This is a genomic window from Candidatus Kaelpia aquatica (assembly GCA_030765335.1).
GTDB classification, from domain to species: Bacteria; Omnitrophota; Gorgyraeia; order Kaelpiales; family Kaelpiaceae; genus Kaelpia; species Kaelpia aquatica.
The window spans coordinates 1-57,671 of the sequence record JAVCCU010000019.1; the positions used below are offsets into that span (position 1 = coordinate 1).

The window sequence follows — 57,671 nt, forward strand, 5'->3', positions numbered from 1 at the left end:
TCTACAATGACGCCTACAGAGGCAACGTCTCCTATCTTGCCGAGTGCATCTAACATCGCTACCTTTGTATCGTTGTTAGACTCTTCAACAAGAGCCTGCTCTAACTCTACGCGGCCTAGGCCCAGATAACCTAATCCTACTGCAGCTGCACATCGTAAAGGCCAGTCTTTCTCTTGAAGCATCTGCTTAAATAATGGTGATGAGGATTCGTCCCCAAGTAAACCTAATGCTCCCGATAAAGCAGCCGCCATATCTTGAGGTACATCACTTCTATTGAAACATTTTTCTAAATGTTCATGCAAAAGAGATGCCGCAGCTTCATCGCCCAATACTCCTAAGGTTCTAACACAAGCTATCTGTAACTCTTCATCGTCTGTCTCTGTAAACAATCTGACTAAATCAGAACCCGCTTCTTTATGTTTTATAACACCTAAGAATTTAATAAATGATTTTTTATCATAATTATTATTGCTTAATCTCAAAGTCTCTAAAACAGTAGCCCCGTATACGCTGAGATCTACAGAGGAGTCACGTTGAGCATGGTATAATAAGCCGGTAAGAGCCTCTTCTTTTGATTCTTCACCTTGAGGATTAACAAATTCTGCTGCAATCTCATCTACGCTAACTTCATACCACCAGGGTGGAGCATCATATTCAACACCATTAATAACCATAGCAGCAATAGAATATCCTGCTACAAACCATAATAATAAATAACCATACGCTTCTACTTCCCTTGTTGGGTATATCCCAGAAGATGAGATCAGAAATACAACTGCTAAAAAAATACATATCAATCTCTTCATTGTTCTACCTCCTGTATGCTTTTATTAACATTGCCAAACCCGTAAATTTCATACAACATTTATACCATATAAATCCAACTTGTCAAATTACTTTTAAATGTTTTTATTTTGCTTGTTACAACTAAAACTCTTAGTGTCCAAAAAGTGTCCAGAATAGGTGGCAATACATGGTAATAGACGATAATAGGTGGTAATACAGGTAAGTCGCTAACTGGTTTATTTTAAAGGGAATAAATACAATACCTTGATTTTGTTGAAGTTACAGAAAACACCTGAATCTCATTGCGAACGAGATGCTCTCCCAACTGAGCTACACCCCCTGTATATCAACTAAGCCGTTGAATTTATAACACTACCAAAGCCAATCAAACTTATCAATGCTAAAATCTAAGACAAATAAATCGGAAAATAACAGTACATTATTATTTCTCTAAAGCCGCCCTTACAGTCCCCACAACAGGGATATTGATGTTGAACTGAGCCAAGAGCGGGACTTTCTTTTTATCACCGGAGAACCAGATCCAGGCCTCTCCTCTTGCCTTCTCTTGTCCACTCGATGCTTTAATATTGACTAAAACAACATCTGGAGTACCATGCCCGCGTAGCTCGAGAAGCCCCTTCTTCACAACTTCAATATCTATCTGCCATATTTTTGCTCTTTGAATCGCTTTAAAGCTATGGAGGCCTTTATCAAAATCAGAGGTTCTAAATTTATAGAAGCAGCTGAAAAAATCATAATAGTCAGGCTCTAGATCTATCTCTTTCTTAGAATCATCAAGGAGAGAGTGGTATATTAACTTATTATTCTTATAATCAAATATTGTCTCTGATTCAGAACGATACCCGCCCTCTCTTCTTTTGACTATATAGGCCAAAGGTTTTAAGCTCTTGCTATCGATATAAGAATGGAACTCATCTTTAACTTTAAATATAAAGTTTAAAACCTTATGCGTCCGCATTGTTATAACTATATGATAGCATTCAACTCCATTGTATTCTTCTAACCCTAGATTCTTAAATTCAGCCTCGGCAACAATCAATCCAAGCCAGCGAATCTTATAGAGATGCTCCTCATGAGCAAAATCGGCCACTTCACTTCTTGGTATAACAATATCTTTTTCTTGCCACTCTCTGCTGTAGATAGCAGGTGACTGCATAGCCATTCTTCTGGCACAAGAGATATTTACAATTAAGATGAGGATTAACAGTAACCTCTTTATATCTGGACCTCACTTATCATCTTTACAAACTGACCATAGACTCTATCGACTGCAATATTCTTAAGACAGATAAAACCTTTTTTGCAGTTATGAGCAAGGCATTCCTTACATCCTGAATCTTCATATATTACTTTAGCATGCTCTCCCAAAGGACCCCAGCGCTTATACGATAGCCCGGCTTGATTTCTTCCAAATATCACAATCAGAGGCTTGTCTAGGCTATCGGCTATATGCATAGGACCTGAATCATTGGATATCATAAGAGAAGCCCTTGATATTAAAGCCACCGATCTCTCTAAAGTAATGTTGTAATAAAGATAGGGACTAATCTCTGGATGCTGATTCAATCTATCTCTTAGTTCTTCATCGTCAGGACCTAATATAAATATAACCTCTAAGTTGTTTTTGAGCTTTATTCTTTTTGAAAGTTCTATGAAATTTTCTAAATCCCAAAGTTTTGATTTACAAGATGCCCCGGGGTGGATAACAGCAAAGCGGGTTATATTTTTACTTTGAAGCTCTCTATCTACCCACTCTAAAGCACCTCTATCTGGAACTATAAACTGATTTAAAGATATCTTATCAATACCTATTTTTCTAAGAAGATCGAAATTATATTCTGCTTCTGACTTCTCACCTTCCTGCTTCTTATGTTCAACCCTCATATTATTAAGTAAGCCCAGCTTAGAATCATAGCCCACTCTTTTTGGAATACTCCCGAGAAAAGAGAGCAAATGATTTCTATTTGTAGGATGGAGATGTACAGATAGATCAAACTTCCTCTCTCTGATCTCTCTAAGCAATCTTAAAAACCCTAAGATACCTTTATGATTTTTATCTTTATCTAAACCAATTACTTCATCGATATAAGGATTGTCTTTTAAAAGCGCTACCGTCTTAGAGTTAGAGAGAAAACAGATGTATGCATTGGGAAATTTATTTCGTACCGCCTCAATGGCCGGAGTAGTAAGCAGTAAGTCTCCCATCCTATCTGTACGACTAAGAAGAATCCTGTTATATTCATTGCTCCCATCCCTTTTCTTACCATCCAGTATCTTCTCGATAATATTTAAAACATAGTACGGTTTAATAGACTCCAGGCATCTCTTGTCGGAAAAGATGCATTGAGCCTTCTCACAAGGCGAACAAGAATAGCTTCTCTTAATAAGAGCTGAATTATCTGCTAATGGCCCATATTTAACCGCAGGTGTAGGGCCAAATATTGCAACCGTAGGTCTATTTGAGCTTGAAGACAGATGTAGAGATGCGCTGTCATTTGTTATAACTATCTCTGCCCCTGCTATTAAACAGGCTAACTGGGGTATAGTAGTCTTAGCTCCAAGGTTCTTAACCCTGCCATCTAGGACCAACTCTTCTAAGACACTCTTCTCCTGGTCGTTGCCTGTTAAGACAATGTCTAAATCGGGATATTTCATCAGGAGAAGTGCTATTAAAGCCTTGTAATGCTTTAGAGGCCAAGACTTGGTAAAACTCTTTGCAGTAGCAGAGATCACTAGATACTTATTGAGCCCAAATGAATCTATATGCTCTCTCTCTTTATCGCTCCATAAAACTTTAGGCTTAAAGATACCGAGCTCTTCTTTGCTGAAAAGCTCTCTTAAAGCCATGTTATGCTTAAGATATGCATGAGCCTTGACTTTCTTGCTCTTTAAAGAGTGAAACGATATTAAAAAAGATGCGAAGATATTCTTTAAATCTACAACTAAATCATAATTCTGTTTTCTCAAACTTATAAAAAATCTAAACTTATCTAAGAAAGAGAGGCTCTTCTTGTATAGGTGAATCCGGTTGACTCTATCATCACAAGAGAATACGCCCTGAGCTCTCTCATCAACCACGATATCTAAAACAAGGTTAGGAAATTTGGCTTTTAAAGCTTCTAACACTCCTGTTGTTAAGACAGCATCGCCTATATTGCTTAAGGTTATAATAAGTATCTTCACATTAAAAATTAAAAACTAAATAATGAATCTATTTTTTAATATTTGGAGAACCCTTAAATCTAGCAAATACCATAAACCCTGTATGGCCTACCATTCTATGTTGAGGTCTAACGCTATAGCCCTTTATCTGCCAAGGCCTAAGCAGCACCTCAACTATCTCTATATCTAGAAACGATTCAGTTGCTTCTAGTTCTTTAACAAACCTCTCGGCTTGAATAATGGTCGGTATGTAGGAAGAGAAACTCCCTCCTCTTCGTAAAGATTTAACCGCCTCAGGTATAACCTCCCAGGGTTGAGAGAAGTCCAGCACTATAGCATCCAGATTATCCTCGTCTATCACATTAGAAATATCCTGCTGTTTTAAGGTTACATTGCTGGGGAATTTATTATAAAACTTCTCTAAATTTTTCCGTGCAACATCCTGCAATTCAGAACGGTTGTCATATGAGTATATATGCCCTTTTTTACCCACATAACGACTCAACGCTAAGAGTAATGCCCCAGAGCCTGTCCCTGCTTCAACAATCCTGTCTCCAGGCTTTATATCCGCTAAAAAGAGTATAATCCCTATATCTTTAGGGTGTATTATGGCTGTCTTTCTGCCCATCTTGTGTATAAAATCATTTAAGGTAGGATAGAATACGGAGACCTCTCTATTTGTAGATGTTAAAAATACCTCCCCCTCTTCCTTCCCAATCATATCCTTGTGATGGACTATTCCTACATGAGATTGAAACCTTCCTTTAGAATCTAATTTTTGAAGATAGGTTTTGTTTTTATCATCCCTTACTATGACAAGTTCATTTTTCTTGAAACTCATATCTAGCTTTCTCCTTTTCTATTAATTTACAATATGAACAGACCTCTTGAGTTGTCAACATACCGCACCTAGAGCATTCATTTAGACAGAGCCCCTCATCTCTCTCAAATATATCTTTCTTTTTATCCAAAAACTGAAATAGAAAACTACTCTTTGTACCTGGAGAATGTTCTTCTATCAAATCAAGAGCCTCTTTATATACGTCCTGAGTATTGCCTTTTTTAAACGGACAGCTATCACTAAGGTAATCTATGCCTTCTAGGTCAGCATAGGTCTTTATCTCATATTCACTCATTTTATATAGCGGCTTTACTCGGCTGATAAGCTTAGAACCTACTGCATCAAGCCTGGGATACTGCCTCCTAATATAGCCTAGCTGCCAACGTAATATATTACCAAGCAGGGTTGCACTCTCATCGTCTAAATTATGCCCTGTAGCTATGACTGAAAAACCGTTCTCATAAGCATATCTATTCAGCCAGTATCTTTTAATCATCCCGCATACTGAACAGAATCTCTTCTTTTTCAACATCGTTCTTATGTCAAACCCTGTTAACTCTTCAATCTTTAGTACCTTAAACTTAAGCCCTCTCTCTTTTGCAAAGTTAGAAATCTTATTCTTACTGGCACTGGAGAAACCCTCTATGCCTAGGTCTAAAAAAATACCCTCGCTCTTATAGGCCAGCTTATTAATAAGATGCCAGCAAAGTAGTGAATCTTTACCGCCTGAAACAGCAACAAGGACAGGCTCCTGCCTACTAAACATCTCCATATCTGCTACCGCCCGCCTAAATTGTCTATCCAGAAAAACCCTAAAATCCTCTTCACAAAGTTTTAAATTATGACTCTTTAATTTAAGCGAAGCTTCATTACCGCAAATTTTACAATTCATATTTTTATCTAAATCTTAAAATATATTCTGCAAACATCCTATCTAAGATTCTATATTTTTTATCATCCCGCCGCAAAATAAGGTTCTTATCGACCAATCTATAGACGAAATTTTTAATATTAGAGACAGGGTAGTTTTTTATCTTCTCTTCAAAAATGATTATATCTTTTAGTTGAGTGAGACTAAGGTAGTCTCCCTTCTCTGCAAATATATGAAGTAATTCTTTCTCTCTCTCGCTGGCTTTATCATAGAGTGAAGAAAAATATTCAATACCAAGATCCTTTAATGTGTTGAGCAGTGAAACCTCCCAGCACTCTTTACTTACAACCCCTTTTATCTGATTATCATAAAGATGGTTTGCCAAGAGCTGCAGCTCATAAGGATGGCCTTCGGAGTAATCCCAACAATTATCCATAATACTGCTTTCAAAGATAACCCCTGTACCATTAAGAGTGTTCTTCACTGTAGCCATCAGGCTATCTTTTGGGAGTTTATCCAATATCTGTTTCTTTCTAAAAAATCTGCCTATAGGATCATATCTTTTTAAAAAATCCGTCCAGCCCGAGGGGGTTGAGGCAAGCACAAAAAGAATATTGGTCTCTTTTATCAAATCTTCATTTGAGAGAGCAATCCTTAGGAGATCTAAGACCTTAGGCATCTCAGATATATTCTGAATATCATCGACCAAAACCACCAACATCTGAGAGTTTGAACCTTTAAATATACTCTTTAACGCTTCAACAAGTGAGATGGCTGCATTCTTTGATCTATTTTGAAAAGAAGAGAGGTCTATATCTAGGCCGAGGCCGAAAGTTATCTCCTCGACAATTGACGACAGGACATCCCTGTAAGAATCTCTAGGACCGCTCTTGGCTAAAGAGGTATATGCTGCCTTACAAGATTCATTCTGAGAGATTTTCTTGTAATATTTAAGAAGAGATGTCTTACCCCTTCCCCATTCTCCTAAAAGCAGTAGATGGAAATACTCTCTCTCTTTTCTTTTCTGCAAGAGGCTGGAGAAATCTTTAACCAGCTGCTCTCTCCCGCCTAAAATCCTTGGCTCAAGACCTGATTGCGGAGTAAAAGGATTGGTCAATATTTCAGCCATAAAGGGATTTTATATCTTTTGGGTTGCAGAATCAAACTATTTTTGTAACTTTTGTACCTTAATCAAATAATATTTATCTGTCTCAGATATTATATCAAGAGCAGGCAGCCTCTCCTTCAAAAAAGAGAGCTCCTCCTTAGGGATTATGATATCGCTGCCTTTAAAATTTTCTATTTCTTTTATCTCCTTTACTTGAGATTTAGAATAAAAGAGAATGCTGGGCTTAAAGAACTTCCAAGTGTAGATAACCTCGACATCTAAGTCTCTGCCTTTAAAGAGATTCTCGGTCGAGCGGTAATTGGAGAATGCATCTCCGTAAGCTATCAAAAGATAGAAGTATATCAAGGTAGGCGCTAGAGAAAGATATGGAAACTGGGTTTTGAGCTTTCTCCTATGCAATATCAACAGAGGAAGAGCTATGAGAAATATTATCAAAGCTATGTTTTTAAAAGGTATATCTAACCCAACATCTATGAAATCTGAGACTATAAATCTAAGAGCAAAGCTGACAGCCGCTAGCATAAAAAAGAAGAACAATCCAACTCTTGTCCTCTTCTCCCAAGCTCTCTCTACGCTATTACTAAGCACTACGGCTAATGGCGGAAAGATAGATAGAATATAGGTTGGAAGCTTACTCTTGCAGAGGCTAAAAAATATAACTGCTGTAAAAATATAGCTTATTAAAAACCTATTCAACTTAATTGTTAAATCAGACTTTCTTAAACCAAATAAGAATAGTATCCAAGGTAGAGACCCTATAAATATTAAAGGAATATAATAATAAAAAGGCTCTCTATGTACAAAACCTCCTTGAAATCTTCCCAGAGTCTCTTGTCTTATGAGCTCTAAAAACTCAACTTGGCCTATTTTTAAAAAAAGAATCAAATACCAAAACCCGCCTATTAAAAACATGAGCATAATACCCCAAGGATTTAAAAATCTCCTTAAATAATGTGAATCTTTTTCGATAATAGAGAAGATCGAGACAGATAAAAATATTAAGATCACCCCTACAGGTCCTTTGGTAGCCAAAGACAGACCAGCAAAAATAAAAGATAGCAGTATAAACTTCTTGTTGCTCAAGCTGCGCCAAAAAGCAAAGATAGAAAAAACAATAAAAGCCGTGAAAAGCATGTCTGTTATAGCAATGCGCGAACTTATTAAGAAAGCAGGAAAGCTAAGTAAGATTAAGGTTGGAATAAAAGAATTTTTATTTTTCTCTCTTTTTATAAAAAAATACAATCCTAAAATCAAAGCCAATCCAGATAGCGCCGATGGAAAACGAGCTGCAAACTCATTGACACCGAATATCTTATAAGATGCCACAATAGTCCAATAGAAAAGAATCGGCTTGTTAACCCGCGGAGCTGAGTTAAGAAGAGGGATAAGGTATTGATTCGAAGCCATCATCTCTCGGGCAGACTCTGCATAACGACCCTCATCGGGGTCTATCAAAGAGAGGTGGCCCAATAAAAAAAAGAGAATAAATGCAGAGATTAAAACAAGGCCTATTGTTTTCACTTAATCAACTTGATGTTTCTTATGTATTAAATAAAGATTACGCGAGTATATAATCACGCCTACTGACTGCCCTAACATAAAAACAGGATCTTTGCGAAATATAGAATAACTTAAAAGCAATACGCCTCCTGCTATGCTAAAATACCAAAACGATACTGGGACTATACTCTTCTTCCTCTTCTCAGACGCAAGCCATTGAATTAAAAAACGCATAGAGAACATTATCTGCCCCAAAAAACCCACTAGAAGCCAGAGATTTGTATTCATAACTCCTCCTTAATATGAGGTTTAATATAATTTTTTTTCATCCAGAGAACAATAAATGTATCTACTAAAGATTTAAGCATCCTGTTTTTTATCCCATATTTACTCTTACCGAATTTTCTCTTTCTATGATTGACCTCAACCTCTATAACAGATGCTCCATGGAGTTTAAGCAGGGAGGGGAGGAATCTGTGAAAACCGCGAAACATCTCTATCTTAGCCAAAACATCCCTTCTATATACTTTAAGCATGCAGCCTGTATCTTTAATATCATCTTTTATAATTTTGTTTCTTATGCTATTTGCTATCTTTGACGCAAACTTCTTTTTAAAAGAGTCCGCTCTATTTTTTCTCCACCCTGAAACAACATCATAACCTTTTTCAAGATAAGGAAGCAGTTTTAGAATTTCAGTAGGATCATTCTGCAAATCTGAATCCATAGTTACTACAATATCACCACTGGCCCTGTCAAAACCGACCTTTAAAGCGCTGGATTGCCCATAGTTCTTTTCAAAAGACAGAACCTCAACAGTCTGGTCTTCTCTTTTTATACTTTTGATAATATCCAAGCTATTATCAGTAGAACCATCATCTATAAAGATAATCTCAGACTCAATGGCAGCAGAGTTGATGAGGCCTTTAAGCTCTTCATAGAGAATCGGGATGTTCTCTTCTTCATTATATACCGGGATTACAAATGAAATCTTCATAAGGTTATTGGATTTTAGTGTTTAACCATAATAAAATCAAGTCTAAATAGACTATTCCGATATTTCACTTTCAATGCTTATCTCAACCGGATCTCCAGGAGCTCCAGTAATTATAGCCGTATAACTGCCGTTAAGTCCCGCTATATCCACACTTTCATTTAATCCTGCAGTTCTATAGCTCCAGTCATCGTAGAGCTTCTGCTTTGCCCTCTCAACTCCCATATCATTGACACACATAGTCTGAACCATACGGTAGAACCCTTTCGCTATCTCTGTTCTATTGGCAAAAACAGAGGCAAGCATCATTCCAAAAATAGAGAATAACATCATTAGAAATATTACCAAAAGAAGAGCCAGTCCATCTTTTTTAATTAAATTATTCATCTAGATAAAAAGTTTCTCGGAAAGACATAAGAGTTAAAAGCACTGCTCTGATCACCTTTATAAGCATTAAATCTTAAGTATAAATACCAGATATCTTCAATCTGTGCAGCAGATAGAATTCCAGCAACAGGAATAATCTCGGCATTGCTCTGGTTGTAATACTTTACCTGGAAACTACTAACATTCTTAATTAGGGGCTGAGAGTTTTTATAGATAATATTACTGTTATATACATAAGCAATGCTCTCTGAATCAATATTTGTAAAGGTTACAGCATCATCTGAAGCAAAGCTTATAGTAGGATCGGATGATGAGTCTACGCCTATCTCTTTTAAATCCCGACTCATAAAATCAAGCGCTAACTTAGAGTCCTGCTCTAATGCATATCTCTGAGTTAAAAATTTCCAAGAATCAACCACTCTAAGCACATAGAGCGAAACACCGTAAGAGAAGATTCCCATAAGAACGATGACCATTATTACCTCTATTAATGTAAACGACTTTTTATTTCGTATTATGCCCCGCATAGCTAACTCCATTAGATACAGTTATAGTGTCAAATTGAACATGGTTGGCTAATATATCTATTCTCTTATAATCTGTTACAGCTATAGCTATACTATCCCAATCGGCTGAAGAATCAGGATTATTTACATAATAGACAGAAACAGTAACGGTAATATTAGGATAATCTGAATCTACGAAAGAGTAGCCGTTAAAATCATCAACATCGTCATAGTCAGTCAATGTAGTCTCACCGCTATCTGGTCCTAGATCAGCAGGATCTGTAAAAGGAGAGGAGCCCTCTTCGTCAAAAGACCTGCTTAAGACTAACTCCATATAAGATGCAGCCATACTGGAGGCACGGTTAATATAAATACCTGTATCAGTATCGCGAGAGACAGTAGCAAATAAATTCATCAACGGAATAGTTATTAAGACAAATACTACTATTGAAATTATTATCTCTATAAGAGTTAAGCCTTTCATTGGACCTCCACCCACCCTGTTACAGGATATACTGTGATCGTCTTAGACCTACCCCTATAATTTAAAACTATCGTACTTACTGCCGATAAATCATTGCCGGATGAATCTAAGGGCTCACCTAAAGATGAGAACCTTAGCTCGTTTGAAGAATCTATATTTACTGAGCTTATGCTGACACCTTTATACTCTTCTGTTGTATCTAAATCCAAGCTCATACCTGCCCGGCTATAAGGGTCTATAGCTAAAGTACCTGTATCAACCTCATAGACTTGATAATAATTGGCTGAAACATTAAATTCAACCCCATAGCGCCTATGTTCTGCTATAGAGAGATATTGGGTGTATCTTATGTCAGAACTTATCTTTTGGGCACAGGAATATATTCTAGCATCCAAATAAGAATCAATATTAGGCACAGATATCAGCACTACAAAACCTAAAATTGAGATAAGCATTATAAGCTCAATTAAAGTAAAGCCCTTATTCCTTCGCATATAAAAATATTAGTTAACCTAGTTGTTTTTTACAAGTTTTATATTAAATAGCTCTACTCAAATATAGTCTAGAGAACAGCATCTTTTACATATAGGCAGCAAATTATTGTTTAATATATCTTTACGCAAATTCTGCATGATTTTGCTATCCCAAAGCTCAAGCAGGCTATCTTTAGTTATATTGCCAATCTTTTTGTATATAAAAGGGCATATTAGTACGTCTCCATTCTCTATAACGGTCAAGGAATGTAGATGCTTACAGATCAAATTTTTCTCTTCCCGTGCTTGACCCTGAAAGAATTCAAGCGGGTCTTTTGCTGTAATCCTTGGATATATAGCTGTAAATACAGTGCCTCTTCTCCTTAAACTTATTATCTGATGTATAGCCGCGGTACTTTTTTGTAAATATGCTTTTTTATCACTAAGCTCCTTTTGCTGTATAAAAAAACTGTCATTCTGATTAAAATTCAAAATATCAGATGCTTCTTTAATATCACCCTCTGAATAAAACATTTCAGGCATAAATGTAAGTCTATCGACTTTCAATTTAGAAGCCAAATCCACAAGATAACCGATGGAATCAACATTCTCAGGGATAATAACAGCATAGAGCCCAACTATAAACGGAGCATCGCATAGCCACTCTAATGCTCTATAAGCTCTCTGAAAAGAATCTCCTGATTTTCTTAAATTATTATGGCGCTCCCTATCAGCATCTATTGAGACTGCTATGCTCTCTATATATTTATAAGTTTTCAGCTTCTCTACCTTCTCTTGATCTAAAAGATAGCCGTTGGTACCCAGTTTAACTTTTATCTCTCGAGCCTCTATGAGATCTAGTATCTCAAATATATCCTCTCTGATAAATATCTCACCCCCTACCATCTCTATTAAGTCTAGGCCCCAATCTTTTATGTGATTTAAAAACTTTTCTATCTCTTTTATCCCCAGCTCGCTAAAATTTAAACCCCTTCTCCTAGATTGATGACAGAAATCACAGCTAAGATTGCAGCGCATTGTCGGTTCAAACCAGACTGACCTAGGTTTATCTATATATCCGCTGCTCTTGATTTCTTTCCACGAGGATTTATTGTTCCCACTCCAATAAAGATCGAGAATAACATCTGTTAAACCCCATCTTATAAATTGCTTTAGGAGCCTGCTGCGTAAGATCTTGAGCTTTAAATTCATAACTTTATTTAAACTCTCTGAATTTATAAAAGAAGAAAGAGTTTAAAGAATCAGATAGATTACCGTAGACAATCTTATTTATATTAATATTATTGGGCTTTAAGGTCTGAAAAAAATTCTTTACTTTAAAAGAGACAAAGAGCAAATCAATATCCTTCCCCATAGCAGCTGAGGAATGCATATAGGCAGAGTCTATAACTACATTGATTTTACTTAATTTTTGAACTGCAAAGTTTAAATTAATATTGTCTCTTAGGATAGGTATGAAAAGTTGTTCCTCTTCTAATCCCGCTATCTTTTTAAATTTTAAAGGTAATACTGATTTAAATCCAGGCCCAGAATAGCTGTGAAAGAAACATGCCTCTAGACCAGCGTTATTCTTTGCCCAATCTATATCTCTCTTCTCTAGATATACCCTGCCGTATACTCCATCATCAAAGGTAATATTAATATCGAAACATTTACCTAGGCCCCTATTAACTTGCAGCCTTCTATCGCTATTCTTATTGAATTTAAGATAGTGAGCATCTATATCAGAAGTTCTTAGGTCTTCCACCGCCCTATCTATTCTTTTAAAGCTTTTAATGACCTGAGTTCTATCCCATATCGGGGGGCATCCAAAGAAAACCCTCTCCTTATAAGGAAAGTTATTAAAGAATCCGCAGTTATAGATCTTGTCTCTGACCACCAGTCCGAAGCCAGGATCTCTACCCATGATATATTCTATGCTCGGCATTGATAATATCAAATCGCCTAAACCGTGAGGATGCAAGTAGATCCTCTTTAGATTTTTATTTTGAGCAAAATTTATCTTTTTCATGGTAAGACTATTTTTTACCTATCCAGTATAGAGCACGCGATATAGCCAGATTAGAAAAATTTTTGTTTAAGATCGAAAAAAGGCCATAGAGTAAAGGGCCTCTTCTTGCAATATTCATACCCGGCAGCACACCCTTAAATATTTGCTCCGTAAAATAGCGCTTCATAACCCTTCTTAATTCTAACCAGTTCATTTCCGACAAATGGGTAGGCTCTGGGCTGTCTAAGCCTATGTTGCAAATTAATCTATATATACACCTATTGGGAGATGAGATTATAATCACACCTCCATCAATGAGCAGCTCCTTTATCTTCCTGATATATCTATCTAGCTCACTAAGAGGCAAGTGCTCTATAACCTCAAACATTGTAATTACATCAAACTGCCCTATGTTCTGAGGCAGATTTTCTAGATCCGTATTTATTAACTCTACCCTGCTGTCCACTCTAAATAACTTCCCTGCAGAAGCAATCTTCGCTGAATCTGGCTCCAGCGCTATAGCCTCTTTGAATCTAGAATCTTCCAATATGAAAGCAAGCTTAGAACCGTCTCCAGTTCCAATATCCAAAACTCGCCCCTTGATATAACTCTTTATCACAGCTGCCAAATCCAAACTGATTTTATAATTACATTCTTTCTTTATCACTCTATATTAACCCCTCGGCTCTTAACTTATTATAAACGTCATCAACGCTGATGCTCTTTAAGCAGTCCAACCCTCTAAGGCATTCTATGCTACTCCTGCTTGAGTAGAAGGGGTACTTTAAGCAAGGGGCACAATCAATCTTACTTATTATATAAGAGCTCTTCTTACCACGCGGAGCTGTTCTCATATGATTACTCGGACCAAATATACCTAGAGTCGGAACTGATAGAGTAGAGCTTAAATGCATGAGCCCGGTATCATTAGATATAAATAGTTCACAATGTTTTATAAAGAGAGCCGCTAGATATAGTGGCTGATTATCAATAATAAAGACTCTGGTCTTATCTCCTATACTATCTGCTAACCTACTTTTAAGAGAGCTCTCTTCGTCCCCCCCAAAGATTAAAATAGATGCATCTTTATCTTTAATTAATCTTTGAGAGAGTTCTGCAAATCTTTCTAGAGGCCATCTCTTTTTATGGCCCTGCCAATCTTTATTCCAAAAACCTCCCCCGCCAGGATGAATACCCACTAAAAATCTATTCTTTAAATTTTTATTCTCTAAGTACCGGTCTATAACATCAGGATTATCACCACTAAGCTTAAGATCTAAATCATAGTTAATATTTCCACGCTTACTATTTAAAGCTCCTAAAAGGTTTAAATTTTGCTCTAAATCATGGATGGCTGAATTCACTTCTACTCTATTATTGATTAAAAAATCAAATTTCAAAAAACCAAACTTAAATACATGCGAAACTCTATTTTCTGCTGCAATTAAAAAAGTAAGTATGTTAAAGCCTGCTCTATTTGAAGGAAAAACAGTAAAAGCATAATCGAACTTCTGCTTGCGCAGTTTCAACAGCAAGGCTATATTGGCCAATATTCTTTTTGTAAAAACATAATAGCCGTCTATTAATTCTGCATCTTGCAGCATCTTTCCAAGATCTGCATTTAATAAAACTAACCTTATCTCTGTATTAATGGTAGATCGAAGGTTTTTTAAGAAAGGTATTGCTAGTATGGTATTACCTATACCGGAAAGAGATATAGCAATGGTATTCTTCATATTAAAATTCTGTACTTTTAAATAAAATTTATGAACCTAAAATACTCTTTTTTCAAAATTATAGCAAGGCTGACTTAAAATCCAAATAACTATAAAGATCTACATCTTTAAATGACGTTATATGCTCACTATTATTTAAAAAACTAGGCAAATTATGCTTATCCAATAAAGAACTTAAATCCTGATCTTTTTTTAAAACTACAAAAACTCTCTCTGTTGTTTTTAAATCTGCTCCCAGATAAGCCCAAGAGACATTATGACGGTGAAAATAATAGGCAAGGATAAAATCTGCAGGCATAAAACATACCACATTATCACCTTCTTTAAGTTGCTCTTTTAAAAATAGAACCGCATCTTCTGCCCCATTTAAAGCCCCTGTCTCTTCACTCTTAATAACAGCACCTTCATTAATAACCGCCAGAGAGAGAGATAGAGCAGCCAATACAATCAGGGCTCTAAACAATATTTTTTTAAAATCACATTTAAAAATATAGACTAAAGCGGAAGAGATAATTCCAAAATATAGTGGAATTAGAAACAGAAAGACCCTCTGAGGAGGAAACCTTCTGTTCAAAAGCAATATACTTATTATAGCTAAAACAGCAGGGGTTATAATAGAGATATATTTTTTTCTTAACTCTCCTGACCCTGCAATTGCCATAAATAATACTAGGGCCAACGCCAGCCTGCTCCAGCCTGGAAAATCCCTCATCCAGCTCAACCAAAGACTAGATAGATATTTAGGCAGCTCTTCTATGAAGTCAAAAGAGCATCCGGGTATAACAAATCTATTGGCAAAAATAGAGGCCAATCCAGATTTTAGAATAATCGGAAGATATAGTCCAAAACTTAATAACAACACTGCTGTCATTGAGATAATTAACATTTTAATTTTATTTTTTTTGAATTTATCTTGAATAACTCTAGTTAAAAACAAAAATAATCCTACTGCAATAGGATAAATCATAACTGGAATAGTATAGAGACCCAAGACTGAAGAGAGTATAAAATATAGCCAGCCATTTTTCTCTGCTTTAAATATAAGCTCTATAGAATAGAAAAAAATAACAGCCAATAACAGATAGAGGGTATAGCCTCTGGCGTTGGTAGAATACTCTATAAGAAGAGATGAGATTGCAAGAAATGCGGCAGAGATTAAACCAGACTCTTTATTGAATAGAGATGATATCAAGCAATAGCTCGCAGGAATTAATAGCAGGCCAAAGAGAAGGGAAGGCATGCGCATAACCCATTCAGAGTCTCCTAATAGAACATATAGAGGATGAGCAAAGAGATTATAGAGAAGATGGTTATTGGGCGCAATATAATGCGACAGAGAAAACGATAGCGGCTGAGAGAAAAAGAATAAAAATCCAAATGCTTCATCATAACGCATGGGCTGGAAGACGTAGTAGAGCCTCAATCCAAGAGCTATTAATATGAGAACAGCCAGATACCACTTCTCTCTTTTATCCATTAGTGCAGCACCTCAAAAACTCCGGATTCACCTTCTGTATAAATAAGATTTAATTTATCTTTAAACCGATATAGAAACGGCCCTAAATACATACGAGTCTGTGCTGAGAAATTATCTACTACTATGTAGCCTATCTCTTCTTCTACAACCCTATCCCAGATATCATTGGGATCTTTACTGTAAGGGAATATTAACGATTTATGCTCTGTAAGTAAAAAACTTACGGTCGGCTTACGCGATAATATTATTTTATCGTCTACGATATTATCATTAATCCAACCATGAAGAGATATAAACTCCTCTTCTGCTTTCGATATTTTAGTTAGATCTGGAATTATAAAAAAATTGCCAATTATATTTATCAATAAAACCACAGCCAATATAGAGTAGGTGTGTTTGATTTTAATAAAAATCAAAGCTCTAATTATACCTTTTATAAAATAGTAATAAAGAAAAGGAATGATCGGCATAAGAAACCTATGCGTCTCTCTATAAGGCCAAACAATTAAGATACTCATATAGATAATAAAGTAATAATTAAATACGGGTCTTTCTCTATCTTTAAAACTTAAATACAATCCAAATAGAACAAATAATGTTATAGGCAGTAATATAAACTTCAAAATAGAGTAATTCATTAAACCCATGAGAGGGATAATAACAACTGCTATATCTCGACGATATATGTTAACTCCTTCTATGATTCTTAAAATCAATGTACCCGGATCTGTAAATATGCTGCCCAAGAAAGGCCTGTAGGGGTCTATTAGCCAAAACTGTCCTGCAATATAGCTCCTGTTGATATCCAAACTCCAGGGGATAAATCTCCAGATAAGAAAAAATATAGAAAATAAAACCGAAAGACTTAACGCTGCCCTATAATCACGTTTTATCTTAATAAAAAATAGAATAACAGCTAAAAAAAGGCTAATACCTATATAGCGTGTAAAATAGCTGAGAATAATTAAAATAAAAGATAGTATCAAAACGCTATATCTCTTTTTATCGTAAGAGTTAAAGTACTTCAAAATTAATAAAAAACTTAAAAGAGATAAAAAAAGATACAATGCTTCAGTCAATATATGTTTGGTTATATAAACAAAGAAGAACAGATTCGAAGCCGTTAAAAGAGTAACCCACAACGAGCTTCTCCTATCTAAATAATTCCTCATTAGACAATAGATTAAAATAAGACTGACATACCCTAGAGCTGCAATAAAAATGTATATAGCCTGATAGTTAAGACCAAAGATAGCTATAATAAAAGAGAGCAAGGTCGAGAAAACCGGCGGATAGTGATCAAAGAACGGCTCACCAGGCAGATTTAAAGCACAATGCCCATAACCACTTGAAATACTTTTGGCAAGTATAAGATACTGGGCGCTATCTCCTCCTAATTCTAAGAATTCAGAGCTGATATTACTTAATGCAAAACACCAGAAAAAAGCACTGAGTAAAACTATTGCGTAGTAAGATTTTATTTTTTTAGATTTAAGCATTAGAACTATTTAATGATAAATCTACTATGGCAGATGCGATATCCTGCCAGCTGAAATTTTTGACCTTGCTTAACCCATTCTTAATTACTTTTTCCCGAAGGGCACTGTCATTTAAAACAAGCGTGATCTTATTTGCCAGGTCATCTGAGTCTCCGGGTTGAAAAAAAATTACTTCCCTATGGTCTTCTGCAATCTCTCTTAATCCTTTTAAAGAAGAGGCTATAACTGCAGTTGCTGAGGCCCAGTATTCATAAATCTTAAGAGTAGTAACTATCCTATTGGGCAGATAATCCTTTCTGGGAATAATTCCTATGCTGGCCTTTTTAAGGTATTGAATAACTTCAGAATGTTCTAAGATCCCGCTAAAAAAACAGTATTTTTTTAGCCCTAGCTCTTTAGCCAATCCTTTAATATATTTAAACTCACGCCCTCCGCCTATAAATAAAAATCTTACATCATTATCCTCCTGTATCACTTTAGCAGCTGCCTTCACTATTAAATCCACTCCATGTTGACGATCTATCGCTCCTAAATGGATAATATTCTTATTGGCCCCTATATCCTTCTCTTTATTAAAATCAGCAGCATCGACACCATCATAGATAACTTTTATTCTTTCTTGCGCTATGCTTCTTTTGATCAAAAGATCTTTCATTGCATGCGTTGCAACGATTATAGCCTCAGCATAAGAGATAATCCAATATTCATATCTAATTAGATAAGGACTTATAATACGTTCTAAGATATTCCTGCTTCCTATGGGCAGATACTCTGCATGTATATCGGTTATATCTAAGACAAACTTAAATGAAAAAAACATCTTTAAAAAAGGAATGGTCACTGCAGATATTGTATTGTGTATAAAAAATATATCTGCATCTTCTACGAGCCAGAGGAACTTTCTCATTAATCTTATATTGAATTTAATACTGCTTAAGATTTGAGAGCGCTGCTTTCTAGGCGGATGCAGCCATTCAACGCTCATATCTTCAATCTTAGATACAGCATCTGTCGGAGCAACTATAACCACATCGTGACCTCTCCTCTTAAACTCCCGAGCAACTCTCAGCGTTCTTATAGCACCTCCCCCTTTTAAGGGAGCTAAAGAGTCATGTGTTGAAACAATAATTTTCATAGAAATTCAATTATTTTTTAATTCATCAATTAAAACTACGTATAATTTTATTATAAACATTTTAATTCCCATACCTCGTAAAGTTCTAAAAAAGATATTCATATTCCTTAAAACTAAAAATGGAGAGAGCCATTTTTTAAGAAACCAGATTAGTATGGTCTTGCTTCTAAGCTTACTTAAATTAATGCCCTCTCTATAGACAGCCCCCTTGCCGTCATAGCTATTGAACTTTAAAGATTTATCCTCTTGAGCCATCACGTAAAACCTTGTCCCAGGATAAGGAACAGCTATGCTTATCTGTATAGAGTCTGCTTTAAGATTATGGATATAGGCTGCCGATACTCTTAAATCTTCTCTGCCTTCATTCAATAGCCCAAAAATGAAAGTGGCATGCGTCTTAATACCATATTTAGCACAGATATTTATCACTTTAATGACCCTCTTTAAATCTATAGGCTTCCCAATCTCCTTAACGATTTTTTCGCTGCCGCTCTCTACGCCAAATTTAATGCCTATACAACCGCCATCAGCCATAGTTTTAATCAATTCTTCATCAATATTTATAGCATCAGCCATGCAGCTCCATTTCAACTCTAATTTTCTGTTTTTAATCTCAGAGCATAAATCTAGAACAAACCTTCTGTCTATTGTAAAATCATCATCATCAAAATATATCTCTTTAGCCTTATATCTCCTCTTAATCATCTCCATCTCCTCTACTACTATCTGAGGAGAGAAAGTCCTATATTTGCCGCTATTGTACATGACCTGATTAAAGAGACAAAAATAACACCTATAAGGACAGCCCCTAGATGCCTGGAGCTGATAAGCAGGGTAATTTTGACAAAAACCATCCCAATAGATACCGGGATTTGGTTTCTCATTTAAAGGAAAGAGATCGCGCTCTGGATAAGGTAATCTATCTAAATCATCAATCAATATTGACTCTCCTGAATCAATAATCTCCCCTTCTTTGCTATAAATTATTCCACTTTTTATCTCTACATTATCCCTTAAATGTCTAGCTACATTTAAAAGAGAGAACTCATATTCACCTTTTAAGATAAAATCCACAGCCTGGTTATCCTCTATGATCCCCTTAGCAAAAACAGTAGCATAAGAGCCTCCTAAAGCTATACACATATCTCCATAGACACTCTTTATCTTATATGCAAAACGAATATCGTATTGTGAGGTAAGAATAGTAGGTTCATAGAAGACTAGATCTGGTTTTACTTTTTTTATGATATCAAGCAGATCTTCTTCGCCTATATCCGCGGCTACAGCATCAACTATATGGACTTTGAAACCATCTCTATTGAGCAAGGCAGCAGAATAACCCAGAAAAAAAGGAAATGGCAGATAGTGAGCAAGGGTGTTCTTCTTTTTAACTCCTGAATGGGGCCAGCGAGAACCAGATCTTATATAATACTTTTCATATTTAGAATCTATATCATATTTAACCAATGGATTTAAAAGTAATACTTTCATAGCATATCTTTTATTAAAAAACTTCTATTCCTTTGGGAATATCATAACCTAAATCTCTGGCTTTATTTATAAAAACAGCTGCCTTCATCCTATCACCGCAACCTAAATAATATAATCCCAAATTGTAATAAGACGCAGCAAATTCCGGGTCTATCTTTGACGCTCTTCTTAGATAAAATACAGCCTCTTTTAAGCCTCTCTGGGCTAAAATAGTCCCTAAATAAAAGCACCCCTCTTTATGAAAAGGGTAGACCAAGAGGAGTTTCTTATAATAATCTATAGCCTCATCGCTCTCACCTGTAAGCTCGCTTATTCTGCCAAGAAGAAAATAATACCCCGGGTAATCTAAGCCTAAACTATGAGATCTGTTTAAATAATCACGGGCTCTGCTTAGCTCTCCTTTCCTAAACAGATAATCTCCTCCATAAAATAAAAGTTTTGCATTATCTGGATATTCTTTTATCAGCTCTTCAAATCCAAAATCACCTGTTTTTAGATATATAATTTCAAGCAAACTGTAGACATCATTGGCGTAAGGAAACTCTTTTAAGGCTTTTACGGCAATCTCCTCTGCTTCTTCATATCGAGCTTCGTCAATTCTTATCTGAACTAAATTAAGAAGAGCTTTTACTTTAAGCTGAGGGTTTCTAGCATTTAATATTAATCGATCAAACCGCTCTTCTGCAGCAGAATATCTTTTTTCTGCTTTAAAATATGTTCCGATTTGAAAATCAGCAATCTCAGAATCCGGATAACGCTCCATAATATCGCAAGATGCAATAAGTTCATTTTTATAAAGCGGATTTCTTAAATATGTAACCAAGCCAAGCCCGATTAAAAATATAAGTAGAAGTGGGTTGAAAATATGTTTTCTGATCTTCACTCTACTTAGGAGTACATAGAGAACAAATATAATGCCTATCTGCGTTAAATAAAAATGGCGCTCTCTAGCTATTGATTCTAGTTGAATATAAAATCTCCAAAAATAAAAAGATACTCCCCATAGAATCCCAAACTTTATCCTGTTATTGGCTCTTACAAAGAGTATTAAAAAAATGACAAGTACAAAGGCCATAATCCAGCCTGCCGGATCAAAGTACGATAGAGCCTCTATGCTCTGGTGGTCAAAAGAAAATCCTGCCGGTACAAAGAAGAGTTTTATAAAGAGCAGCAGGGCTTTAAGTTGGGTTAAAATGTTTAACCCCCAGGTTCTAAACTGAATATCTACTACAGCTTCTGCAAAAACAGCCAGTTTCATTATTTTCCAATAGATAAAGATAGAGATTGAGATCAAAAGGTAAGGAGCCAAGCAAATAAACTTTTTTAATCCCCTTTTACCGAACAATAGAATATATGAGAATAGAATTGGAAGATACAAAACAAAATGCTCTTTGGTTAAAGCAGCAGCCAAATAAAATACAACGGAAAGATATAGTAGGTGTTTAGCTTTGGATAAACTGTACTTTAGAAAAAAATGAAAAGAAAGAAGTATAAAAAAGCTGAAAAGTAAAGTAGACCTTGCCATAATATGTACCACCGCATCAAGATTTATAGGATGGACCAAAAAAAAGATAGATAACAAGAGCGCTATTTTAGAATCAGGCTCTTTGAAGAAAAGACATAATATCCTGTACAGAAAAAACGCAGAGAGAGCATGAAGTAGAATATTAAAAATTCTATATCCTAAAGTATTATAATTCGAAAAGCTATAACTTAAATTATAACTAAGCATAAATAAAGGCCTGAATGCTCCTTTAACATCCTGAGATATATGGCCCAAAAAGTAGTAGGGAGTAAAAGAGGAGCTCCTTATTAGACAATTCTCTGCTATTAAATAATGATCGCTAAATATAAACCCATTATTCAGCGAGGTCGAATAAATACCAAGCCCTAAAATCAAAAAAAGCAAAAGAATGCACCATTTACTCTTCAACATCTCTAGAATAACTCTCCTCTAAAACTTTGAGTCTCTCTTTTGCTAAATCAAACCCCGGAACTATGTCCAAACTTTTATTATAATATCTGATGGCCTGATCCCTACCCCCTCTTTCTTCAGCAATCAAAGCAAGTCCATAGTAGGCTAAGTGAAGCTCAGGAAATACAGCAATAGATCTTTTGAACTTTTCTTCAGCATCTGGATATCTTCCTTCATTAAAATATATCATGCCTAAATTATAATGAGCCTTATAGTTGAATGGGGTATGCTCAATCTCATTCTTATAAAAATCCTCAGGAACAAGCCACTCTTTATTACGCTCTAGGGTTGAAAAGCTATAAAATATAAGCATGCCTGCTATAAGAATATAGCTAGCGTACCTATATACTGCTTTCCTATAAAAGAGATTATATATCAATGCTGCCATTAAAGTAAAGATCGCAGGCAGCCCTAGATAGAGCCAATGCTCAGCACAAGGAGCATTCAATGCAACTATCACTCCGGATATAAGTAAAAAATTCAAAAGATACCATATAGAGAAAAATACCATTCTCTTGCTCTTTCTAATTAAATAAAGTCCAAGACAAGAGATTAAAGAAAATAAAATTAAATATAGAATGAATGCAAAATCTTTAGGTGAATCTATATAATTAATGGCATAGGAGAGCCTGAGATTATGAGGAAAAAATATCATTTTTAGATATCTAAAAAACAGAGATGGTGCAGTTAAGAGTCTCTCACTTAGTGCAGGCTTAATGAAAGTAGCGGCTAAAGAGCCTGGCAGCCTCAGTAATAGATAAATAATAGCTGCAGCTAGATGGTAAATGAGATACCGCAAATAAGAGCGGTAAAAGATGACTACATAGATTGAGAGCAATAAGGGCACTATCAAAGCTATCTCTTTGGATAAGATTGCAGCTATAAAAGATAACAGGCTTAAAATAAGAACACTATTTTTATGATTATCTAAAAACTTGAAAAATAAGATTAGTGATATAAAAGAAAAAGCTCCCGCCAATAAATCAGCCCTGCCGGATATATAACTTACCGCATTAGTATTGATAGGATGAATTACAAACAGGAGCGCTGTTAAAAAAGCTTCTTTTCTTACTTTCACAAAAAATAAGCTTAATATATAAATCAGCAGAGAGTTTACTATATGTATTATGATATTTGTAAAATGATACCCCCAGGGATTAAAACCCCAGATTTTATAATCTAACATATAGGATATAATCTGCAGCGGCCTAGCTGGTAATCCCGTTGAGCCAAAATCAAAAACATCCTTAAAGACTTTTGGTATATATTGAAAAGAAGTTATGAGATAATTATTAACTACAAGATGGAAATCATCGTAGATAAACGGGGCATCTAAAACACTTAGATAAAGAACCAGGCCTAAAGCTATAATTATCGAGCTAGGAAATATATTAATTATCTTCACTATTAAGAGCCTCTAGAGAATCTAGGGTTTTTAAATTCAATAAAGCTAGTCTGCTATCATCATCTATAGCAATTAATAGCTTAAACCACTTTCTAGCTTCTGAATACTGCCCTAATCGCATAAATATAACACCTAGATTATTGTAGGTTTCGTCTAAAGAAGAATAGGTATAATAACCGCTAAAATCCTGCGCTGCCAAATGATAATAATAGATAGCTTGACCATAATCATTATTTATGAGATAGCTATAGCCAAGCATATTGTATGCTTCCTCACTTTTTAACGAAACGCTTAGAGCTCTCCTAAACAATATTTGATCATTTTTAAAATAGCTCTGATATTTAAAACCAACTATGGCGTAAAACAATACAGCTGCTACTAACAGACGTTTAAACTTTTTCAAAGCACCAAGATGCCCTAAGATAAATATTAATCCTACTCCTGGAAGGTAGAAAAATCTTTCCGCCCAAAAATGTAATCCAGGAAGAATATTGGATATAGGAGCATAAAAACATAGCAGCCAACCTAAGGAAAACATATACCGTTGATCTCTTTTTATTATAGATCTAAAAAAATAGAAAACCAAAATGGAGAGTATCAAAATACCCGAGAATACCTCTAAATTGAAGATAGAATCATATTTTGGAAAAGCATCGCTTAAAGAAAGATTGAGAGGTACAAAAAATTTAAAAATATACCTAAATAATCCTGCAAAAGAAGAGAGTAGAGCAACGGCTGGCTGAGACCGCATTAAAGGAACAGAGCTACCTATATAGCCTAATATTATTGATCTCCAAAATATATATCCAAAAGCAATTAATGTATAATAGGCAGAATAAAACCTTAATCGGGGTTTTACAATAGAGTAGATTACTACTAACAGAAAAAATGGCCATGCAATCTCTTTGCTTAGCAGGGCTAAAATATAGGCTATAATGGATAGTACTATAAATCCCTTGAACCTTTTTTCTAAAAATAAAAGCAAACTCAAAAGAGATGCCAAAATAAAAAATGTGACTAAAAGATCTGCCCTGGCGCTTATCAGCACAACAGCAGATAGATTGATGGGGAGAAGGCCCCAAAGAAGAGTCAACATTAGAGACAAGCCTTGAGATACCTTTAATCTTAACAAAATGAAATATAAAAAAACCAGATTAAAAATATGTATCCAAATCGACACTAAACGAAACCCGGACGGACTCTCTTTGAATAGAGAATAGTTAAAACTATGTACTATCTTAAAAATAGGCCGATAGTAGTTTCTTCTACCGCCATCTTTTAAGGTAGAGCTGAAGAATGCGTCTTTAAAATCTTCTTTATCTTCTAATATAGACTCTTTGGATTTAATTTGAAAATGATCTAGCCATAGAAAATCGTAACTTAAGGATTTAAAGAAGAATGCCGATGCTATAAAAATTAGCAATAGAACAGAGAGCGCCTTACTCTGTCTTTTAAATTTTGAAGATAACAATCTTAGCACGCTAATATTCTACCTAAGATCTTTTGAATATAAAAGAATACTATTCTCTATCTTTGACAAAAAGCTGGGCTATCTGCTCAGCTATAAGTGAGAGCAGAAATATGATAACCGAGGTAGAGAAAAGCAGCAGGCTCATATTGGTAAAACTATGCCAATTAATATAGGTGTAGATATAATATATCAATCCTGTAATAAAAAATATAAATGAGATCGGCAAGAACACCTTAAATGGAGAGTATATAGTAGCTATCTTTACAATGATAAGTATAAATTTAATTCCATCTTTTAAAATATTTATCTTGCTCGACCCTTGCTCTCTTTCTAACATCTCAACCTTTTGAAATTTTATACTCCTGCCTGTTTTAAGCAAAGCCAGAGTTAAAGTGGTTGGGTAAGAGAATCCGTTGGGTAGAAGATATAGAAACCGCTTACATAGATCCGCCCTGATAAGCCTAAAGCCTGAGGTTAAATCGACTATCTTTGTAGCTGTAACATAGCTTGCTAAGCTATTGAATATACGATTGGCAATATTTCTATGCCAAGAACCTCTATGTCCGACCCTTGAGCCAACAACCATATCATAGGAACCTAACCCTTTAAGCAGTTTAGTAATCTCTTTGGGAGGGTGCTGTGAGTCTGCATCCATCAATAATATCCAGTCCCCGCTTGAGGCTCTAATGCCACTCTTTACCGCAGCACCATTGCCTATATTATAAGGATGCCGAATCAATTTAATATAATCTAAGCCGTGCTCTAGCCAGTCTGATATCTTCTCTCTAGACCCATCATCAACTACTATAATCTCTTTCTCATAATCCAGCAATTCTTTATCAATATCTTTTAAAAGGCCAAGAAGGCCCTCTGATTCATTATAGGCTGGTATTACTACGGAGAGCTTCATTTAATAAAAAACGGCCTTAGGGAGACCAAGGTCTCCCTAAAAGCCGTAATAAATTTACATATTAATCAAGGAGTGTGGTCATGTTCTGTTACAACACCTGTAGCTGCAACATAAGTATAAGCATCCCCATTCGGACATAATGCTGTATCTCCAGAAGCAAAATAGTTATGCGCAAACGTAGATAAAGCTAAGGTTGTAGGAAATACCGCACTGCCAGCAATTGCTGTCTGTGCATAATAAGCAGCAAGTGCAGATCTTATGGTAGCAACAGTTCCATCACAAGCAGCCTCTCTTGCATTTGCCTGTAAATCGATGAACTTAGGAACCGCTATAGCTGCCAAAATAGATATAACAACTATTACCATTACCAATTCAATCAGTGTAAAACCACGTTTCATGCTAACACCTCCTTTAACTGACTTTCTATATTAAAACAAAATCTATTTTTCATGCTGAATTATTATATAATGTAATATTAACCATGTCTACAATAAATTTAACTAAATTTAGCTAAATAAATAATACAAATCTGCTAATATATTAACATAATATAAACAACTTTAGACATTAAAAAGATGGGTATACTCCAAATATTACTGACCTATATTTACCTGCTCTTCCTTTTAAACAATTTGGGCAGATATATCATTACTGCTGATATATCTAACAAATTATACTGCAAGATACCATTTGCTATCATACTTATAACTCTTATAACCACTCTGCTGGGATTTACAGGTCTGCTAAAAGCACAGTATATCTTGACCTCAATAATTATACTATCACTATTACTGCTTAGACCTATGATTAAAGACTGTAAGTCATGCTTATCAAAGCTCAACTATTTAAAAACTATTAGAGCTGAAATAATTCTACCTTTATTATTAATAGCATCTTATCTTTTCATAACACAGCTTAATGCCCTAACTCCTCCGGTCTCACGCGATGCATTAAACTATCACCTCTACTTACCAAAATTATACCTAGAAGATGGACAGATTATGACAATAGCAGAGAATATTTACAGCTACTTCCCTGCTTACTGGGGGCTATTCTATTCATTTTTGATATCTCTATCTAGCGATATCATGCCTAAATTAATGCACTCTCTGTTTCTTATAATGAGTATTTTTTTAATCATGGACTTTGTTAAGATCTTAAATAGAGAGGCCAAACCCATACATGGCATGATTGCAGGAATAATATTTCTCTCGGCTCCTACAATAACAAAGAATGCCGCATGGGCTTACCTCGACATAAGCTTCTCCTTCTATCTTCTGCTTGGAATCTACATGATAATACAATCCCGGCAATCTAGAAACAGAGCCTACCTCTACCTTGCTGCAATCTCTATTGGTTTTGCAACAGGAATGAAGTATCTAGGTCTAATCTGGATTGCACTATCAGGACTGCTAATAATTGAGATAGATGGAAGTATCTATAAGTCATTTAAATCCTGTCTCAGGTTTGCTCTAGTTGCCACTCTCATTGCTTCTCCTTTCTATATTAGAAACTATATTCAAACAGGCAACCCCTTCTTCCCGTTTTTATCAAACATATTTGGATATCAAAACATCGAGGCAGAAAAATTCGAATTAATTATGGCTTATTTTAAAAGCTACGGAGAAGGCATTTATTTTAAAGACTTTCTACTTCTACCCTATAGATTGCTATTTGAATCTGAATTTGGAATCCCAAGTAAATTTGATGGAAAAATAAGCTTGCTCTTCATAGCAAGTATCGCTGCAATTATTAAAATAAGAAAGACCATCCCATACAAAAGCCTGCTATACATGCCGCTAATATACTTACTGCTTTGGTTCTTACTCAGCCAGCAAATAAGATTCTTAATACCGCTGCTTGCAATCCTATCCATTATAACCGGCTTCTATTTGAGTCTTCTAAAATTAAAATATTTAAACTATGTACTCATATTTGCAGGATTACTATATCTCTATTACCCCTTGAAAGACTGCTATAAAATTAAACCTTATAATTTTATTTTGGGCAGAGAATCAAAATCTGAATTTATGACGCACCATATAAGGGCCTACCCTATAATAGAATATATAAATAATAGTCTCCCTCAAAAAGCCAAGATAATGCTCCTAGAGATGGGACCAATAGCCTATCTCCTAGAAAGAGAGCTTTATCAAGAGAGCATCTTTGAAGAATATTCCTTCAGAAAAAGGCTAAAAAGTTCAAGAACCAGTATAAACCTGTTTTTCAAAGAGAATAATATTGACTTCATATTAATAGACGAACAATTTATGAAAACATATACAGCTCCTCTTATGGAAAAAAAAGAGTTATACACATTAGGGGAGGTCTACTTTAAAGATCTAGCTCTTCAATATCGCTGGAATAATTTCGCATTATATAAGATTAATATTGAAAACGGTACTTGAAAAGAACAGAGATAGATCTTAGCCCGTCTTTATAGGATATCTTCTTACCCTCTCCATAACTTCTAAATCTATAACTTATAGGATGTTGGCAAAACTTAAACTTACTCCTTAAAACCTTAGCTGTAATCTCTGCTTCTACTTCAAACCTGTCTGATTTTAATTCTAAACTTAACCAGTTTTTGCGATACATTAACTTATAGCAAGTTTCCATATCTTTTACCCAGCTAAAATAAAGCAGGCTGCTAAAGATACTTAAGCATCTATTCCCCATCCTATGCCAAATAGGAGTCTCATAATCAAAACAGAATCTATCCCCATAAATAACCTCTACGTCTCTATCTTTTAAAATATTGAAAAGCGTGATCATATCATCTGGATTATATTCTAAATCTGCATCCTGAATAGCAACAATATCGCCAGAGGCGACTTTTAAACCTTCTCTTATAGCATTGCCTTTACCCTTATTTGTACTTAAAGAGATCTGTTTTATCTTTGAATTATTAGCCGTCTCATTTAATCTCTGCTTAGTATTATCTGTTGAACCATCATTAACCACTATTATCTCTTTATCAACATTAAGGCTTAGGAGTTTGTTTAAAACATCTATTATTGTATTTTCCTCGTTATAGACAGGAACAATTATTGATAACATTTTAAAACCCCCGGCATTGACTTATTCCAACAGAGAGAACCCTTGTTTTAAAGCAAGCTTACCTCTATCTCTATCGCTTATACTTGTAAAGACCATACCATATTCATGGCCATCATCTACGCTCTTCGCCCATACAATTTTAGCTTCACCGGTCAAAGGCCAACTCTCCTGAGGCAGATAAAGCCTGAAATAACACTCATCGCCTTTATCAAAAGAGTCTTGGGAGAAAACTTTCATACCTGTTGTGCTTAAATCTTTAGTTAATCCTTTAATGGTAAACTCTTTGTCTGTCAATCTACGCATCTCAAGATCAAAACACATGCCAGTCCTTAAGGCCAGCCTATCACCTTCTATATTTTTTCCGACAGCAGTCTTACCTTTAGCTGCCTTAGAAATAAAATATAAATAAGGTATACACACTATGGTCGCCGGGTATATTAAAAAAATACTACTCTTCAATATTGAAAAAACTATGGAATAAACAAAGAACGAGCCGACAATAACACTTAAAATATCAACCAGCTTAAAATTGACTAGTTCAGGTTTCTTGTAAAAAATAAGAGCTGTCAGCAAAAAAGTAGCCAATATCAAAGAGAGGCAGATATTCACTGCAGCTGAAAGTTTAAAAGCCAATATAAACAACAACACCGCCCCGGATAGAATACATATTTTTATCTCTTTCATTATGTTTTAAATAATTGGGTCATATTCCACATAGGCAAGAACACTCCCATAGCTAAGATTAACACACCGACAGCAAGAAAAGCAGTAAGTACTGGTTCTATTGTGACAGTTAGAGCATCTATCTTGCTTTTTAATTCCATATGATAATAAGAGCTCAAAGATTCTAACACTATATCCATAGCTCCTGTCTGCTCTCCTACTCCAATCATATTGCCGACCAATTTAGGAAAAGCTTTGCTCTCTTTCATCAAAACAGAGAGAGCCTGGCCTTCTGATACCCCCTTCCCAAAACCTTCAATCTGATTTTGCAAAAAATCATTACCTAAAGTCTTAGAAACAATTTCGAGGGCTTTTAAAATCGGTATGCCTACACTATTTAAGGCGTTAAAAATAAAGCAGAATCTAAGCAGGCTTACTTTAAGAAATATCTCCCCGAATATAGGAATTCTTAGTTTTATCTTACCCCAGAGAAAACTGCCGCGACTTGTCTTTCTCCAATAATTAAATCCTATAACACTTGCCAATGTAAACACTACTAAAAAGACAATATTATTTATCAAGAATCCGCTAGTTCCTAAAAGTATTCTCGTAGGTAAGGGCAGCTCCACATCAAACTGGCCATAAACTCTTGCAAATCTGGGTATTACAAATAAAGATATGCAGAATATAGCAGATATTATTCCCGTAAAAACAAGGACCGGATAACGCAAAGCATTCTTTACCTCTACAGATATATTGTAATCCCTCTCCATCGTCTTAGCAAGATTACTTAATATTTCATCCAGCGTACCTGCAACCTCGCCTGAGGCAATCATCTCGGTGTAAATCTTAGGAAAGACATCGGAGAAGCTTGCCATGGCTTTAGACAATGGTACTCCCTGTTCAACTTTAACAATGACTTCAGAAAGAACCGCTTGAAAAAATTTATCTTGAGTCTCTTCAACTAAAAACCTTAACGCATTCACAATAGGAATCCCGGCTTTAATAGTAGTAGAAAACTGCAGAGTGAAGGCTATTAAGTCCCTCTTGTTTACACGGTTCTTAAAAATAGAGAACCTGTTATCTCTTTTAACCGAAGTAGTAGCAGCTTCGACTTTATCAAAACTTATTGGAAGCAAGTCTCTCTCTTTAAAAAACTGCATCAATTCGCTCTCGCCTGTAACGGTTACTTTACCCTTAACCGCTTCTCCGTTCTTATTTCTTGCAAGATAATTATAAATAGCCATTTTAAAATTATTCTCTTTTGGTCTTTTTTTCTTTTTTAGCAATCCACTCTTTCATATCTTTATTATAATTCTCTACATCCTCGATTGCTATTTTGCTCTCTCTCTTAGCTCCTGCCTTTACTTTAACATCTTCGTCTAAATTGATATCCTTCTTAGGTTTAATTTCGACCACCTCTTCGCATACTCTAGAGACTTCATCTAAAGTAATAGCGCCTCGCAATGCTTTTGTTATACCATCTTCAAACAATGATTTCATTCCTTTAGATTGGGCCTTGCTGCGTAACGCTACAACCGATGCGCCAGAAATGATCATCTCTTTTAATTCGTCATCTAAAAGCAAGACCTCAAAAAGACCGACTCTCCCTTGATAGCCTGTGCCTTTACAGTAATCGCAGCCCTCTCCCTTATAGAGGGAGATCTTCTTGTTATAGCTGCGCAAATTAAAGCGCTCAATAATCGACTCAGAGGCTTTATAGCTAACCTTACATTGGGGGCAGATCTGTCTTGCTAATCTCTGAGCCATAACCGCAATAAGGCTAGCAGAGATAAGATAAGGCTCTACTCCCATATTTTGCAATCTTGTAACAGCAGAAGGAGCATCATTTGTATGCAGCGTAGAGAACACAAGATGTCCGGTTAAAGCTGCTTGTATAGCTATGGTTGCCGCATCCATATCCCTAATCTCTCCAATCATTATAATATCAGGGTCATGCCGCAAAATAGAACGCAGACCGCTTGTAAAATTCAACCCTGCCCTAGAATTGACCTGCACCTGTCTTATTAGAGGAAGCCTATACTCTACAGGATCCTCAACTGTTACAATATGCTTATCTATAGTATTAAGCTCCATAAGGGCTGAATAGAGTGTTGTTGTTTTCCCACTTCCAGTGGGACCTGTAGTAAGAATCATGCCGTAAGGTTGTGCTATTGCCTTTCTAAACAGTCTCAGGGAATCACCGTCAAAGCCAAGCTTCTCCAGGCCTAAGAGTACATTGGCTGTATCGAGAATCCTCAAAACTACATTTTCTCCGTTGATCGTCGGCAAGGTTGAAACCCTGACGTCAATCTCCTTAGCATCTACATCGACTTTAAAGTGGCCGTCTTGAGGCAATCTAGACTCTGCTATGTCCATATTAGCCATGACTTTTATGCGAGATATCATAGCCATCTCAAACGATTTGGGCGGAGATGGAACTTCTTGTAATACGCCATCAATCCTAAATCTTATTCTGAGCTTATCCGCCTCAGGTTCAATATGGATATCAGAAGTTCTGTCTCTAACAGCCTGAGCTATGACAAGATTGATGATCTGAATAACAGAATCTCCCATATCATCGCCTATCTCTCCAATCTTCTGAACTATCTTCTCTGCGCTAGATACTGATCTATAGACTTTATCAATACCGCTATTCATCTCAGACCCAGATAATAAAACAGGTCTTACATTGAATCCTGTAAAATTACGGATTTCGGTCATAGCCGCTTGGGCTATAGGAAATAGTGTGCCTACAAAAAACCAATCGTTAATTTTAAATAGAGGTAATACATTGTTTTTACGGGCAAAATCCTCTGGCAGCATATATGTTGTATCTTTGCCAAAATCAATATAATCTAGCTCTAGATAGGGGATCTTATAAAAAAGAGATAGCTCTTTAAAGACTACCTTTTCGTTCTCCGAGTTCATCTCAATGAGAATTTCTAAGATATCTTTATTCTTTTGAACAGATAAAGATTTAGCCTTCTCTATCTGCCTTTGATCTATCAACCCCTTCTCAAGTAATATAGGAATAATCTCTTGCATCTCTTAAATAAATTTTTTTATCTCTTCAAATATATAATCTATGTTGTATATTTTGAATAAGACTTTATCAATATCTTCGTCTTTCGCAATCTCCTGAGCCTTATTATCCAAAGTATCTGTTATAAGTATTGCCTTCATATCTTTAAACCTTTTGTCTTTCTTAAGAAACTTAAAAATCAGATGACCATCCCAGTCCCATTGAGGAAATATCATCTCCAATACCACAACCTTAGGCTGTCTTGACTGTATTTTACAAAATGCATCAAAAGCTTCATTCACAACAGAGACCTCCTTAGCCGTAGAGTCCTTCTGTATTTTATCTGAAAGAAGATTTAAAAATTGTAAATCTCCGCCACCGAGCAGGACATATTCATCATTCATCGCGATATCTCCTTAAGTATATTCTCTACATCCTTTCTATCTTTCGATTTAGGCTTAAGCTTTAAATATCGAGTAAAATAATACCTGGCTTTATCGTAATCATAGATATAATATCTATATATCAAACCGATATTATACACTGTATCAGCATCGTCTGAAATTATTCCATGGCTTTTCAAAAATTCATCTAAAGCCTCTTTAAAGCGGTTGTTCTTTAAGTAGTAGACCCCTAGATTGTAATGGGCAGCAGCTTCTTTCTCAAGGTATAACTCTTGCTCCCCCCCAGATGCATGCTCACGACTTTTTCTAAGCTGATATATCAAGCTGGTCAAAGCCACCTCTGGTTCTATCTTATCTATCTTCATACTACCTAAATCTACCACTGATTTCTCGTTTTTAATATCGCCCCTATCGGATTTATCAAGAACATCGCCTAAGACGCTTATCTTATGCTGCAATTGAGTATTCACATCTGAAACATCTCCTAAGACTGCGCTGAGACTCTTGTAATTGGTTTTAAAATCTTTAAGCTCTATTTTAAGCTTCTCATTCTCGTTGTTTAGACTTAAAGCCTCCTCCCTCTGTCTCTGAAACTGATCTTGAATCTCTATTAACTTGTCTTCTAAATCCCGGATTGTATTAACCTTCTCTGCAATCCTGCTCTCTTTATCAATAAGTATTTTGAGGATCCCTTCTCTCTCTTTAGCTAAACTATCGACGCTGTCCCGTAATTCTAAAACCTCTTCTGCTCTCAATCCAGTCTTGACTTTAGCCTCCTCTAGAAGAGTCTTCGCAGCCCCTATATCCTTCTCTCTTTTATGTAGTATTTTTTTTAACTCAGAAATAGTAAGTCTTAGAATCTGAACCTCCCGGACCAAAACATCTTTATCTTCTTCAATATTGCTCAATCTATGTTTTAAACTTAAGTTTTCGGCATTTAATTTTTTTATTTTGTCTTCTATGCTTTTAAATTTCTTAACTTCCCGAGAAAGATCTTCTTTCTCAGCAGTTAGAATTTTATAATCTTTCTCTATGTTCTGTAGTTGAAGTTTAAAATTTTCATTCTCTTGCCCAAGAAAATCTAAATCTTTTTCCTTTTTCAGCAGAAGATCAATCTCTTTATCAAACCTCTTTATCTTCAGTTGAAGCTCTTTCTTCTCCTTAGCTAGATTATCAACACTCTGATCTAAAGAACTTATCTTCTTTCTAAGGCGAGGATACGCATTATCGAGTTCTAACTGCACATCTATAAGGCTTCTCTCTAAAGACTTACGCTCTACTTTTAGAGAGAGCACTTCCTCTCTAAGGGTTTTTATCTTAGTCGCCATGCTCTTTCTCTCTGAAATTTCTTCATTAATCTGTCCCATTTTAAGCAGCAGCCCTTCATTGATACCTCTAACCTTTTTCTCTAAAAAAACAATCTGGACTCTCTGTTGAATAAAAATATAAACAAAAATCAAGAAGATAACAGATAGCATTACTGAGGCACTGCGGATAGATAGAACTTTTATATCTTTTTTTTCAACCACAATATTATTCCAGCTCTTTCTCTGGCTTGAAAAGTTTTTTGATTTCAACCAGTTGTTCTTGGCGTTCTATTTTGCTACGCACAATACTGGCTGTAACAAATATTAAAAGATCTGTTGTCTCTAACTCCTTACGTTTATGCCTAAAGATAAGGCCCAGGAGCGGTATATCTCCTAAAAACGGCACCTTATCCACCGTATCTACTTCTCTCTGTTTTATTAAACCTCCGATAACTACTGTCTCTCCATCTGCAAGCTGAACCTGAGTAGTAGCTTCTCTCGTATCAATATAAGGGCGTTCATTATTCGGCCCCACATAGACCCCTGAGAAATCACTTACTATAGGATGGAGGGTCAGTTTTATCCTGTTATTTGGAGATATATGGGGGGTCACCACTAAAGATATCCCAACATCCTCTTCTTCATAACCAGAGATCTCATAGGTACCGGTCTCACTGTTAAAAGTATAGACAGGGATTGGAACCTTTGTTCCGACTAATATCTTTGCTTCTTCATTATTTAGCGTAACAATCCTAGGATGAGACAATATCTTGCTATCTACATCCTGCTGTATAGCTTGAAATACTGCCTGGAACTCGCTAAAGTTCAAAGTCCCAAATGTAAAATCATCTGCCCCTGCATAAGGAAATCCGCTAGAATTTGGAAAAGTACCCTCGTCCGCTATGCCAGCAGTTGTAGTTTCGCCGGTACTATTTTTAGGATAGAGCTTACCTCCATGATCATTGCTGAAGGGAAAAGTAGCAGGCCTGCTAGCTCCAGAAGCTGTAGCCTTCATATTCCACTTTATGCCCAACTGAGTATCGTCATCCACGCTGGTCTCAACAATCTTAGCCTCTATTAAAACCTGTGGAGTCTCTTTGTCTAACTCTTTTACCAGCTTTGCAACTGTTTCAATTATATTAGAAACATCGGTTACAATAAGCGCATTAGATCTTTTATCAACTTCTATCGAACCTGCGGCTGTAAGAACTTTTGCAAGGCTAGCCTTCATATCTTCGGCAGTAGCATTATTCAAAACAAAGACCTTCGTAAAAGGTGCCTCTCTTTCAATTTCACTCATAGTGGTAACTTTTATAACTGAACCTTTCTTTGTGTAAGCATATCCGCTTGCTGTAACTATTGCATCTATTGCTTCTGGGACAGTGATGTTGGAAAACTTAACGCTGATTCTACCTATAACTTTATCCGAAACAACTATATTAAGAGCAAACTGTTCTGCCAACATTCTAAGTATATCTCTTACCTCCGCATCTTTAATCTCTAGAGCCTGAATAACCCCTTCCGATGCTTTAAAATTTAGATCATCTGCAGGCGCTTTAAAGCCTGGATCCTCTGCAAAGGAAGAGAGATTTAACATAACTATTGTAAGCATTATTGCAATTATTATCCTTTTCATCTCAATCTCCTTTTTTCAGTTTAATAACTAAATCTTTTGCACCTTCAGTTATTATAATATATTCATCAAATATCTTTTTAATCCTGTAAGCTCCAACAACATCATTCTCGCGGTAAGTCTCACCTGCTATCATAACCCGGCTCTCACTCTGAGATATTAGTATTGCTTCAATCGCAATCTCCCCTGAAAAACCGGCCTCTCTAAGTAGGGTGAAGGGGTTTCTCAACCATTCTTTAGGCCTCTTATTGAAGCGCATCTCGTCTGCGCTGGGAAGAAGGATTACCTCTGCTTGATTATCAAGCCGTTCTTTAAGATCGCCGACATCTGGAACCACTAACACAGGGGTGCCTATAAAATATATACCTATAATAAACCCGCATGCAAGAAATATAGTTAAACTGATTAATTTTTTTCTCATCTCTCTTGATTAAGTATAAAATCTATTCTCATATCAATTCTTATGTTCCAATCATCTATTTTGGTTATGTCTAAATCGTAAATTCCAGATTTAAAACTTTTACGCTCTAAATTCTCAAGAAACATCCCAAAATTCAAAAAGTCAGCTATACATTGTAATTGTAAACCATACCTTACTAAACCGTCCACAGGAGAAGCTGGAATGTCATATATGTATTTGAAATCCTCTATTCTGATTCCATACTCTTCCATCTCCATTATCACCTGATTTGCTAAAGTAAGAAATTCCCGCTCTTTCGAGAAACTAGCCTCAAGGATGCTCTTCCGCTTTCTTAGGAGCTCTATCTCCCGGTCTATATTAGGGTGCTTAGCGAGCAGAGCGTCAAAATCTTTTATTTCCCTGCTTATATGGTGTAATCTCTTTTGATAACTCCTCGCTTCTGAAATTTCAGAAAAGATAAATATTCGTAACATTAAATAGCCTAAAATAGAAGCAAAGAGTATAACAAGAAAGGCAATCTTCCTCTCTTTTACAAAGCGAATTAAATACCTTAAATCCGCTAATTTAGTTTTTTCAAAAAAATATTTTTTTAATTTAAATAACATTTCAACTCAAAATATAATTGATTTCTATAACCTTTATGTATAGTATCCAATATCTTAGCTTCTTTAAAGTAGACAGTCTCTTCTAACTTTTTGACAAAACTATTTAATACCGTGTTCAAAGATCCCCATTCAGCACTGATATTACCTTTTAACAATACAATCCGTTCGCTACCTTCTGCCCCTCCTTGAATCTTCTCCAAGATAATCTGATCCGAAATTACGCTACTTATCTGTTTTAAAATGCCTGCCCAATCAAAATAGTCTGTATACACTTGAGATATTTTTTCCTCTAAAGACTCGATATTATCATATAACTTATCAACCTCTTTTAACTTTTGAGAGAAAGGGCCTAGCTCTTTATATGCATTCTCAGCTCTAGTGGTTATTTTTTCTAAATAAAACATATTTAAGTTTAATCCTAGGTAAAAAAAGAGTAAAAAACCTGCTAACCCGGACAGATAGACATAGATTGTATTTTTGGCTTTATGTGTCTCTTTTATGATTCTATAGTAAGGCGAAGTAAGATTATACCGCTTGGAAGTCCTATTCAAAGCTGCAGGTATAAGACCCATCTCAGTTTTATAATTATCGGAAATATCCGCCCCTACTTCTATTTTATCGGTTACACTTAAAGGGTCCACGCAGACATAAGAGATAGCAAATCTGCTTTCTAAAAATTCCCCTAACCCCTTTACACTTGCTCCGCTACCTATGATACAGACTCCGGCAATCTTCTCTTTTTCAGAGAAAAAGCCAAGATATTCAGATATAAAGACTCCCAATTCTTGAGAGAAAGAATCAAGGGCTGGAGCAAGCAGCATTCTTAACTGTTGATAGGCAATGCTTAACGCTCCCTCATTTACTTCTGGATGGCCTGCTTTTTCTAAAATATTCAGTCTCCTATCACTTTTAACAACATAGTTACCTTCTTTTGGAGGATAACCAACGCTCTTTACTATTTCAGCCGCCTCTTCCACGCTTATCTCTATTGGTCCAGCATTGGTATAAACTGTCCGAATTAAAGATTTTTTTAAATCCTGGAGACCAAAACTTGAAACTTTATAGGAACTGATGACTCTATCCTTCATAAAAAAGAACTCGGTATAACTTTCTTCCAATCTCAATACCAAGATAGAACCCTCTCTTGGTATTAGCCCCAAGCCGCAAAAGATGTTTTCCAGCGATACAATAGAGGTCTCTACTCTCTCTACATCGATGCCTAGTTTGCTCAACATATCAACAACCCTATCTGAGATAGATCTCTTTACCCCGGTAATCATACCAACAACAACATTATCTTTCTCTAATTTAACAATATTATGATCGAGATAGCAATCGCTAGGCGTAATATGCATATCGCGTGTAAGCACGTGCATACAGTGACTAATTACTTCAGCTTTTGGAATCACGGGCAACACTTTAGCGCAAGCCAGAAGATAGTTAGGTGAGAATATAAGATGGACACCTCTTGCCTCCGGGACAGAAAACGCCTCTAAGCGTTCCTTAAAGAGGACCCAGAATAGATCATCCTCTTTAATGCCTTTGGTATAGAAAAAATCGAACTTCTTAACTTTAAGACTATCTTTGTTCTTTTCAAGAAGGGCTAGGCGGATATAGTTTGAACCTATTTCTATTAAATATTGCATCTCTACTTTAACTAAACTATTTAAAAAATTCATCCGCTTCCTATCTTAACATAGATTCTTAAGTAATCTCAAATAAATCAACTTCTGAGCTAATCTCTCTGCAGTCAAGGCATAGTTATAAGCAATCTCTAAATCTTCTGCTGCAGAGACAATACCATGTTTATTCAATATTAAAAAGTGGTATTTATCTATATTAGAAGCTACTATATTAGCCAACTCTTCTGAGCCTGGATTATAAAATGGAACTCTTTTGATTTTGCCTTTTAAAAGATAATTGAACTCTAGATCATCCGAATCTAAATCAATATCTAAATCATCTAAAAGAGATATGTAGATAGGGTGTAAATGCAGTATCGCTCCTAGAGAAGGATTTTTAAGGTAACTTAAACAGTGCATCTTCCACTCACTACTTATAAGAGTATGCTCTTTAAGCTCGCCGATCGAATCTTCCAGCGAGATGACCGAAAAATCAGACTCTAAGGCCACTTCTAAGTTGACCCCTCTATTTTTTATTATTATCTGACCATCTAATTTTAAACTGATATTTCCAAAAGAGGAATGGGTTAGCTGATTTCTAGAAATAAACTTTGAAAACAGCAATAATCTCTCTTTTGCTTTGACTACTTGAATATTGTTAGGCACCATATCTTTTCTCTCCATTTTATATCTCTTTGATATGATATTTTAACTTAAATCTAGCTAAAAAACATTAAAAACCAGCCTTAAAAATAGGTTGAACTCGTACTAAACAGTTTTAATTATTGCACAGAGATACTCTTTCCCATATAATCATAGGGAAAAAAGGAGTTAGCTATGCTGGATAAATTTAGAAAGAAAAAGAATATTAAGATCATCATGTTTTTTATTGCTATAATCATCGTCCCTGCATTTATGCTCTGGGGCGTGGGTAGCGTACTAAAATCTAAAGGTAAAGACTCTCTTGCAGGATTGGTATTTTCAAAAAAGATACCTAAAGATGATTTTGTCAAACAATACCATGCGGTCTACAACCAAGCCCAAATGCTCTATGGAGAGAACCTAAATAAAGTAAAAGATCTTTTGAATCTAGAGGGGCAGACCTGGCAGAGGATAATATTGCTAGAAGAAGCAAGGCGAAGAAAGATAAAGATATCCGATGCAGAGGTAATAGCAGCCATTCAAAGCTCCCCTATTTTTCAGAAGAATAACGCTTTTTCAAAAGATAGCTATGAAACAACGCTCAAATACTATCTAGGACTTAGGCCTCAACAGTATGAAGCACAGACACGAGATAACCTTAAAATAAAAACATTAATAGAGCAGGTAACCGAAGGAGTCGAAGCCACAGAGATAGAAGCCTGGGAAAAATTTAAGTCAGAAAAAAGTTCATTTAAATTAAGCTACATTCTTATAAAACCTACAGAGTTCTTAGCAGATATAACCCATACGGAAGAGGAGCTCGGTGCTTTTTACGGCGAAAACAGGGAGCGGTTTAAAAAAGAGGAGCAAGTAAACCTGGAATGTCTGGGCATATTATTCAAAGACCTCGCAACTGAAGCAACAGTTCTAGAGGAAGAGATAGACAACTATTTCAAAGAGCATGAAGCAGAATTAGAAGAGATGCAAAGTAAAGAAGAGTCCCGTCTAAGCGATGAAGATTTAAGAGCAAAGATATCCGATTACCTTATTCAAATAAATGCTCGTGATAAAGCTCAAGAATTAATCTGGCAAATAGAGAATGATATCGCATCTGAAACAAGTCTCTCTCAAATTGCAGAGAAATCCAACCTCTCTTTTAATGAAACCGGGTTCTTCTCTCCTTGGGACCCTATCCCCGAAATCGGCTGGGCCTACAAGATTACAGAGCAGGCATTCTCCTTAAATCCGGGTGAAATCAGCAGTGCTATGGAGACAAAAAACGGTTTCTATATCATAAAATTAATAGAGAAAAGAGCGTCTTATATTCCTGAATTTGACGAAGCCAAAGAGAGCGTATTAAAAGAGTATATAGCCTCTAAATCTAACGAGTTGGCAAAAAAAGAGGCTGAAGAATTATTGTCCTCAATAATTCTAGCCTTGGATAACGAAGAAGATATTCAAACAATATTAGCTGCTAATGCCTTAGAATTCATCGAAACAGATTTTATAACCTCAGCCAGTTATATAAAAGGCATAGGCAATGCTTCCGATATTTTGACTGCTCTTGATAATAGCCAAAACAAGGGCTTTAATCCAAAAGTTATAACTTCTCAGGCAGGATATATTGTTCTTAGAATCGATGATATTAAAGAAGTGGTTGAGGAAGAATTCAAAGAGCAGAAAGATAAATTACAAGAAGAGCTGTTAACAGAGAAGAAAAATGCAGCGCTAAACGATTGGTTTAATCAAATTAGAGAAGATGCTAATCTTGAAGTATACTTTACTTTACCTAAATAAAGCTTAGCTGGCACTGTTTTTCTTCAAGAGCTTATCTAGTGCTATTTTAAACTCTTCTATATCTTTAAACTCTCTATAGACAGAAGCAAATCTCACATAGGCAACCTGATCCAGCCTATGTAAATATTTCATGATTAATTCACCTATAATTTTAGAAGGTATCTCTTTCTGATTTTTCTTTTCTAAGTCTTTTTCAATCTTATCCGCTATATTGTCTAACTCTTCAATGCTGATAGACCTTTTATCACAGGCTTTGCGCAAACCATTAAGAACCTTGTCGCGATAGAACTCTTCTCTTCTGCCATCTTTTTTAATTATAATAAGAGGGATACTCTCTATTTTCTCATATGTTGTAAAGCGCCTTAAACATTTTAAGCACTCTCTCCGTCTTCTTATGACAATCTCTTCTGAAGAGCTGCGCGAATCGAGGACTCTATCTTCTATATTGCCGCAGTAAGGACACTTCATAATAAAACTATTGATCTCCTCTGCTCATGCTGTGTTATCTAAGGCTTGCCTATAGTGCTCTCTAAATTATCTTCAAGCACAGCAATCCTAATATTAATTCCAGCTTCTTTGAACATATCTTCCGCCAGCTTATCCGGATAACCATTATCTATAACAACTTCCTTTATTCCTGCATTTATAAGCATCTTGGCACATATAATGCAAGGCTGGTTTGTACAATAAAGAATCGAGCCTTTCAAGCTGATGCCATGAAGCGCAGCTTGAAGAAGCGCATTCTGTTCTGCATGCAGCCCACGGCAAAGCTCATGCCTCTGACCTGAAGGAACGTTCAGCTTCTCTCTTAAGCACCCTGCTTCCTCACAGTGCGTGACACCTGAGGGAGTACCATTGTAGCCTGTGGCAAGTATTCTTCTCTCTTTTACTATAAGAGCCCCTACTTTACGCCGCAAACAGGTTGCACGGCTAGCCACAATGGTTGCTATATTCATAAAGTACTTATCCCAGCAAGGTCTACTATTCATCTTTAATCTCCGGATAGAGAGGAAAATCCTCAAGCAGCTCTAGGACTTTGAGCCTGACTCTTTTTGCAGCATCAACACTACCTTTACTTTCTAACACTTGATCTATGAAGTTGACTATCTCCACCATCTCCTTCTCTTCCATACCTCTTGTAGTCACAGCCGGAGAACCAATTCTTAGCCCGCTTGTTAAAAATGGAGACTGCTTATCATAAGGAATAAGGTTCTTGTTAACCGTAATATTAGCCTCTTCAAGCCAGCGAGATGCATCTTTACCTGTAATACCGTACTTAGCATGAACGTCCAGAAGAATAAGGTGATTGTCTGTTCCTCCAGTCATAACATTATACCCTTTGCTCAAAAAACAACTAGCCAAGGTTTTAGCATTGGCCAGGACATGCTTCTGGTATTCTTTAAACTCCGGCTTAGCGGCCTCTTTAAAAGCTATCGCCTTAGCTGCAATAATATGCGGTAACGGTCCGCCCTGAGAACCTGGAAAAAGACTAGAGTCTATAGATTTTGCAAACTCTTTATTCGTTAATATCATCCCGCCCCTTGCACCTCGCAAAGTCTTATGGGTCGTTGTGGTCGTAAATTCAATTCCAGCATCAATCGGATTGGGGTGTAAATCTGTTATAACAAGTCCTGCAACATGAGCAATGTCAGCAAGAATATAAGCTCCGACTTCATCGGCTATCTCCCTAAACTTCATAAAGTCCAATTGTCTTGGATAAGCACTGTGGCCAACAACTATGATCTTTGGCTTATGCTTCTTGGCTAGGTCTCTAACCTGATTATAATCTATAAGATAACTCTTGGAGTCTACTCCATATTTTACAACGTTGTAAATTTGACCAGAAAAGTTTTTAGGATGACCGTGGGAGAGATGTCCGCCGGATGCAATATCTAAAGCAAGAAGAGTATCTCCTGCCTTTATAGCAGCTGCATAGACCGCCATATTAGCCTGAGTTCCAGAGTGCGGCTGTACATTGGCATGTTCAGCCCGAAACAATTTTTTGCCTCGCTCTATTGCAATGCTTTCAATTTCATCGATATATTTGCAGCCACCGTACCAGCGAGCATTAGGATAACCCTCTGCATATTTATTTGTTAATATGCTCCCGGCCGCCTCTAAGACAGCGGACGAAACAACATTCTCACTAGCAATAAGCTCTAGATTGTCCCGCAGCCTGTTAAGTTCTTTGATCAAACAAGAGTAGATATCTGGATCGACCCTCTTAATATCCTGATAAAAATACCGTTTATTCAAACTCGCTAATCTTGCGGACTCTCCGCTCATGTCTACCCCCTTCAAAATCATTACCTAACCAGGCATTTAATATATTTTTAATCTCTCCTAGCTCTATAAAACTTGCTGAAAGCACCAAAACATTAGCATCATTATGTTGCCGTGCCATCTGAGCCATATCAGCGCTCAAGCAGAGCGCAGCTCTAATACCTTTAAATTTATTTGCTGCTATAGACATCCCAAGACCGCTGCCGCATATTAGAATTGCAAAATCGACCTCTTCTCTCAGCACTCTCTCGACAGCTAACTTAGCAAAATCAGGATAGTCGCAAGACTCCTCGCCTAAAGTCCCTTCATCACTATATGCGATATCAAGATCTTTAAGAATTTTCTTAAGATATTCTTTGCTTTTATAACCTCTATGGTCACTACCCAGAGATATTTTCATTCTCAATCCTTTCTATCACTTTAATTAAATAGAACTTCAAATCAATCGACAACCCTTCATAAACTTCAAGTGGCTTAGCAATAGGATCAATTATATCCTGTTTTCCTGATCCTGCAAACTCTGTTAATAGGAAAACTTTTTCATTGGCTTGGGGTTGATACTGTAATAAGCTTCTTCTGTGCCTCTCCTCCATCACAAGAATAAGATCAGCCCAATCGATAAGCTCTTCTGTTAAGGGCTTAGATCGATGATCAAATATCCTTATATCCTCTCTCTTTAAAACCTCAATAGCCTCTTTAGTAGCCTCCATACCCAAGAGAGCGGCAGTTCCACAGCTTTTAGTCTCAATATCTAAACCCTGTTCCTGAGCCATTTTTTTCAAAAGCGCAGCAGCTATAGGGCTGCGGCAGCTGTTGCCTGTACAGACAAAAAGTACTTTCATAATTATTTAATATTAAACCTCTTCTTTACCTCTGCTGTAAAGAAAGGGGGTCCTTCTCTTAAAATCTTCACAGGATTTTGAGTTAAATCAAGCACTAAAGATGCTACGCATAAAGTAGAGCAGCCGCCATCTATTATCAAGTCGACTCTACCCCAAAGATAGTCAATAGCCTCCTGGGCATTTTTGGCAGGAACACCATCTGAGATATTAGCACTGGCTAAATAGATAGGTTTTTTAAAAAGAGTTATTGCATCCTGAGTAATCTTATTCATAGGAACTCTAAACCCTAACTTACCCCTATCTTCTGTCTCTACTACAAATGTAATCGGACCGGGCAATAGATCCTCAATAAGATTGGCCTTGTTGAGAGAATCTTTACTGAGCCTATAATTTTTAAGCCAACTAAAATCGGGAATGGATATGCTGTAAGGTTTATCTTGGCGTTCTTTTTTTATAACCTCTATTCTATCCATTGCTGCTTTAGACTCGGTATCAAAACCTATCCCATAGACTGTCTCTGTAGGCAAAACAACCAGACCACCCCTAGAAAGAACTCTTACTACCTTCTCTAGTTTCTCCTCTTCAGGGTCAAGTACGCTAAGTTTTAGATATTCGGTGTTCATTTAAACATGGCGGATATTTTTTCATCTTTAGCTAAAACCTGTTTTCTTAGATTCTCTTTATATTTTAACAGCTTCTTTCTTAAACTCTCACTATTTAACGCTATTACTTGGAGAGCAAATATAACTCCATTCTTAACTCCTGTCTCACCTATACTCATAGTTCCAACCGGTATACCCGAAGGCATCTGCAATATCGAAGCCAGAGAATCAACACCTTTTAAAGCCTTAGAAGGAATAGGAACTCCTACTACCGGAAGAGTTGTAAAAGACGCAATTACTCCAGGTAGATGTGCCGCCATACCAGCACAGGCTATTATGACTTTTATACCCCGCTTGGAAGCACCACGGGCAAACTTCCTTACATCATCGGGACAGCGATGGGCTGATAATATTCTGACTTCATGATCAACCTTAAAACTCTTTAAAGCCTCTAAGCCGCCTTTGATCATAGGCAGATCTGAATCACTTCCCAAAACTATACTTATCAAAGCTTTTCCCATTTTAAACCTCCTCTTTTAAAGCTTTATCTGAAATATCTCCTCTGTAATAGATATTTTCAAAGCTTATTAGCTCCGCTGCTCTATAGGCTCTCTCTTTTGCTTCTCTAATATTATCACCTAAAGCAGTAACATTTAAAACTCGGCCTCCAGCTGTAAAATATTTTATTCCTCCAAAATCCTCTTTTTTAACTGTGCCGGCATGAAATACGAAAACATCATTTATGGCAGCCGCATCTTCTAACCCTGATATCTCTTTATTTTTTTCATAACTGCTTGGATAACCACTTGATGCAAGAACAACACTGACAGACGACTTACCTTTCCATTTCATATTGAACCCGCTAAGCCTACCATCTATAGATGCCTCTAATAGATCGACTATATCAACATCCATTCTAGGTAATATAGCCTGCGTCTCAGGATCGCCAAACCTAACATTAAATTCTAAAACATAGGGCTTACCATCCACTATCATAATCCCGGCATACAAGACCCCTTTAAAAGGAGTGCCTCTTCTTTTCATTCCAAGAATAGTCGGCCTTAAAACATCGCTTATAATCTTATCGAAAATCTCACCTTCTGCAATAGGCGCAGGCGAATATGCTCCCATGCCGCCTGTATTAGGACCTCTATCTCCCTCATAAACCTGCTTATGATCCTGAGATGATGCAAGAGGAACAATATTATCTCCATCCGATATTGCAATAATAGAAGCCTCTTCTCCGAAAAGACATTCTTCAATTATAATAGTATCGCCTGCGGTATCAAAAATCTTCTGATCCATTATTTTAGCTAACGCATCCTCTGCCTCAGCCAAGCTTTCAACCACAAAGACACCTTTACCTCCGCAGAGACCATCCGCTTTAATGACCTTTGGAAATTGCTGTTCTTTTAAATATTCTCTGGCTTGATTATAATCATTGAAAACTTTAAAATCTGCTGTTGGTATTTTCTCTTCTTGCATAAACTCTTTTGCGAAGACCTTACTGCCTTCAAGCCTGGAAGCATCCTTAGATGGGCCAAAGACCCTTAAGCCGTTCTCGCGAAAAAGATCGACAATACCTGCGGTAAGCGGATCTTCGGGCCCGACAATAGTTAAATCTATGCTCTCTCTCTTTACAAATTCGACAATACCATGTAAATCTTTGTTATCAATATCTACAATCTGAGCTAAATCCGAAATACCGCCATTGCCTGGAGAGGCATATATATCTTTGACTCGCTTTGACTGACTTAATTTCCAGACTAAAGCATGCTCACGGCCGCCGGAGCCTATAACTAAAACTCTCATATGATCTTTACTTCTCCGTTACCTCTCTCTACTCTTCCAATAAGATAACACTTTTTGCCTAAACTTTTAAAGATATTGCTCATGCTCTTATACTCTTTTTCAGATAGAACAAGTACAAATCCTATGCCCATATTAAAAGTCCTGTACATCTTCTTGTCTTCAATCTTCGCTCGTCTCTGTATCTCTTTAAATACCTTGCTTATTTTCCAGCTGCCTTTATCTATAACGGCATCTACATTTTTAGGCAAGATCCTTTCAATATTGTCATAGAATCCACCCCCCGTTATATGCGACATACCTTTAATATCTAAACCCTTGTCAAAAAGAGTCAAAATATCTTTAACGTAAATGCGGGTTGGCTTTAAAACATAACTATGCCAGTATTCTTTAACCTCTCTTATACTAAAAAGCTTTCTGATTAAAGAGTAGCCGTTACTATGAGGTCCTGAGGAAGGAAGCCCTATTAAAAGATCTCCGCTCTTAATCTTGTCTCCTTTGATAACTCTATCCTTATCGATAATTCCTACCGAAAAACCAGCCAGATCAAACTCATCCTTTTTGTAAAATCCAGGCAGCTCTGCAGTCTCACCGCCAACAAGGCTCATATTAGAATCTTTACAACCTTTTGCTATCCCTTTAATTAATTTTTTACCAACCTCAACATCGAGCTTTGAAGTTGCAAAATAATCCAAAAAGAACAGAGGTATCGCCCCGGTTGTTATAATATCATTGACGTTCATAGCAACAAGGTCATATCCTGCAACCTCTAATCTCCCGGTTGCGATACAGAGTTTTATCTTCGTGCCCACTCCATCTGTTGAAGAGACCAAGACAGGATGTTTATATTTTTTAAACTCTTTAATACTGTAAAGCGCTGCAAAAGGACCAATGTCATCTAAGACACGCTTAGATTTTGTAGAGTTAACAATTGGTTTTATTTTTTTTACAAAAAGATTTGCCTTGTCAATATCGACACCGGATTTCTTATAATCCATCATATTAGACTCCTCTGTTTAAAAATATTATCCCTTAAAAACAATGCTCTATTCTGATAAACCTTTTAAAATCAAGAGATGGGCTCTTCTTAATCGCAAAGCTTTAGAAGAATTTTATAACAGAATATCATCCCCTCTTCAAGAGTAAAAACTATATATTAAACAATAAAAAAACAGCCTATATGCTAGATCGATTCTATGACTGTTAAAATACATTTTCTAAAGCCCCGGCTTTCTATTGCTAGATCCCAAAACGCTTAAAAACATTATCTGTATAACTAAGGTAGGAACTGAGATCAAAAGTTTTTTCAATCTCTTTTTCATTGAGAAACTTCTTAATCTTTAAATCTTTAACGACCAGATCTTTAAAATCAATCTTCTCTCGATATGATTTTAAAGCCGGCTCCTGTATCAAATCATAAGCCTCTGAACGCGACAACCCTTTATCTATAAGCATAACCATCAATCTGCCAGATGCAAAGAGTCCTTTCTTCAGCCAAATGTTTTCTTTGATTGCTTCTTTATTAACATCTAAACCTTTAACAATTTTAATCATAATATGGAACATATAATCCAAAAGGATAAAGGCATCTGGCAACATAACACGCTCAACTGATGAATGAGATATATCCCGCTCATGCCAGAGAGTTATATTCTCCATGACTGGAGCAAGGTAGCCTCTAAAGATTCTGGCCAAACCAGATACCCTTTCACAGAGAATAGGGTTTCTCTTATGAGGCATGGCAGAAGATCCTTTCTGTTTCTTACCAAACGGCTCTAAGACCTCGTTCACCTCTGTTCTCTGTAAATGTCTTATCTCTGTTGTAAATCTCTCAAGCGATGCGGCTATTAAAGCAAATACTGCAAAGAGGCTGGCAAGTCTATCCCTAGGTATCACTTGAGTAGAGATAGGCTCTTCTTTCATCTTAAGCTTCTTTGCAACTGCTTTTTCAACATCGGGAGGCATGCTGACATAAGTACCTACTGCACCAGATATTGCAATGAATGCCAAATCCTCTTTGGCTTTCTTAAGGCGCTCTTGGTTCCTTAAGCCTTCTGAATAAAAGTTTAAAAACTTCAGACCCAATGTAGTCGGCTCTGCATGTATACCATGGCTCCTGCCTATTGCAGGCAGATTCTTGTATTTCTTAACCAGAGATTTTAATGCTTTTAAATACTCGGCTAAATCTTTTTCTAGAATCTTGATCCCATCTCTAAGCTGAAGTGATAGAGCTGTATCTAGAACATCTGATGAAGTAAGTCCTTTATGAATATACTGAGCATCTTTGCCGATGTTCTCTTCTAAATTTTTAAGAAATGCAATTAGATCATGGTTTGTAGCTCTCTCTATTTCTTCTATTCTCTTAACGTCAAAAGAGGCTCTCTTTTTAACTGCCAGCAATCTCTTTTTGCTTAAAGGAATTCTCTTCTTCTCTTGAAGGACTTCAAGAACCGCAAGCTCAACATCAAGCATATATTGAAACCTGGACTCCAGTAACCAAATCTTCTTCATCGCAGGTAAGCTATATCTATCTATCATGAGAAAATTCTTACATAATAAGAATAATTTGTCAACGCTGGAAAGGTCAATAGAGGCTGATTTAGGTGGACAAAAAAAAGACCCCCTCTATCAAATGATAAAGGGGGTTTGATTACTATATCTTATTCCACGCTTATTGAATCGACCGGACAGTCTTCTACCATCTTCTTGGCGCTATCTTCCTGCCCCTCAACAACTACCTCAGCTACAGGTACAGCCTTATCATCATCCATCTGGAATACTTCTGGAGCCATGTTCACACAGAGACCACAGCCTATACAGGTATCAGCATCAACTTTTACTATCATCTCCTACCTCCTTTAACAAATTTCCTAATTTTCATTAATCCCATTTTATACCATTCTTCTTAAAAAATGCAATATCCTCTCTAGTGATTTTAGATTTACCTCTTCTTTTTGGCCTGTTTTTTTTAAAAGAACCGGGATCGTCTTTATCAACAATATGCATCTGAAGTGAAATATCGCTATCTAAGTTCCACTCTTTTAATTTCTTCCTAAAACCTTGAAACTCTTTAGACCTGACCAGCATTTTACTTAATGCCTCTTTAAGCTTCTTTACCTCTACATCAAAATCTTCTTCCCAAACCACAGAACACCTCCATGTATTTCGACCCACTAAATAGTTTTTACCAAATCAAGTTTAGGCAGTTGTCTTTAGATAGATCTATTTGTCTCTGTTTCTATCTAAAAACAGTTTTCCAATTAAAGCAGTGATAGATATGTAATCTTTTTTCACCTGAAATTAAGGTAAAATCCTCTATCATCCTTATTACTTAATCAAGCTATATCTCTCTATATTCTCCTGAACAATCTTATTAAGAAATTCTACAGCCTCTTTAATCTCAGGACTATCTTTCATAAGGTGCTTAAACCTGCCTTGAACCTTTAGAAACTCGCTTATAGGTTTTAACTCCTTAAACTGCATCACTTTTGAGATCTTAATGCCCTCATACTCTACAACTGGAAATAGTCCTGTCTCAACAGCTAGCTTTGCTATTTTTATTGTAGCTGAAGGATCGTGCTTCCAGCCTAAAGGACAAGGAACAAAAATATGAAGAAATTTAGGTCCTTTTATAGATATAGCTTTTTTAACCTTTCTTTCAATATCTTTAGGATATCCAACAGAGGCAGTGGCCGAATAAGGAATATCATGAGCAGCACAGATTGCAGCCATATTCTTCTTGGGCTTAGAGTTACCTAAGGATAGCTTGCCCACGGGAGAAGTTGTCGTGCTGGCATATGTAGGCGTCATTCCGCTTCTCTGAATACCTGTATTCATATAGGCTTCATTGTCATACATAACATATAGAATATCATGACCTCTCTCAAGCATTCCAGAAAGAGACTGTAGGCCTATATCCGCTGTACCGCCATCACCGCCCTGAGATACAACATTTACTCCATCTTTTATGCCTAAAGCCTTTAAGCCAATCTCAACTCCTGATGCAACTGCAGAAGCATTTTCAAAAAGAGAGTGTATAAAAGGAACTTTCCACGCTGTCTGAGGAAAACCGGTCGAAAAAACTTCAAGACATCCGGTTGCATTAGTAATGATTGTATCTCTTCCAGCCGTATTAAGCACTATTCTGGCTGCTAATGACTGGCCGCAACCAGCACAAGCAGTATGTCCAGCAACAAATAGATCTTCCTGCATCGGTACCTCCTTAACTAACCATTATAGCTGATTCTTCTTTATACCATTTATTTAAGTCGATAAAGTTAACGCCTTGAGGATCTTTATCCATTAGATTAAATATTTCAACTATTGTCTTAGGTTTTATATCGCGCCCGCCCAATCCTGCAATAAAACCACTGATAGGCTGAGTCTGCTTCTTTGACTGCATTAAAGCAGCGATCTCTAAATGAAGCGGGCCAGCCGACCCTAAAGATATAGCCTTATCTATAACTCCTATCTTCTTAATACCTTTAAGAGCCTCATAAATCTTACTAGCAGGAAAAGGCCTGTAGGATACGATTTTGAGCAAACCGACTTTCTCGCCTTTCTCCCGCAATCCATCTACCACATCTTTGATAGTCCCGCATATAGAACCCATTGCCACTACGACTTTGTCTGCATCTTCCAATTTATACTCTTCTGTTAAAAAGGATGACTTTCTGCCAAATATTTTCTCAAACTCTATCTCTTCTTTCTCAATAATCGGCAAGGATTCATCCATAGTCTTCTGTATAGCATAGCGAGTCTCCATATATACATCTGGAGCACCCAAGAGACCCATAGTAAGAGGCTCTTTGGTATCTAACTTATATGCAGGATTATAAGGAGGCAGATATGCATCAACCTGATCCTGGTCGGCTAAATCCAAAACCTCATAACCATGGGAGAGTATAAAACCATCCATGCAAACCATTACGGGAAGCATAATATCTTTGTTTTCTGCTATTTTATAAGCCAGGAAATGTAAATCCTGTACCTCTTGATTGTTCTCTGCATAGAACTGCATCCAGCCTGCATCTCTAATTGCCATAGAATCTTGGTGGTCATTCCAAATATTAATAGGAGCAGACAGCGCTCTATTCACACAAGTCAAAACAACCGGCAACCTCATCCCAGCAATATTAAACAATACCTCGCTCATAAGTATCAAGCCTTGAGAGCTTGTTGCTGTATACGACCTAGCACCGGTAGCTGTAGAGCCCAGAACGACAGAAGCAGCAGAGTGCTCTGATTCAACATTTACATATTCTGACCCTAATGCACCGTCAGCAACCATCTCAGAAAGCCTCTCTACAATATGCGTCTGCGGTGTTATCGGATATGCACAGACAACCTTTGGCTTTATCATTTTTATAGCTTCGGCTACAGCATGGGAGCCTTCCATGAATACTTTCATCGTTCATCCTCCTCAACCATCTCTATATCCTTTTTGGGACAGATAACTGCACAGAGTCCGCAACCTTTACAGTAATCAAGGTCTGATTCAAATTTATTTTTATCTACACCTTTAATGCAGCCTTCTGGACAGATATCAATACACATGCTACACCCTATGCAATCCTTTTGCAGAAACTTTGGCTTCTTCTTCATCCGCCAAGAACCAGTTTTGTTTGCCAAACTTGTAGCCGGCTTCGATATAATAGGAACAAACATTTAATCCTCCTTATGTTTTTAATGCTAAAGCAAAATCATAGCCTCTCTGAGCAGCCTCTGCATTTTTCTGGCCAACCTCACCTTTAAAGCGCTCAGATACGGCATTCTTTATATTCTCTATATTTAATTCTCCGCTTAATGCCGCATAGGCTCCCAAAATCGCAGTATTACCAAGGGGCTTACCTGTTGCCTCTAAAGCAATGTCATTAGCTGGGATTGAAAATATTTTAAGGTTTCTATCTGAGCTGTACTCTTTTTCTGAATTGATTATTACAAGCCCTAGCTCTTTTACGCTGGCAAAAACATCCTGACTGCTTATAAGTGTAGCATCTATAACAAGCGCAAAGTCAGGCTCATAGACTCTAGAGCGTACCCTTATAGGCTTCTCATCTACTCGTATAAAAGCATTCATAGGTGCACCCATTCTAGCCGCACCAAAATGAGGAAAAGCATAAGCAAACTTCTGTTGTTTAAAATAGGCACTGCCCAGAATAACCACTGTTGTGATAGCACCCTGGCCTGCTCTGGCATATACCGTCACTTCTTTCATCTTTCCTCCTTATATGAATTATATGGTGCTCTGAGCGCTTCTATTAATCAGCCCCATCAAAATTGGCGTCGACAAACTCCTGAGGCAATAAGTCTTTGGCCTGCTTCTTAATAGCCGCCGGCTTAATGAACTTACCTACTGCCTCTTTTGTACCTTTGATATTGAGCTGTTTAAAAAGAAAATCAAACTCTTCTTCAAGTTTTGATGCAATATCATTTTTTATATTTTTATCAACACAATGTATCTTCTGTTTAAAATTACCCAGAGCCTGCTTTCTAACTTTGTACAAGAACTGCTCTTCTGTCTGGCCTTCCTTCCAATCAGACTTGAAATTCTCTTTCAACCAATCATAGATCTCGGTCTTTAAATCAGAAGGCATATTGTCATAGATAATATTCTGAAACTGTGTAGCTAAATGTATCTCTGCGGCAGCTGTCTCGGGGAATTTATTGAAAGCCTCTTTAGGTAAGGTGGATGCGCCATGTTGAACAGCACCTGCCATCTCATAACTCTTCTTTGAAATTTCAGATAACTCTTTAAGGGTGTCAAAGTCTACTTTGACTTCAGCAACGCTACCGTCAGGAAGAACAACACCGCCATGCGTAGTTCCAGTCTGAATACTAATCTTGCTTATCCCCTCACAGCTTCCTTCTAAAAGCTCTAAGTATCCCTTCATAAATGCATTTAAATCTTCAGAAGTTGAGTTCTTGCTTCCAACCTCACCTATCTCCCCGCCTATAGAGACCGTTACACCCTCTATCTCCTGAGATCTGATATATTTAGTTAGTTCAGATGTAACCCAGCAATTATGTTCCTGCTGCTCATCGAGCACCTCTTTGGAGAGATCTACAAGCGTCGATGCGTCTATATCTATATTGTAAAAACCTCCCTGTATTGATTCACTTATAAACTTCTTTATCTCAGACAAAGCTTTCTCTTTGTTTGTCTGAAAATCGCTCAGCTTAACTTGGAAATGGTCCCCTTGTACAAAAACGCAACCTTTATAACCTTCTTTAATAGCTGCGGCAAGACAGACTGCGGTATACTCCAGCGGACGCTGCCCTGTATAGCCCATCTCAGATCTTGCAATTTCAAATATAAAAGCAGCTGCGTCTATCTTTCCAGCTGCGCGAAATACCGCTCTGGCAGTATCATATGTTAATGTGCGCAGATTCATAGCCGGAACTGTAAATCCTGAAGCTTCACCTCTACCTATAGCCTTGTAGAGATCATGTATAGAAGCAGGGTAGATACCGCTCTGTCCTGCTAATTCCCAGATTACAGCAGCATACCCTGCCTTCTTTTTAATATCATCTTCAAATATAATGCTCTCCAGCAACTTATCAATGCCTTCTGCCATAAGAACTCCTTCATCTTCAATAACTAGACTCCCGCCTTCAAACCTAACTCCAGCAATACTCATTTTAAGCTCGCTCATTATTCTACCTCCAAAACTCTGTTATATTAAATTAGCTCGTTCCAATATTTTTGGAACTGATTCTGCTTTACCTAATGTCATAATATGAACACCGTGGGAAAATTGCTTTAATTCTACGATTAATCTAGCTGCTATTTCGATACCTTTTTCAGCCTCATCCTTAGCATCCTTAAGTTCAGCTATTATCTCCTTGGGAACATTGACTCCGCTTACATGCTTGTTCATATACTTTGCCATCTTAACTGACTTAAGGACTATAATTCCTGCCAAAATATAGACATCAAGACCCTTTGTCTCTTCATAAAAACTCTTAAACTTATCAACGCTATAGACAGCTTGAGACTGCAAGAATCTAGCACCCGCTTTGATCTTCTTCTTTGTCTTAACAAATTCAAGTTCAAAAGGATCAGCCTCCGGAAAAGAGGCTGCTCCTACAAAGAAATCTGTAGGCTTATTAAGTTTATTACCTGAAGAATCGACTCCCTTGTTCAATCCGGATATTATATCTAGGAGCTGAACAGAATCAATATCAAAGACAGCTTTAGCCTGAGGATGATCCCCATTTTCAATTGCATCTCCTGTAAGAGCAAGCACATTCTTAATACCTAAAATAGAAGCTCCAAGCAATTCAGATTGTATTGCAACTCTATTTCTATCTCTTGTTGTTATCTGATATATCGGCTCAACTCCGCTCTCCATGAGAACCTTCGCTATTGCAAGCGGCGAAGCCTTCATAACAGAGCTCTGGTTATCGGTAATATTTACCGCATCAACGGAATCTCTATAAATATCTGCCTCTCTCCTTATCTCAGTGATATCGGTCCCCTTAGGCGGAGCTACCTCAGCAGTAATAACATACTTACCATTTTTTAAAGATTCTCTTAATTCACTCATTATTTTCTCCAAGACAAAAACCTGGATTTGAAAAATTAATCCTTATCCAACCTCTCCCAATTAATATCATAAACACTGGCCAACTCTTTAAGTTCGGGAGTCAGTTCGAAGTTGCTTCTAATAATAGTCGCTATATTATTTTGTACAATGTATCTGTAATAGTCAATCTTTAAGTTAAGCATCTCTTGATGAAATCTCCTTAATATGGTCACATTCCCTGAGAGAGGGTCTACTAAAATCTCTTCCGATATCTCAGAAGCTATCTCTGCAACCATTATGCTAACTGCATCCATGTCCATCTCAAGACGCATCTTATCTATCTTTAAAAATAACCTCTTAAGGTCTTCTATGGCTTTAAAATCACGACTGCTTTTAAAGAGAAGTAGGCTCTCCTTAATCTGATTATGAACAATGCTGGCCCCTAAAAGATGCATCTCATAGGGCAACAATAAGCCTATATCTCTATACTCTTCCATCAGCTCTACATTATTATCCCAAATATCTCCCAATACATTAAATATACTGTCTTTTTTGGCTCTAAAAATGTGCTCTAATATTCTCTCCTGCTCTCCTGGATAGATATCTTTGACCTTATAACAGCCATCGGGAAAGAAACGGCTGAACATCTCTTTCAACCTCTTCTTATCTGATATCCAGACCCCATCTTGAAATCTCTCTTCTATCTCTTTATATACCCCTTCTTCAAAATCTCTTAAAAAACATTCTCTCTCCCCGCCTCTAGTCTTAAGCAATATATATATCTTCTCAGACTCACCCAGAGAGATTCTATCTTTTATAGCAATGCGTCCAAACTCCAACTCATCATCCCCTTGGGTAATCTTCTGCTCATTACGCTTCTCTATCTTAAACTTATAAAAGCCGCCTTCATCGTTAAAAAAAGAGCTCTTTATAAGATAGCTGGATAGATAATTATCCCAACCCTGAATTTGGGGCTTCACAAACCTCTCATAGACAACCCTGCCATTACCGAGCTCCTCTAAGTTGCTCTTGGCTAACTGCAGCTTCTCTAAAAAGCCTTGCTCCAAATCAACACCTGAGGCCTCTTTGGCTAACTGCATCGCTCTAGCTGCATATCGTAAGTTCTGCACAGGCTCAATACCGGATATCTCATCAAAAAACCAGCCACAGCTTGTATAGTAAAGCATCCTCATATGTTCCATCTCAAGCAGCCTGAAGGCCTGAGGTGATCTCTTTCTATCTTTACAATGTTTATCTATGAACTCAGATACAACCTTATCAGAAGGCTCTATAATTACTTGAATAAAATCATTTCTAGCTTCCCAAGGATCATTTAAAACCTCTTTGCCTTGATCGATGAATATCTTATCTATCTCGCCTCTAAGCCAATCTAAGGCGTCTCTTAGAGGTTTTCTCCAGCTCTGATTCCACCCAGGCCTATCAACTGTTCTGCATCCACAATCATCATGCCAGCGTCCAACGCCATGAGAACAACTCCAGGAAGTGCCCAGCCCATCTTCCCCTTCTTTTATTAAAGCTTCATATTCCGGAGGGTTTTTCTCTAAAAAACTTCCGTAATTAAGAGTCTCAATCCCTTCTGAAGGTAATTCATATTTCATAAGATAAGCAAGACACATCTCGCTAAAAGGATGGTGATGCCCAAAAGTCTCTCCATCTGTTGCAATAGAGACCAGATTGCCTGTGCCATAAGAAGATGAGATCCTCTTAGCACAAGATTGAGCGCTATGCATTATATGCTGAAAAGATATTGCATGAGAGATATCACCTTGATAGAAGAAACAATCTATAAATTCGGTCTTATCCTGTCCTAAAAATATCCTATAAGGCACCCCTATATTGACAGAGCCATCTGAAACATCCTGCCACTGCTTCTGATTTAACTTTCTGATTTTACTCACTTGATTAGGAGCTAAGATTACATATTTAATATTATATTTTTTAAGATATTTAAGCGTATCATAGTTGCAAGCTGTCTCCGGCAGCCAAATTCCCTCGCTTGCACGGCCAAAGATATGCTCAAAAAATTTCAGCCCCCAACAAAGCTGAGTATCCTTGTCTTTATCATCAGCCAAAGGCATAATCATATGATTGTAAGGCTGAGCTATGGCATTGCCATGGCCGTTGTTCATCTCTCTGCTCTCTAGG

At 36.7% G+C, this 57,671-nt stretch carries 58 protein-coding genes (1 of these 58 running past the window's edge); 2 read left to right on the forward strand and 56 right to left on the reverse strand.

Annotated elements, in window-relative coordinates:
• The 26 genes from P9X27_03185 to P9X27_03310 form a co-directional block, all read right to left on the reverse strand.
• Positions 1 to 806, reverse strand: an 806-nt coding sequence (locus tag P9X27_03185; GenBank protein ID MDP8253384.1) for a hypothetical protein, incomplete at its 3' end; no start/stop codon positions are given.
• Between the two features lie 422 nt (positions 807 to 1,228).
• Complete coding sequence (locus P9X27_03190) at positions 1,229 to 1,969, reverse strand: DUF3108 domain-containing protein (GenBank protein MDP8253385.1); 741 nt, start codon at positions 1,967 to 1,969, stop codon at positions 1,229 to 1,231.
• Between the two features lie 53 nt (positions 1,970 to 2,022).
• Complete coding sequence (locus P9X27_03195) at positions 2,023 to 3,990, reverse strand: glycosyltransferase family 9 protein (protein ID MDP8253386.1); 1,968 nt, start codon at positions 3,988 to 3,990, stop codon at positions 2,023 to 2,025.
• Positions 3,991 to 4,018: 28 nt separating this feature from the next.
• A complete protein-coding gene (locus tag P9X27_03200; GenBank protein MDP8253387.1) occupies positions 4,019 to 4,810 on the reverse strand; it encodes a tRNA (adenine-N1)-methyltransferase in 792 nt (263 codons plus the stop codon).
• Entirely contained in the window at positions 4,791 to 5,702 is a 912-nt protein-coding gene (locus tag P9X27_03205) for an ATP-binding protein (GenBank protein ID MDP8253388.1), read from the reverse strand. The genes P9X27_03200 and P9X27_03205 overlap by 20 nt, the downstream gene beginning before the upstream one ends.
• 4 nt (positions 5,703 to 5,706) lie before the next feature.
• Positions 5,707 to 6,810: an ATP-binding protein gene (locus P9X27_03210; protein MDP8253389.1), complete on the reverse strand. Its 1,104-nt coding sequence runs from the start codon at positions 6,808 to 6,810 to the stop codon at positions 5,707 to 5,709.
• A gap of 36 nt (positions 6,811 to 6,846) precedes the next feature.
• Entirely contained in the window at positions 6,847 to 8,331 is a 1,485-nt protein-coding gene (locus P9X27_03215; GenBank protein ID MDP8253390.1) for a glycosyltransferase family 39 protein, read from the reverse strand.
• Positions 8,332 to 8,598 carry a lipid-A-disaccharide synthase N-terminal domain-containing protein gene (locus P9X27_03220; GenBank protein ID MDP8253391.1) on the reverse strand — a complete coding sequence of 89 codons (267 nt, stop codon included), beginning with the start codon at positions 8,596 to 8,598 and terminating at the stop codon, positions 8,332 to 8,334. It abuts the gene before it with no gap.
• Entirely contained in the window at positions 8,595 to 9,305 is a 711-nt protein-coding gene (locus tag P9X27_03225) for a glycosyltransferase family 2 protein (GenBank protein MDP8253392.1), read from the reverse strand. The genes P9X27_03220 and P9X27_03225 overlap by 4 nt, the downstream gene beginning before the upstream one ends.
• Positions 9,306 to 9,356: 51 nt before the next feature.
• Positions 9,357 to 9,689 (reverse strand): hypothetical protein, encoded by a 333-nt coding sequence (locus tag P9X27_03230; protein MDP8253393.1) that lies wholly within the window; start codon positions 9,687 to 9,689, stop codon positions 9,357 to 9,359.
• Positions 9,686 to 10,216, reverse strand: coding sequence for a prepilin-type N-terminal cleavage/methylation domain-containing protein (locus P9X27_03235; GenBank protein ID MDP8253394.1), 531 nt, complete (start codon positions 10,214 to 10,216; stop codon positions 9,686 to 9,688). Before P9X27_03235 ends, P9X27_03230 begins: the two co-directional genes overlap by 4 nt.
• On the reverse strand, positions 10,194 to 10,679 hold the full coding sequence (locus tag P9X27_03240) for a hypothetical protein (protein ID MDP8253395.1): 486 nt from the start codon (positions 10,677 to 10,679) through the stop codon (positions 10,194 to 10,196). The genes P9X27_03235 and P9X27_03240 overlap by 23 nt, the downstream gene beginning before the upstream one ends.
• Positions 10,676 to 11,173 (reverse strand): prepilin-type N-terminal cleavage/methylation domain-containing protein, encoded by a 498-nt coding sequence (locus P9X27_03245; protein MDP8253396.1) that lies wholly within the window; start codon positions 11,171 to 11,173, stop codon positions 10,676 to 10,678. Before P9X27_03245 ends, P9X27_03240 begins: the two co-directional genes overlap by 4 nt.
• A 57-nt stretch (positions 11,174 to 11,230) precedes the next feature.
• The gene (locus P9X27_03250; GenBank protein ID MDP8253397.1) at positions 11,231 to 12,364 is read right to left on the reverse strand and encodes a radical SAM protein; all 1,134 of its coding nucleotides are present in this window, start codon (positions 12,362 to 12,364) and stop codon (positions 11,231 to 11,233) included.
• Positions 12,365 to 12,368: 4 nt separating this feature from the next.
• Positions 12,369 to 13,184: a hypothetical protein gene (locus P9X27_03255; GenBank protein MDP8253398.1), complete on the reverse strand. Its 816-nt coding sequence runs from the start codon at positions 13,182 to 13,184 to the stop codon at positions 12,369 to 12,371.
• Between the two features lie 7 nt (positions 13,185 to 13,191).
• Complete coding sequence (locus P9X27_03260) at positions 13,192 to 13,830, reverse strand: class I SAM-dependent methyltransferase (protein ID MDP8253399.1); 639 nt, start codon at positions 13,828 to 13,830, stop codon at positions 13,192 to 13,194.
• Position 13,831: 1 nt separating this feature from the next.
• Complete coding sequence (locus P9X27_03265; GenBank protein ID MDP8253400.1) at positions 13,832 to 14,899, reverse strand: glycosyltransferase family 9 protein; 1,068 nt, start codon at positions 14,897 to 14,899, stop codon at positions 13,832 to 13,834.
• Between the two features lie 58 nt (positions 14,900 to 14,957).
• Positions 14,958 to 16,376: a glycosyltransferase family 39 protein gene (locus tag P9X27_03270; GenBank protein MDP8253401.1), complete on the reverse strand. Its 1,419-nt coding sequence runs from the start codon at positions 16,374 to 16,376 to the stop codon at positions 14,958 to 14,960.
• Positions 16,376 to 17,875, reverse strand: coding sequence for a glycosyltransferase family 39 protein (locus tag P9X27_03275; protein MDP8253402.1), 1,500 nt, complete (start codon positions 17,873 to 17,875; stop codon positions 16,376 to 16,378). Before P9X27_03275 ends, P9X27_03270 begins: the two co-directional genes overlap by 1 nt.
• Positions 17,868 to 19,010, reverse strand: coding sequence for a glycosyltransferase family 4 protein (locus tag P9X27_03280; protein MDP8253403.1), 1,143 nt, complete (start codon positions 19,008 to 19,010; stop codon positions 17,868 to 17,870). Before P9X27_03280 ends, P9X27_03275 begins: the two co-directional genes overlap by 8 nt.
• Positions 19,011 to 19,016: 6 nt before the next feature.
• Entirely contained in the window at positions 19,017 to 20,501 is a 1,485-nt protein-coding gene (locus P9X27_03285) for a radical SAM protein (protein ID MDP8253404.1), read from the reverse strand.
• 13 nt (positions 20,502 to 20,514) lie between these two features.
• Positions 20,515 to 22,437, reverse strand: a complete 1,923-nt coding sequence (locus P9X27_03290) for a tetratricopeptide repeat protein (GenBank protein MDP8253405.1) — start codon at positions 22,435 to 22,437, stop codon at positions 20,515 to 20,517.
• Positions 22,424 to 23,881, reverse strand: coding sequence for a tetratricopeptide repeat protein (locus P9X27_03295; GenBank protein MDP8253406.1), 1,458 nt, complete (start codon positions 23,879 to 23,881; stop codon positions 22,424 to 22,426). Before P9X27_03295 ends, P9X27_03290 begins: the two co-directional genes overlap by 14 nt.
• A complete protein-coding gene (locus P9X27_03300; protein ID MDP8253407.1) occupies positions 23,868 to 25,361 on the reverse strand; it encodes a tetratricopeptide repeat protein in 1,494 nt (497 codons plus the stop codon). Before P9X27_03300 ends, P9X27_03295 begins: the two co-directional genes overlap by 14 nt.
• A 40-nt stretch (positions 25,362 to 25,401) precedes the next feature.
• On the reverse strand, positions 25,402 to 26,262 hold the full coding sequence (locus tag P9X27_03305) for a glycosyltransferase family 2 protein (protein ID MDP8253408.1): 861 nt from the start codon (positions 26,260 to 26,262) through the stop codon (positions 25,402 to 25,404).
• A gap of 65 nt (positions 26,263 to 26,327) precedes the next feature.
• On the reverse strand, positions 26,328 to 26,660 hold the full coding sequence (locus P9X27_03310) for a type II secretion system protein (GenBank protein MDP8253409.1): 333 nt from the start codon (positions 26,658 to 26,660) through the stop codon (positions 26,328 to 26,330).
• Positions 26,661 to 27,065: 405 nt separating this feature from the next.
• On the opposite strand from P9X27_03310, the gene P9X27_03315 reads away from it, so the two are divergent.
• Positions 27,066 to 28,670, forward strand: coding sequence for a hypothetical protein (locus P9X27_03315; protein ID MDP8253410.1), 1,605 nt, complete (start codon positions 27,066 to 27,068; stop codon positions 28,668 to 28,670).
• Here the strand turns inward: P9X27_03315 and P9X27_03320 are convergent.
• The 11 genes from P9X27_03320 to P9X27_03370 are packed head-to-tail and all read right to left on the reverse strand — an operon-like array spanning position 28,648 to position 39,686.
• Positions 28,648 to 29,322, reverse strand: a complete 675-nt coding sequence (locus P9X27_03320; GenBank protein MDP8253411.1) for a glycosyltransferase family 2 protein — start codon at positions 29,320 to 29,322, stop codon at positions 28,648 to 28,650. The two genes, P9X27_03315 and P9X27_03320, sit on opposite strands and share 23 nt — an antisense overlap.
• Before the next feature lie 21 nt (positions 29,323 to 29,343).
• Positions 29,344 to 30,006 (reverse strand): PilZ domain-containing protein, encoded by a 663-nt coding sequence (locus P9X27_03325; protein ID MDP8253412.1) that lies wholly within the window; start codon positions 30,004 to 30,006, stop codon positions 29,344 to 29,346.
• A complete protein-coding gene (locus P9X27_03330; protein MDP8253413.1) occupies positions 30,006 to 31,232 on the reverse strand; it encodes a type II secretion system F family protein in 1,227 nt (408 codons plus the stop codon). The genes P9X27_03325 and P9X27_03330 overlap by 1 nt, the downstream gene beginning before the upstream one ends.
• 7 nt (positions 31,233 to 31,239) lie before the next feature.
• On the reverse strand, positions 31,240 to 33,033 hold the full coding sequence (locus P9X27_03335) for a GspE/PulE family protein (protein ID MDP8253414.1): 1,794 nt from the start codon (positions 33,031 to 33,033) through the stop codon (positions 31,240 to 31,242).
• Positions 33,034 to 33,036: 3 nt separating this feature from the next.
• Entirely contained in the window at positions 33,037 to 33,414 is a 378-nt protein-coding gene (locus P9X27_03340; protein MDP8253415.1) for a hypothetical protein, read from the reverse strand.
• Positions 33,411 to 34,943, reverse strand: a complete 1,533-nt coding sequence (locus P9X27_03345) for a hypothetical protein (GenBank protein MDP8253416.1) — start codon at positions 34,941 to 34,943, stop codon at positions 33,411 to 33,413. The genes P9X27_03340 and P9X27_03345 overlap by 4 nt, the downstream gene beginning before the upstream one ends.
• 4 nt (positions 34,944 to 34,947) lie before the next feature.
• On the reverse strand, positions 34,948 to 36,357 hold the full coding sequence (locus tag P9X27_03350) for a secretin N-terminal domain-containing protein (GenBank protein ID MDP8253417.1): 1,410 nt from the start codon (positions 36,355 to 36,357) through the stop codon (positions 34,948 to 34,950).
• A 1-nt stretch (position 36,358) separates the two neighbouring features.
• Positions 36,359 to 36,775, reverse strand: coding sequence for a hypothetical protein (locus P9X27_03355; GenBank protein MDP8253418.1), 417 nt, complete (start codon positions 36,773 to 36,775; stop codon positions 36,359 to 36,361).
• Positions 36,772 to 37,380 carry a hypothetical protein gene (locus tag P9X27_03360; protein ID MDP8253419.1) on the reverse strand — a complete coding sequence of 203 codons (609 nt, stop codon included), beginning with the start codon at positions 37,378 to 37,380 and terminating at the stop codon, positions 36,772 to 36,774. Before P9X27_03360 ends, P9X27_03355 begins: the two co-directional genes overlap by 4 nt.
• A complete protein-coding gene (locus P9X27_03365) occupies positions 37,365 to 39,059 on the reverse strand; it encodes a hypothetical protein (protein MDP8253420.1) in 1,695 nt (564 codons plus the stop codon). The genes P9X27_03360 and P9X27_03365 overlap by 16 nt, the downstream gene beginning before the upstream one ends.
• Before the next feature lie 12 nt (positions 39,060 to 39,071).
• Positions 39,072 to 39,686, reverse strand: a complete 615-nt coding sequence (locus P9X27_03370) for a class II aldolase/adducin family protein (protein ID MDP8253421.1) — start codon at positions 39,684 to 39,686, stop codon at positions 39,072 to 39,074.
• 153 nt (positions 39,687 to 39,839) lie between these two features.
• Here P9X27_03370 and P9X27_03375 point away from each other — a divergent pair, with 153 nt between their 5' ends.
• A complete protein-coding gene (locus P9X27_03375; GenBank protein MDP8253422.1) occupies positions 39,840 to 41,441 on the forward strand; it encodes a SurA N-terminal domain-containing protein in 1,602 nt (533 codons plus the stop codon).
• A gap of 3 nt (positions 41,442 to 41,444) precedes the next feature.
• Here P9X27_03375 and nrdR read toward each other — a convergent pair whose 3' ends face one another.
• The 19 genes from nrdR to P9X27_03470 all read right to left on the reverse strand — a co-directional run.
• The gene (gene nrdR, locus P9X27_03380) at positions 41,445 to 41,909 is read right to left on the reverse strand and encodes a transcriptional regulator NrdR (protein MDP8253423.1); all 465 of its coding nucleotides are present in this window, start codon (positions 41,907 to 41,909) and stop codon (positions 41,445 to 41,447) included.
• Between the two features lie 38 nt (positions 41,910 to 41,947).
• Entirely contained in the window at positions 41,948 to 42,430 is a 483-nt protein-coding gene (locus tag P9X27_03385) for a cytidine/deoxycytidylate deaminase family protein (GenBank protein ID MDP8253424.1), read from the reverse strand.
• A complete protein-coding gene (gene glyA / locus P9X27_03390; GenBank protein MDP8253425.1) occupies positions 42,423 to 43,727 on the reverse strand; it encodes a serine hydroxymethyltransferase in 1,305 nt (434 codons plus the stop codon). The genes P9X27_03385 and glyA overlap by 8 nt, the downstream gene beginning before the upstream one ends.
• Complete coding sequence (gene rpiB / locus P9X27_03395; GenBank protein ID MDP8253426.1) at positions 43,690 to 44,124, reverse strand: ribose 5-phosphate isomerase B; 435 nt, start codon at positions 44,122 to 44,124, stop codon at positions 43,690 to 43,692. The genes glyA and rpiB overlap by 38 nt, the downstream gene beginning before the upstream one ends.
• Positions 44,105 to 44,566: a low molecular weight protein arginine phosphatase gene (locus P9X27_03400; protein MDP8253427.1), complete on the reverse strand. Its 462-nt coding sequence runs from the start codon at positions 44,564 to 44,566 to the stop codon at positions 44,105 to 44,107. The genes rpiB and P9X27_03400 overlap by 20 nt, the downstream gene beginning before the upstream one ends.
• A gap of 2 nt (positions 44,567 to 44,568) precedes the next feature.
• Positions 44,569 to 45,189, reverse strand: a complete 621-nt coding sequence (locus P9X27_03405; GenBank protein MDP8253428.1) for an L-threonylcarbamoyladenylate synthase — start codon at positions 45,187 to 45,189, stop codon at positions 44,569 to 44,571.
• A complete protein-coding gene (purE, locus tag P9X27_03410) occupies positions 45,186 to 45,689 on the reverse strand; it encodes a 5-(carboxyamino)imidazole ribonucleotide mutase (protein MDP8253429.1) in 504 nt (167 codons plus the stop codon). Before purE ends, P9X27_03405 begins: the two co-directional genes overlap by 4 nt.
• Before the next feature lies 1 nt (position 45,690).
• Positions 45,691 to 46,980: a phosphoribosylamine--glycine ligase gene (purD, locus tag P9X27_03415; protein MDP8253430.1), complete on the reverse strand. Its 1,290-nt coding sequence runs from the start codon at positions 46,978 to 46,980 to the stop codon at positions 45,691 to 45,693.
• Complete coding sequence (gene purM / locus P9X27_03420) at positions 46,977 to 47,975, reverse strand: phosphoribosylformylglycinamidine cyclo-ligase (protein ID MDP8253431.1); 999 nt, start codon at positions 47,973 to 47,975, stop codon at positions 46,977 to 46,979. Before purM ends, purD begins: the two co-directional genes overlap by 4 nt.
• Before the next feature lie 241 nt (positions 47,976 to 48,216).
• Entirely contained in the window at positions 48,217 to 49,515 is a 1,299-nt protein-coding gene (purB, locus tag P9X27_03425; protein ID MDP8253432.1) for an adenylosuccinate lyase, read from the reverse strand.
• 122 nt (positions 49,516 to 49,637) lie between these two features.
• Entirely contained in the window at positions 49,638 to 49,823 is a 186-nt protein-coding gene (locus tag P9X27_03430; protein MDP8253433.1) for a ferredoxin, read from the reverse strand.
• Between the two features lie 34 nt (positions 49,824 to 49,857).
• Positions 49,858 to 50,124, reverse strand: a complete 267-nt coding sequence (locus P9X27_03435; protein ID MDP8253434.1) for a hypothetical protein — start codon at positions 50,122 to 50,124, stop codon at positions 49,858 to 49,860.
• Between the two features lie 180 nt (positions 50,125 to 50,304).
• Entirely contained in the window at positions 50,305 to 51,189 is an 885-nt protein-coding gene (locus P9X27_03440) for a thiamine pyrophosphate-dependent enzyme (GenBank protein MDP8253435.1), read from the reverse strand.
• A gap of 10 nt (positions 51,190 to 51,199) precedes the next feature.
• Positions 51,200 to 52,387 carry a pyruvate ferredoxin oxidoreductase gene (porA, locus tag P9X27_03445; protein MDP8253436.1) on the reverse strand — a complete coding sequence of 396 codons (1,188 nt, stop codon included), beginning with the start codon at positions 52,385 to 52,387 and terminating at the stop codon, positions 51,200 to 51,202.
• Positions 52,384 to 52,644 (reverse strand): 4Fe-4S binding protein, encoded by a 261-nt coding sequence (locus P9X27_03450; protein MDP8253437.1) that lies wholly within the window; start codon positions 52,642 to 52,644, stop codon positions 52,384 to 52,386. Before P9X27_03450 ends, porA begins: the two co-directional genes overlap by 4 nt.
• A gap of 10 nt (positions 52,645 to 52,654) precedes the next feature.
• A complete protein-coding gene (locus P9X27_03455) occupies positions 52,655 to 53,194 on the reverse strand; it encodes a 2-oxoacid:acceptor oxidoreductase family protein (GenBank protein ID MDP8253438.1) in 540 nt (179 codons plus the stop codon).
• Positions 53,195 to 53,237: 43 nt separating this feature from the next.
• Complete coding sequence (locus P9X27_03460; GenBank protein ID MDP8253439.1) at positions 53,238 to 54,632, reverse strand: class II fructose-bisphosphate aldolase; 1,395 nt, start codon at positions 54,630 to 54,632, stop codon at positions 53,238 to 53,240.
• A 21-nt stretch (positions 54,633 to 54,653) separates the two neighbouring features.
• Positions 54,654 to 55,526 (reverse strand): methylenetetrahydrofolate reductase, encoded by an 873-nt coding sequence (locus tag P9X27_03465; GenBank protein ID MDP8253440.1) that lies wholly within the window; start codon positions 55,524 to 55,526, stop codon positions 54,654 to 54,656.
• 35 nt (positions 55,527 to 55,561) lie between these two features.
• Positions 55,562 to 57,671, reverse strand: the 3' portion of a protein-coding gene (locus P9X27_03470) for a DUF3536 domain-containing protein (protein ID MDP8253441.1). It continues 290 nt past the right edge of the window; only the last 2,110 of its 2,400 coding nucleotides appear in the window; its start codon lies beyond the right edge, outside the window; the stop codon is at positions 55,562 to 55,564.

Excerpts from the sequence above, each read along its gene's own strand:
- P9X27_03305 (MDP8253408.1), bottom strand. The coding sequence starts at position 26,262 with ATGAAGCTCTCCGTAGTAATACCAGCCTATAATGAATCAGAGGGCCTT.
- P9X27_03275 (MDP8253402.1), bottom strand. The coding sequence starts at position 17,875 with ATGCTTAAATCTAAAAAAATAAAATCTTACTACGCAATAGTTTTACTC.
- P9X27_03245 (MDP8253396.1), bottom strand. The coding sequence starts at position 11,173 with ATGCGAAGGAATAAGGGCTTTACTTTAATTGAGCTTATAATGCTTATC.
- P9X27_03375 (MDP8253422.1), top strand. The coding sequence starts at position 39,840 with ATGCTGGATAAATTTAGAAAGAAAAAGAATATTAAGATCATCATGTTT.
- P9X27_03220 (MDP8253391.1), bottom strand. The coding sequence starts at position 8,598 with ATGAATACAAATCTCTGGCTTCTAGTGGGTTTTTTGGGGCAGATAATG.
- purD (MDP8253430.1), bottom strand. The coding sequence starts at position 46,980 with ATGAGAGTTTTAGTTATAGGCTCCGGCGGCCGTGAGCATGCTTTAGTC.
- P9X27_03320 (MDP8253411.1), bottom strand. The coding sequence starts at position 29,322 with ATGTTATCAATAATTGTTCCTGTCTATAACGAGGAAAATACAATAATA.
- P9X27_03450 (MDP8253437.1), bottom strand. The coding sequence starts at position 52,644 with ATGTTTGTTCCTATTATATCGAAGCCGGCTACAAGTTTGGCAAACAAA.
- P9X27_03190 (MDP8253385.1), bottom strand. The coding sequence starts at position 1,969 with ATGGCTATGCAGTCACCTGCTATCTACAGCAGAGAGTGGCAAGAAAAA.
- porA (MDP8253436.1), bottom strand. The coding sequence starts at position 52,387 with ATGAAAGTATTCATGGAAGGCTCCCATGCTGTAGCCGAAGCTATAAAA.
- purE (MDP8253429.1), bottom strand. The coding sequence starts at position 45,689 with ATGGGAAAAGCTTTGATAAGTATAGTTTTGGGAAGTGATTCAGATCTG.
- P9X27_03350 (MDP8253417.1), bottom strand. The coding sequence starts at position 36,357 with ATGAAAAGGATAATAATTGCAATAATGCTTACAATAGTTATGTTAAAT.
- P9X27_03315 (MDP8253410.1), top strand. The coding sequence starts at position 27,066 with ATGATTAAAGACTGTAAGTCATGCTTATCAAAGCTCAACTATTTAAAA.
- P9X27_03335 (MDP8253414.1), bottom strand. The coding sequence starts at position 33,033 with ATGCAAGAGATTATTCCTATATTACTTGAGAAGGGGTTGATAGATCAA.
- P9X27_03285 (MDP8253404.1), bottom strand. The coding sequence starts at position 20,501 with ATGAAAGTATTACTTTTAAATCCATTGGTTAAATATGATATAGATTCT.
- P9X27_03290 (MDP8253405.1), bottom strand. The coding sequence starts at position 22,437 with ATGTTGAAGAGTAAATGGTGCATTCTTTTGCTTTTTTTGATTTTAGGG.
- P9X27_03340 (MDP8253415.1), bottom strand. The coding sequence starts at position 33,414 with ATGAATGATGAATATGTCCTGCTCGGTGGCGGAGATTTACAATTTTTA.
- nrdR (MDP8253423.1), bottom strand. The coding sequence starts at position 41,909 with ATGAAGTGTCCTTACTGCGGCAATATAGAAGATAGAGTCCTCGATTCG.
- P9X27_03270 (MDP8253401.1), bottom strand. The coding sequence starts at position 16,376 with ATGGATAAAAGAGAGAAGTGGTATCTGGCTGTTCTCATATTAATAGCT.
- P9X27_03360 (MDP8253419.1), bottom strand. The coding sequence starts at position 37,380 with ATGTTATTTAAATTAAAAAAATATTTTTTTGAAAAAACTAAATTAGCG.
- P9X27_03200 (MDP8253387.1), bottom strand. The coding sequence starts at position 4,810 with ATGAGTTTCAAGAAAAATGAACTTGTCATAGTAAGGGATGATAAAAAC.
- P9X27_03400 (MDP8253427.1), bottom strand. The coding sequence starts at position 44,566 with ATGAAAGTACTTTTTGTCTGTACAGGCAACAGCTGCCGCAGCCCTATA.
- P9X27_03210 (MDP8253389.1), bottom strand. The coding sequence starts at position 6,810 with ATGGCTGAAATATTGACCAATCCTTTTACTCCGCAATCAGGTCTTGAG.
- P9X27_03465 (MDP8253440.1), bottom strand. The coding sequence starts at position 55,526 with ATGAGTGAATTAAGAGAATCTTTAAAAAATGGTAAGTATGTTATTACT.
- P9X27_03205 (MDP8253388.1), bottom strand. The coding sequence starts at position 5,702 with ATGAATTGTAAAATTTGCGGTAATGAAGCTTCGCTTAAATTAAAGAGT.
- glyA (MDP8253425.1), bottom strand. The coding sequence starts at position 43,727 with ATGAGCGGAGAGTCCGCAAGATTAGCGAGTTTGAATAAACGGTATTTT.
- P9X27_03310 (MDP8253409.1), bottom strand. The coding sequence starts at position 26,660 with ATGAAACGTGGTTTTACACTGATTGAATTGGTAATGGTAATAGTTGTT.
- P9X27_03230 (MDP8253393.1), bottom strand. The coding sequence starts at position 9,689 with ATGAATAATTTAATTAAAAAAGATGGACTGGCTCTTCTTTTGGTAATA.
- P9X27_03255 (MDP8253398.1), bottom strand. The coding sequence starts at position 13,184 with ATGAAAAAGATAAATTTTGCTCAAAATAAAAATCTAAAGAGGATCTAC.
- P9X27_03365 (MDP8253420.1), bottom strand. The coding sequence starts at position 39,059 with ATGAATTTTTTAAATAGTTTAGTTAAAGTAGAGATGCAATATTTAATA.
- P9X27_03460 (MDP8253439.1), bottom strand. The coding sequence starts at position 54,632 with ATGAGCGAGCTTAAAATGAGTATTGCTGGAGTTAGGTTTGAAGGCGGG.
- P9X27_03385 (MDP8253424.1), bottom strand. The coding sequence starts at position 42,430 with ATGAATAGTAGACCTTGCTGGGATAAGTACTTTATGAATATAGCAACC.
- purM (MDP8253431.1), bottom strand. The coding sequence starts at position 47,975 with ATGGATTATAAGAAATCCGGTGTCGATATTGACAAGGCAAATCTTTTT.
- P9X27_03280 (MDP8253403.1), bottom strand. The coding sequence starts at position 19,010 with ATGAAAATTATTGTTTCAACACATGACTCTTTAGCTCCCTTAAAAGGG.
- P9X27_03225 (MDP8253392.1), bottom strand. The coding sequence starts at position 9,305 with ATGAAGATTTCATTTGTAATCCCGGTATATAATGAAGAAGAGAACATC.
- rpiB (MDP8253426.1), bottom strand. The coding sequence starts at position 44,124 with ATGAAAATATCTCTGGGTAGTGACCATAGAGGTTATAAAAGCAAAGAA.
- P9X27_03250 (MDP8253397.1), bottom strand. The coding sequence starts at position 12,364 with ATGAATTTAAAGCTCAAGATCTTACGCAGCAGGCTCCTAAAGCAATTT.
- P9X27_03455 (MDP8253438.1), bottom strand. The coding sequence starts at position 53,194 with ATGAAAGAAGTGACGGTATATGCCAGAGCAGGCCAGGGTGCTATCACA.
- P9X27_03355 (MDP8253418.1), bottom strand. The coding sequence starts at position 36,775 with ATGAGAAAAAAATTAATCAGTTTAACTATATTTCTTGCATGCGGGTTT.
- P9X27_03325 (MDP8253412.1), bottom strand. The coding sequence starts at position 30,006 with ATGAAAGAGATAAAAATATGTATTCTATCCGGGGCGGTGTTGTTGTTT.
- P9X27_03240 (MDP8253395.1), bottom strand. The coding sequence starts at position 10,679 with ATGAAAGGCTTAACTCTTATAGAGATAATAATTTCAATAGTAGTATTT.
- purB (MDP8253432.1), bottom strand. The coding sequence starts at position 49,515 with ATGATAGATAGATATAGCTTACCTGCGATGAAGAAGATTTGGTTACTG.
- P9X27_03430 (MDP8253433.1), bottom strand. The coding sequence starts at position 49,823 with ATGATAGTAAAAGTTGATGCTGATACCTGTATAGGCTGTGGTCTCTGT.
- P9X27_03235 (MDP8253394.1), bottom strand. The coding sequence starts at position 10,216 with ATGCGGGGCATAATACGAAATAAAAAGTCGTTTACATTAATAGAGGTA.
- P9X27_03405 (MDP8253428.1), bottom strand. The coding sequence starts at position 45,189 with ATGAACACCGAATATCTAAAACTTAGCGTACTTGACCCTGAAGAGGAG.
- P9X27_03330 (MDP8253413.1), bottom strand. The coding sequence starts at position 31,232 with ATGGCTATTTATAATTATCTTGCAAGAAATAAGAACGGAGAAGCGGTT.
- P9X27_03265 (MDP8253400.1), bottom strand. The coding sequence starts at position 14,899 with ATGAAGAATACCATTGCTATATCTCTTTCCGGTATAGGTAATACCATA.
- P9X27_03370 (MDP8253421.1), bottom strand. The coding sequence starts at position 39,686 with ATGGAGAGAAAAGATATGGTGCCTAACAATATTCAAGTAGTCAAAGCA.
- P9X27_03440 (MDP8253435.1), bottom strand. The coding sequence starts at position 51,189 with ATGCAGGAAGATCTATTTGTTGCTGGACATACTGCTTGTGCTGGTTGC.